This window comes from Streptomyces sp. NPDC006207, assembly GCF_040613835.1.
Taxonomy (GTDB): Bacteria; Actinomycetota; Actinomycetes; order Streptomycetales; family Streptomycetaceae; genus Actinacidiphila.
This window is the reverse complement of the sequence record NZ_JBEXSX010000003.1, coordinates 115344-170594: the sequence shown is the minus strand read 5'-3', so window position 1 is coordinate 170594 and position 55251 is coordinate 115344. Positions and strand designations below refer to the sequence as shown.

Genomic DNA, 55251 nt, shown 5'->3' with positions numbered 1-55251 from the left:
CCTCGATCGCCGCCGCCGTGGAGAACGCCATCGCCCAGGGCGCCCGGCTGGTCACCGGCGGCCGGGCCCGCGGACCGTACTTCCCGCCGACCGTCCTGGCCGACGTCACCCCGCTGATGGACATCTTCAGGACCGAGGTCTTCGGCCCGGTGGCCACGATCACCGCCTTCGCCGACGACGGCGAGGCGGTGGCCCTGGCCAACGCCTCCGACCACGGACTGACCGCCGCCGTCTACACCTCCGACGCCGAACGCGGCCGGGCGCTGGCCCGCAGGATCCGCTGCGGCGTCGTCCACGTCGGCGACCAGACCGTGGGCCACGACCCCCGGCTGCCCTTCGGGGGCGTCGGTGCGTCGGGCAACGCCTCCGGCTTCGGCGGCCGGGCCGCCCTGGAGGCCTTCACCCGCTGGCACACGCTCACCAGCAGCGTCCCGCCCCGCGGCTACCCGTTCTGAGCCTGTACCCACCGTTCCGAGCCGAGCAGATCCGAGAGGAGCGCCCCCGTGGCAGGCAAGGTCGAGACCGTACCCCAGGTGGCGGACCCGCCCGAGGGCACCGTCCTCTTCCTCATCGGGATGAGGATCAACAGCTTCTGGAAGGTGCACCGCTGGCTGCCGTCCTTCCTGGCCATGTTCCCGATGCTGATCGAGCTCAACAAGCAGAAGGACCACGGCTTCCTGGGCTCGCGCACCTGGCTCAACCGCACCGTGATCATGGTCCAGTACTGGCGCAGCATGGACGAGCTGATGGCGTACTCGCGCAACACCGAGGCCGCCCACCGTCCCGCCTGGGCCCGCTTCAACCGCACGGTCGGCAACGATGGCGCCGTCGGGATCTTCCACGAGGCCTACGTCGTCGACCCCGCCCGGACGCACACCGTCTACCGCAACATGCCGCCGTTCGGCATCGCCAGGGCCACCGCCGGCCGGCCGCAACGGCCGCTCGCGCAGGTCCCGGACCACGGATAGGGGAGGGGGACACCGCCGTGACACAGCAGCAGGGGCCGGTACGGGCCGGCCAGGACGTCCAGTGGCGCAGGTGCGGGGCGTGCGGCGCCTTCATCTACGGCAAGCGGCTGGACCGCAACCGCAAGGTCTGCCCCGAGTGCCGGTTCCACTTCCGCATACCGCCGGACACCCGGATCGAGCAGCTCGCCGACCCGGGCAGCTTCCGCGCCTTCCCCGACGACCACCGGCCGCGCGACCTGCTCGGCTTCACCGACAGCAAGCCGTACCGGGACCGGCTGCGCGACGCCCAGGCCAGGACCGGACGCAACGACGCCGTGCTCGCCGGGCGCCTGACGATCGAGGGCCGCCCGCTGGTCGCCGCCGTGCTCGACTTCAGCTTCATGGGCGGCAGCATGGGCTCGGTGGTCGGCGAGACCATCGCGGCCGCGGCCCGCCAGGCCCTCGCCGAACGGCTGCCGCTGCTGCTGGTCGCCGCCTCCGGAGGGGCCCGCATGCAGGAGGGCGCGCTCTCCCTGATGCAGATGGCCAAGACCTCGCAGTGGATCGCCGCCCTGCGCGAGGCGGCGCTGCCGGTGATCAACCTCAACACCGACCCGACCTTCGGCGGCGCCAGCGCCTCCTTCGCCATGCTCGGCGACGTCATCCTCGCCGAGCCGGGCAGCCTGATCGGCTTCGCCGGACCGCAGGTCATCCGCAACACCATCCGCGAGGAGCTGCCGCCGGGCTTCCAGAGCGCGGAGTTCCTGCTGGAGCACGGCATGATCGACGCGGTCGTGCCGCGCGAGAACCAGCGCGAGCACCTGGCCCGGCTGCTGACCCTGCTCGGTCCCTCGGTGCCCGAACTGCCGGACCCGGCGGGCGCCGAGCCGCTCACCACGCCCGTCCCGGCCGTGCGCAGCACCCGCGACACGGTGGCGCTGGCGCGCACGATCCAGCGGCCCACCGCGCGCGAGTACATCGGCTACGTCTTCGACGACTTCGTCGCCCTGCACGGCGACCGGGCCTTCGCCGACGACCGGGCGCTCGTCGGTGGCATCGCCCGGCTCGGCGGCCAGAGCGTGGTCGTCCTCGGCCACCAGAAGGGCCACGACACCGCGGAGCTGGTGAGCAGCAACTTCGGGATGCCCAACCCCGAGGGCTACCGCAAGGCGCTGCGGCTGATGCGGCTGGCGGACCGGTTCGGCCTGCCGATCGTCGCCCTCGTCGACACCCCCGGAGCCTTCCCCGGCATCGGCGCGGAGGAGCGGGGCCAGAGCCTGGCCATCGCCGAGTGCATCCTCGAACTCTCCCGGGTCCGCGTGCCCGTGGTCTCCGTCGTCACCGGCGAGGGCGGCAGCGGCGGGGCTCTGGCCCTGGGCGTCGCCAACACGGTGCTGATGCTGCAGAACGCGTACTACTCGGTGATCAGCCCGGAGGGCTGCTCGACCATCCTGTTCGGCACCGCCGAGCAGGCCGGCCGGGCCGCGGACGCGCTCCGGCTCACGGCCTCGGACCTGCTGCGCCTCGGCGTGGTGGACGCCATCGTGCCCGAGCCGCCGGACGGCGCGCACACCGCGCCGTACGCCACCGCGCTCAATGTCAAGACCGCCCTGGTACGGGCCCTGGCCCCGCTGCTCGACCTGCCGGGGGACCGGCTCGTCGAGGTGCGCCGGGACAGGTTCGACCGCTTCGGGCACCCCGACCGTCAGCCGGTAGTGGACTGGGAGAAGCGTGATGAGCACGAGCACTGAGGAGACCACCGAGGCGGCGGGCGGGAGCGCCGACGGCGCGATGACCGTGGAGGAGCTGCGGGCGCAGACCCGGCTGCTGGCCGGCGAACTGCCCGGCACCCTGCGGCGGATCACCCTGCGGGCCGGCGGGATCAGCGTGGACGTGGAGTGGGAGTCCGCCCCGGTCGCGGCCGCCCCCACGCCCGCCCCCGCCGTCGCCGCACCGGGCACCGCCGCCCCCGCGCAGCCGGCGGCGCCCGCCGCCCCGGCCGCCCCCGCCGTGCCCGACGGGGACGCCCCGCCCGCCGGGCTGGTCAGCGTCACGGCACCGCTGGTCGGCACGTACTACCGGGCGTCCTCGCCCGGCGCGGCGCCCTTCGTGCAGGTCGGCGACGTCGTCGAGCCCGGCCGGCAACTGGCGATCATCGAGGCGATGAAGCTGCTCAACTCGATCACCGCCGAGACCCGCGGCCGGGTGCACGCGATCCACGTCCAGGACGGCGAGGTCGTCGAGTACGCCCAGCCGCTGATCGACCTCGTCCCCGTCGACTGAGAGGGCACAGCCGTGTTCGACAAGGTGCTCGTCGCCAACCGCGGGGAGATCGCGCTGCGCATCATCCGCTCCTGCCGCGACCTGGGCGTGCGCACGGTGGCGGTGTACTCCACCCCGGACGCCGACGCCCGGTTCGTCAAGGCCGCGGACGAGGCCGTGCACATCGGCCCGGGCGCGCCCGCGCGCAGTTACCTCAACATCCCCAACATCATCGGCGCCGCCGTCAAGACCGGTGCCGAGGCCATCCACCCCGGTTACGGGTTCCTCTCCGAGGACCCGTACTTCGCGGAGATCTGCGCCGACGACGGCATCACCTTCGTCGGCCCGCCCCCGGACGTCATGGAGAACGTCGGCGACAAGGCCACCGCCCGCCGGCTGATGACCGAGGCCGGACTGCCGCTGCTGCCGGGCACCATCGAGCCGGTCGACTCGGTGGAGGCCGCCGAGGCCGTCGCCGCCGCGATCGGCTACCCGGTCATCATCAAGGCCGCGGCGGGCGGGGGCGGCCGCGGCATCACGGTGGTACGGCGCCCGCAGGACCTGAGGGACGCCTACACCGCCACCCGGGCCAGCGCGCAGGCCGTCTTCAAGAACAGCGCGGTCTACATGGAGCGCTACCTGGAGAAGACCCGGCACATCGAGATCCAGGTCGTCTGCGACGACTTCGACGGCGCCGTGCACCTGGGCGAGCGCGACTGCTCGGTGCAGCGCCGTCACCAGAAGCTCGTCGAGGAGTCCCCCTCGGCCGGCGTCTCCCCGCAGTTGCGGGAGCGGCTGGGCGCGGCGGCCCTGGCCGGTGCCCGCGCGGTGGGCTACCGGGGCGCGGGCACGGTGGAGTTCCTGCTGGAGGCCGGCGACGGGGAGGGCGGCGGGGACGGCGCCCGCGGCGAGGACGTCTTCTGGTTCATGGAGATGAACGCCCGGATCCAGGTCGAGCACCCGGTCACCGAGCTGGTCACCGGCGTCGACCTGGTCGGCGAGCAGTTGCGGGTCGCCTCCGGCAGCCCGCTGTCGGTCAAGCAGGAGGACGTGGAGATCCGCGGGCACGCCATCGAGTGCCGCATCAACGCCGAGGACCCGGCCCGGGCCTTCGCCCCCACGCCCGGACTCCTGGAGCGCTACCGCGTCCCCGGCGGGCCGTGGGTCCGGGTGGACACCGACTACGACCCGGGCTCACGCGTCAGCCCGTACTACGACTCCATGATCGGGAAGCTGATCGTCTGGGGCCCGGACCGCGGCAGCTGCATCGAGCGCACCCTGCGGGCGCTGGCGGAGTTCGAGGTCTCCGGGCCCGGCGTGCACACCACGATCCCGCTGCACCAGGAGATCCTCGGCCACCCCGAGTTCCGCCGGGGCGACGTGGCCACCGACTTCCTGGAGCGCCACTTCGCCATGTGAGCAGCACGACCAGCCGAGGGGAGCCGCCGTGTCGGACCAGGAGCTCACATCCCAGGACATCGGCGTCTACCGGCACCTGCTGCAGGTGTCGCCGGACGCCGACCGGTGCGCGTCGGAACTCGGACTGGTTCCGGACGACTTCGACGAGTCGGTCAAGCGGCTGATGGCGCACCGGCTGCTGCACCCGGACGGCCCCTGCCGCTACGAGGTCGTCTCGCCCGGCCTGGCCGCGGCCGAACTCACCGCCTCCCTCAGCCTCCAGGCGCACCAGCTGCTGCGCCAGATCGACACCACCCGGCGTGACCTCGGCCCGCTCGGCGCCCTGTACGACGCCCACCAGCGGCAGCGGCTGGCCGGCACCACCACCGAACTGCTCACCGACGGCGACGCGGTACGGCACCGGCTCGCCGACCTGTCGTCGCAGGTCCGCGACCGCGTGCTCACCGCCCACCCCACCCTCGGCGGCCCGCAGACCCTGCGGGCCGCCCTCGACCTGGACCGCGACCTGCTCGACCGGGGCGTGCGGTACCGGACGGTGGTCCCGCACACCGCGCGCCGGCAGCGGGAGGCGCTGCGGCACATGACCCGACTGGGCGACCTCGGTGCCCAGTTGCGCACCGCGGCGGTCATACCCGGCCGGATGATCCTGCTGGACGGGGTCGTGGCCCTGGTGTCCACGGGAAAGGGCGGCGGCGCCGCGCTCTTCCGCGACCCGACCGTGGTCTCCTTTCTCGAAGTGATATTCGACCACATCTGGGAGCACGCGAAACCGGTAGACGGCGATTTCGACGGCGACGTCTTCGAGGACGTCGAGGTGGCCATTTTGCGCCAGCTGGAACTCGGCAGGTCGGATGAATTCATTTCCCGGCGGCTGGGTATCTCCACCCGTACGCTCCGCCGCTACCTGTCGGGGATGTGCGAGAAGCTCGGTGTGGAGACCCGCTTCCAACTGGGCATGGCCGCAACCAGGCTGGACCTGTTCGGGAACGGGGACGATCCGGACAGTGCGGGATAGAAATTCCTGATCGCGACGTTCGGGTATTTCCACCCGGCCCCGCTGGACCCTCCGGCGGCGCGCCGCGGATGATTTCCCCGGCCCACTCCACATTCCTACCGAGGGAATCAATGACTGGCATGGCTGCTGCCTCCCGGAGGCGGATCATTGTTTCCGGTGTCTCCTCCGACGCGCACATGTGGAACCTGGTGTTCCTGCAGTTGCTGCTGGAGGAGCACGGCCACGAGGTGTCCAACCTCGGCAGCCTCACCCCCGACGCGGAGATCGCCGGCGCCTGCCGCGCGCTCCGCCCGGACCTGCTGGTCATCGGCACCGTCAACGGGCACGGTCACCTCGACGGCCTGCGTCTGATCCGCGCCCTGCGCGCCGATCCCGCACTCGCGGCCCTCCCCGTCGTGATCGGCGGCAAGCTCGGCGTCCACGGACGCGACGACGCCCGCCTCGCCGCCCGTCTGGCCGCCGCCGGCTACGATGCCGTCTTCGCCGACGGCGACGACACCGGCGGCGGCGCGCTGGCCCGCTTCGGCGCCTACCTGCGGGCGCTGCGCACCCCGCCCGCCCTGGCGGAGGTGGCCTGATGCCGTACAGCCCCGACCGCTTCTCCGCGTTCGTCCGCCGGGCCCGCGCGGCCGGGCGACTGGTCGTCCAGCCCCGCATGGGTTTCGGCGAACTCGACCGGATGCGGGCCGGGTTGCGCGGCGTGCGCGAGGCCCGCGCCACCTCGGTCGGCACCATCACCCTCGACAGCTACACCCGCTGCCACGACTACGCCGCCGCCCGCCGCGCCCTGCGCGACCGCGCCGCCGACCTCAACGGCTTCCCGCTGATCGCCCACGGGCCCGTGGCCGTGAAGGAGCTGCTGGCCGGAACGGCCGCGCGGGACTTCCCCGTGCAGGTACGGCACGGCACCGCCCTGCCGCTGCGCCTGTTCCGGGTCATGGCCGAGGCCGGGATCGACGCCACCGAGGGCGGCCCCGTCTCGTACTGCCTGCCCTACAGCCGCACCCCGCTCGCCGCGGCGGTCCGCGAGTGGCGGGAGGCCTGCGAACTCCTGGCCGGGCTGCCCGTGCCCCCGCACCTGGAGACCTTCGGCGGCTGCATGCTCGGCCAGCTGTGCCCGCCGTCGCTGCTGGTGGCGCTCAGCGTGCTGGAGGGGATGTTCTTCCGCGAGCACGGGCTGACCGGCATCTCGCTCAGCTACGCCCAGCAGGTCCACCCCGGCCAGGACCTGGAGGCCCTGGCCGCGCTGCGCCGGCTGGCCGCGGAACGGCTGGCGGACACCGACCGGCACCTCGTGCTCTACACCTTCATGGGCGTCTTCCCGCGCACCCCGATCGGCTCCTACCGGCTGCTGGAGCACAGCGTCCGGCTCGCGGTGCGCGGCGGCGCGGAGCGGCTGGTGGTCAAGACCCCCGCCGAGTCCCACCGCATCCCCACCGTCGAGGAGAACGTCGAGGCACTGGAGTTCGCGCACGCCGTGGCGGAATCGGCCGCCGCCGACGCCTGCGCCGGGCCGGGGCCCACCGCCACCGGCCTGTACGAGGAGGCCAGGACGCTCGTCGACGCCGCCCTCGGCCTCGGGGACACCGTCGGCGACGCCCTCGTGGCGGCCTTCGCCCGCGGCGTTCTCGACGTGCCGTACTGCCTGCACCCGGACAACGCCGACCGCGCCCGCGCCGCCGTCGACCCCTACGGCGTGCTCCGCTGGACCGAGGCCGGCGCGATGCCGGTGACCGCCGGCCGGACGGACGGCCCGGCGGCGCCCGTTCCCCCGGTCACCGCACGCGGCCTGGGCGAGATGCTCTCCTTCAACGAACGCCACTACGACCGTGAGGACCTCACCGGCGCCTCCCGCCCGCTCCCCGGGTACGCCTCGTGACCGCCCCCGCGCGCGCGAGGACCGGCACCCTGGACGCCGTCCGCGCCCGGGGCGCCCTGCGCGCCGCCGTCTCCCAGGGCATCCGCGGGCTGTCCCTGCGCACCGGCGACGGCCGCTGGACGGGGCTGGACACCGACATCGCCCGCGCCGTGGCGGCGGCCGTCCTCCACGACCCGGAGGCCGTCGACTGGCGCCCGGTGCGCGCCGCCGACCGGCTCCGCGTGCTCGCGGCGGACGAGGCCGACCTGGCGGTGTGCAACCTGACCTGGACGCTGGGGCGGGAGGCCGCCCACCCGGTGCTCTTCGCCGGGATCACCGCCTACGACGGCGAGGGCTTCCTGGTGCGGGCCGCCGACGGCATCGACGGCCCGGCCCGCCTCGCGGGGCGGCGGCTCGCCGTCCACACCGGCTGCACCACCCCGGTCAACCTGGCCGCGTGGTACGGCCCGCGGGGCCTGACCACCGTCCCCGTCGGCTTCCACGACCCGGCCGAGGCGCTGGCCGCGTACGCCTCCGGCGACTGCGCCGCGTACGTCCTGGACCGCATCGCCCTGGCCGGCGCCCGCGCCGGGCTGCCGGACCCCGCAGCACACCGCCTCCTGCCGGTCTCGATCTCCCGGGAGCCGATGGCCGCCGCCGTCCGCGACACCGACCCGCACTGGTTCCGGCTGGTCCGCTGGGTCCTGCAGCTGCTGCCCGCCGCCGAGCACGAGGGCGCGGCGCAGGCCGCCGCGCAGGCCGGCCCGCACGGCCCCGCGGTCGGGCTCGACGAGCGGTGGGCCGCCCGCGTGCTGGCCGCCGTCGGCAGCTACGCCGACGTGTACGAACGCAACCTGGGCGCCGCCTCCGGCCTCAACGTGCCGCGCGGCCCCAACGAACTGTGGACCCGGGGAGGGCTGCACTACGCCGTCCCCCTGCACTGACCCCCGTCCGCCGCGGAAGGAGCCGAGGGCGCATGACCAGTGACACCACACCCGCAGCACACGGGCGCGCAGGCGCCCTCGAACTCACCGCGGCCATGGGGCTCTCCGGCACCCTGGGCGTCTTCGTCCTGGAGTCCGGGGTCTCCTCCTCCACCGTGGTGCTCTTCCGCTGCGTCTTCGGGGCGGTGGCGCTGGCCGCCTACTGCCTGCTGCGGGGCCACCTGAGGAACACCGGGCTGACCCGCCGCAGCTTCGCGCTCGCCGCGCTCGGCGGGGTGTTCATCGTCCTCAACTGGGTGCTGCTCTTCGACGCGTACCACCGCACCTCGATCTCGGTGGCCACCGTCGTCTACCACACCCAGCCCTTCTACGTGGTGCTGCTGGGCGTCGCTCTGTTCCGCGAACGGCTCGACCGGCACCGCGCCGGCTGGATCCTGCTGGCCTTCGCCGGGGTGCTGCTCGTCGCCGGACTGCCCGGCGCCGGTCCCGGCGGGCACGGGTACCCGCTCGGCGTCGCCGAGGCGCTGCTCGCGGCCCTGCTGTACGCCTTCGCAACGGTGATCGCCAAGCGCCTCACCACCGTCCGCCCGCAACTGACCGCGCTGATCCAGGTGCTGGTGGGCATCCCGCTGCTGCTGCCCTTCGCCCGGCTCGGCGAGACCGCGGGCCTCGGGGCGCGCTGGGGCTGGCTGGTGGGACTCGGCGTGATCCACACCTGCCTGATGTACGTCCTGCTCTACTCCTCGTACCGGAAGCTGTCCACCGACCGCATCGCGGTGCTGTCGTTCGTCTACCCGGCCGTGGCGATCCTGGTGGACCTCGCCGTCTACGGCCACCGCGTCGGGCCGCTGCAGGCCCTCGGAGTGCCGCTGATCGCCGCCGCCGGACTCGGCGTCAACCTCGGCTGGCCGCTGCTGCCGTGGCGGGGCCGCCGCCCCGCCACGGCCGACGGCACCGAACCGGAAGCCACGGCACCCGCAGCCGGGCTCGTCCAGATCGGAGATCCCCGATGACCCTCGTTACCGATCCCGCCGCCCCGCGCATCGCCATCGTCGGCGCGACGGGGGCCGTGGGCAGCACCCTCATCGAGCTGATCGAGGAGCGCGGACTGCGCTACCGCGAGATCCACCTCGTCGCCTCGGCGCGCAGCGCGGGCCGCCACGTGGCGGTCGACGGGCGCGCGTGCGAGGTCTCCGCCCTGGAGGACTTCGACTTCGCCCGGGCCGACATCGCGTTCTTCTCGGCCGGCACGTCGGTCAGCGACAAGTGGGCCAAGACCGCCGTCGCCCAGGGCACGCTGGTGATCGACAACACCAACGCCTTCCGCATGGACCCCGACACCCCGCTCGTGGTGCCGCAGGTCAACGCCGACGAGCTGCACCGGCGGCCGGCCGGCGGGATCGTCGCCAACCCCAACTGCTCCACCATCCCGCTGGTCCGCACGCTGCTGCCGGTGCAGCGGCGCTGGGGGGTCCGGCAGGTGGTGGTCAGCACGTACCAGGCCGCCTCCGGCCAGGGCCACCAGGGCATCGAGGAGCTGCTGGAGGGCAGCGAGGTCGCGCTGCGCGACCCGGACGCGGACCTGCCCTCCGAGCGCTTCCGGCCCGCCCTCGCCTTCAACGTCGTCCCCTCCATCGACCGGCTGCTGGAGGGCGGCTTCACCCTGGAGGAGCAGAAGATGCTCCAGGAGTCCCGCAAGATCCTCGGGCTCCCGCACCTGGACCTGACCGCCACCTGCGTACGGGTGCCGGTGGTCAACTCCCACTCCGAGGCGGTGTGGGTCGAGGCGGGGGCACCGGTGGACCGCGAGGAACTCGTCGCGCTGCTGGCCGCGCTGCCCGAGGTCACCGTCCACGACCGGGAGCACCCGGGCGGCTTCCCCACCCCGCTCACCGCCGGGCACCCCGACCACGTCCACGTGGGGCGGATCCGGGTCGCCCCGCACAACCCGCGGGGCTTTTGGATGTGGCTGGTCTCGGACAACCTGCGGGTGGGCGCGGCCCTGAACGCCGTCCAGATCGCCGAGTACGCGCTGACCCGCGGCTTCCTGGGCGGAGGCGCACGATGAAGGCCCCGGCGGTGCTGAAGTTCGGCGGTTCCACCTTCCGCACGCACGCCGCCTACCACGACCTCGCCGCCGGGCTGGACGAGCGCATCCGCCGCGAGGGGCGGCCGCTGGCAGTCGTGGTCAGCGCGATGCAGGGCGAGACCGAGGGGCTGCGCGGCCGGCTGCACGAGGTCAACCTGCGCCCCGAGGACGCCACCGCCGCGGGCATGCTCGCCACCGGGGACCTGGTCAGCGCCCATCTGCTGGCCAGCGCCCTGCACAAGGCGGGCCGCAGCGCCACCGTGCTCGCCGGGCACCAGGTCGGCCTGGTCACCAACTCCTCCTTCCTGTGGGCCCGGGTGGTGAGCACCGACCCCGGCCCCCTGAGGAGGGCGCTCGACCGGCACGAGGTCGTGGTCGTCCCCGGCGGCCAGGCCGTGGACGCCCAGGGGCGGCCCACCTGGCTGGGCAAGAACAGCTCCGACCTGTCGGCGCTGGCGGTCGCCCGCGCCGTGGAGAGCCACGTCTGCGAGATCCACTCCGACGTCGACGGCATCTACACCTCCGACCCGCACCTGGTCACCGGGGCCCGGATGCTGCCGCAGGTCTCGTACAACATGGCCGCCCTGATGTCGCTGTACGGGGCGAAGGTGCTGCACCGCCGCGCCGTCCAGCTCGCGCTGCGGCACCGCATCGAGATCGTGCTGCGCTACAACCGGGCCCCGTACTCCTCGGGCACCCGGATCAGCGCGGTCGGCAACCAGCTGGCCGCCGTCGTCCTCAACCGGCGCTCGGTGGTGCTGGACTTCCCCGACGACGCCCGCGCCGACGCCGCGCACAACGCCTTCCACGTCGCCGGCATCGACACCGTACGGCTCACCCAGGAGTCCCGGGTGGCCGTCATCGGCGGCTACGTCGACCTGGAGGCCGTCCAGCTGCGGCAGGGCGTCACCCCGGGCCGGCACGTGGGGGTGCCGGTCGCGGAGGTGCGCGGCAGCAAGGTCACCACCCACATCGCCGACAGCGGCGAGGACGCCCTGCACCTCGCGCAGCGGCTGCACGACCGGCTGGACTTCCCGGCCGCCTCCGGTGCCCCCGACGCCCGCCTTGTAGGAGTGTGAGCCGTGAAGGCAACCTTCGCCGAGTTGGAACTGCCCGACGCGGTACGGGACGACATCGGGGCGCGGCTCGCGGCGCTCCCCGACCCGGCGCCGGACATCGACCGCGCCATGACCCGCTACCACCGGGTCTTCGCCGCGCTGCCCACGGAACTGCTGCAGCAGGTGCTGGACTTCGGCCGGCACATCGACACCCCGGGCGTCGCGCTGGTGCGCAACCTGCCCGTGGACCGGGACCTGCCGCCCACCCCGGTGGACGGCGGGCCCAGCACCGCCAAGCGCGGCTTCGTCGCCGAGGGCGTGCTGCTGGGCCTGTCCGGGCTGCTGGGCGAGCCCGTCGGCGTGCTCACCGAGAAGGAGGGGCGGCTGATCCACGACGTGGTCCCCGTCCCCGGCGGGGAGAGCACCCAGACCAACCAGGGCTCGGCCGTCTTCCTCAACTTCCACAGCGACATCACCCACGACCCGGCCGGGCGCTGGGACGTCGCCAACCCGGACTTCCTGGTCCTCAACTGCCTGCGCGGCGACCCCTCCGGGACGGCGGCCACCTATTACGCGGACGCCCGCGACATCTGCGGGCAGCTGGCGGACGGGGCGCTGGAGGCGCTGCGCAGTCCGCTGTTCCGGCTCAACGCGCCGGGCAGCTACACCCGCGATGTCGCGGGCGGTGCGGAGGTCCTGTCGGACCCGGTGCCGATCGTCAGCGGCTCCCGGGACTTCCCCGGGATCGCCGTCTCCGCCAACGGCGTGCGCCCCCTGACCCGGGGGGCCGCCGCGGCCCTGGAACTGCTGCACGAGGCCTGCCGCGCGACGGCGCACGCCGTACGGCTGGAGCCGGGCACGGCCCTGCTGGTCAACAACCGCAAGGGCGTGCACGCCCGCTCGGAGTTCACCGCCCGCTACGACGGCCGGGACCGCTGGCTCCAGCGCACGTACGTACGGCGCAACCTGTGGGACATCAGGTACCGGGTGACCCCGGGCGACCGCCGCGTGCACCACTGAGCCGCGGGCCCCGGGGCGGGCCGGACGCCGCGGGCGGCGGGCGGCTAGCGGTGCCGCCCCGGCCAGTGCAGAGTGCCGGATTCCTCTTCCGGGGCACCGGTAGGTGCGGTCATGGGGTCATTCGACGACATGATTTCTCCTTCAACCAATTCCGTGACGAATCAGGCGTGGTGGCCGTCGGTCGAATGCGTGTCGGCGCCACCGATCGGAGCCACGTCCCACTTGTCATCCGCCAGCGTGACGTTCCGCGGCCCGTTGCCGCCGGAAACGACCGGGGCCACCGGAGTGGTGGCGGAGTAAACAACTCCGGCCGCCAGGACGATCACCGAGAAGCCCCGGGCAAGTAAATGACGAGTGTTCACCATCGTGGATCCCCCCACATCGCTTGTCCGTCGCGCCCTTTGTGGGCACGAGAACAAGGTGTCAGTCCCGGAGATCGAGTTCGAGCCGCCGGAAGTGTCCTATGATGGAGCGGCAACAAGTGGATAGCGGCAAATCGGGCATGGGGTGGGTGATCGGTGGACGAGCATCGCCTGTTGGACGACCTTGCTGTTGATGCGTACGAATGCGCTTTGCGAGACGGTGCCTTCAGGGATGAGGAGATCGCCGCCGAGCTGGGCGTCGGCGTCGACCTGGTCGCCGAGGCCCGCAAGACCCTGGAGGAGCTGCGGCTGCTGGGCCGCATCGGCTCCGGCCGCTCCGTCGTGGCGCTCGACCCTGACGTCGCGGAAGCGGAACTGGTGACACCGCTGGAGCTGTCCATCGCCCACCGCCGGCAGGAGATCGCCGCGATCCACCGCCAGTTACGGGCGCTGTCCGCCGTCTACCGCACGAGCGACCGGGCCGCCCCCGACGACGTGCCGGTCAGGGTGCTGGACGACTTCGAGGAAGTGCGCAGGGAGATCGACCTGGCGCGGCGCCGCTGCACTGAGGAGCGGATGAGCCTGCAGCCCGGCGGCGGCCGCAGCGCGGAACTGCTCGAACAGGACCTGGTGCAGACCCTGGAGATGCGGCGCCGCGGAATCCGCATCCGCACGCTCTACCAGCACACCGCCCGCACCAGCCTCGCCACCCGCACCTATGTGCGGCAGATCTGCGAGGGCGGCGCCGAGGTCCGTACCGCCGAGGAGCTCTCCGAGCGGCTGATCATCTACGACCGCAGACTGGCGTTCATTCCGAAGGAACGGAAGGGAAAGGAACCGCCGGGTGCGGCGATTGTCTCCGATCCCACGCTCGTCGCCTATCTCTGCCGCTCGTTCGAGTCCATATGGCAGGGGAGCCAGCCCTTCGACGTCGGCCGGACCGCCGAATACCAGCAGGTCACGGAGGACCTGCGGTTGTCAATTCTGCGGCTGATGGCCATGGGATTGAAGGACGAGGTGATCGCCCGCCGCCTCGGGATGGCGACCCGTACATGCCGCCGCCACATATCCGTAATCATGGAGGAACTCGGCGCCACCAGCAGATTCCAGGCGGGATTGCTGATCGGCCGCCAGGGATTGATCCCCGACGGCGATGCCGTTCCCCCCGATCCCGCCGGAGGCGATGTGTCCGAATGCTGACGGGCGTTGTCCTCGATCAGACAACCCGGAGTTCTGGCGCCCGGCACCGGCGGCTTGATTTCCTGTGGAGGGAGTATTGATCCGGCGCGAGCCGAACCACGGGAGGGGTCAATGGACATTCGGCAGCTGGCGACGTTCCACAAGGTGGCGACGCTGCTCAGCTTCACCCGGGCGGCGACGGAACTGAAGTACGCGCAATCCAGCGTCACGGCCCAGATCAAGGGCCTGGAGATGTCGCTCGGCGTCGACCTCTTCGACCGTCTCGGGGGCCGTATCCAGCTCACCGATGCCGGCCAGCGGTTGCTGCCGTACGCCGAGCAGATGCTCTCCCTCGCCGGCGAGGCGCGCGGTGCGACGCTGGGCTCCGAGGAGCCCTCGGGAGTGCTGACGATCGGTTCGATGGAGAGCATCACCTCCTACCGGATGCCCCCGTTACTGGAGTTCTTCCACCACCGATACCCGGCCCTGCACATCGTGCTGCGGCCCAGCCTGTGCGCCGAGACCTGCCACGCGCTGCGCCAGGGCATGTTCGACATGGGCTTCCTGATGGAGGCCGAGACCCAGCACCCCGGCGTCCAGACCGAGGTCCTGGGCTCCGAGCCGCTCACCGTGGTCGCCGCACCCGACCATCCGCTCACCCGGGCGCACAAGATCACCACCGATGACCTGCGGCAGGTCCAGGTGATCTCCGCCGAGGCCGGCTGCGCCTACCGTGAGCTGTTCGAGGCCGAACTCAACGACGGTACGGGCGAGTCGCTGCCCTTCCTGGAGTTCGGGACCATCGAATCCATCAAGCGCGGGGTCGCGGCGGGGCTCGGCATCAGCCTGCTGCCGACCGCCACCGTCGCCGACGCCCTGGAGGCCGGCACGCTGGTGACCCTCCCGTGGCCGGTGCCCTTCGAGGTGCACACCCAGATCGCCTGGCGGCGGGGCAAGAACCTCTCCCGCGAGATGCGGGTCTTCGTCGACCAGACCATGCGCTTCCTCGCCGAGGAGTACGCGCGCTAGGGCCATTCGTCAAAGTCCTGCCTGCCCCGCGCTGCGTTGTGGAATCGTCCGAGTAGCCCACTACGAGGGCGACTCTCCGCCTTGCGATGCACCGCACTTGGGGGTACCTCCCAGCGGAGCTGGGGGAACCGCGGGGCCCGCCCTCCGGGCGGCCGGCACTACTTGGACGACCGGCCCTGGGCCAGCCGTACGGCGACGGCCGCGCGGTGGCCGTCCCCGACGGCGACGTCGGAGAGCGACCAGCCCTCGGGGCCCGTGGCGGGGGCGGGTCCAGAGCCCACGTAGTCCTCGGACGGGTCCCTGGCCAGGCCCGTCCCCAGGCCCTTCAGGTACGCCTCCTTGCGTGCCCACGCCCGCGCGAAGGCCTCGCGGCGCTCCACCGGCGGCAGCCCGCCCAGCTCGTCCACCTCCGCCGGGTGCAGCGAGCGCCACACGCCGTCGACGGCCTCCTGGCCGGGCAGCGCCTCCACGTCCACCCCCACCGGGGTCGCGGCGAAGGCCAGCAGCGTCAGCTCCCGGGAGTGCGAGAGCGAGAAGTGCGGCGCGCCGCCCTCGACCGCGGGCCGGCCGTGCGGGCCGCCGCAGGACGGGCAGGTCTCCCGGGTCAGCGGCACCTTGCCGGGCGGGGTCCCCAGATACGCCGCCAGCAGCAGGCGCAGCGCCACGTGCGCGGTGACGTAGCTGGTGCGGTCGCGGTCGAAGCGGAAGGCCGTGGCCCGCTCGCGCTCCTCGCGGTCCAGCAGCCCGGGCGCGAGGTGGACGGCGGCGGCCGCGTTCGCCGCCGTGTCCACCAGGCACAGCCGCGGCGGTTCGCCGGGCCCCGGCGGGGGCAGGCGCCGGGCCGCCGCCGCCACGCTGAACCGCTCCGGGACCAGTGTCACGGCCGGGCCGCCGGGGCCGTGGACGCGGCCGGGACGATCGCGAACGCCTCGACCTCCAGGAGCAGTTCGGGCCGGATGAGCGCGGCCACCTGCACCGCCGAGCTGGCCGGGGGACGCTCGGTGTCGACGTACACGTCGCGCGCCTCGCGGACCGCGGGCAGGAAGGCGACGTCGGTGACGAAGAAGGTCAGCTTGACCACGTCGCCCCAGTCCGCCCCGGCGGCCGTGAGGCAGCGGTCGAGGTTGCCGAAGACCTGGCGCGCCTGCGCCGCCGGGTCGCCCGGCCCGACGAGCTCACCCCGCTCGTCCACCGCGATCTGGCCCGAGACGGCGACGAACCGGCCCTCGCCCCACACGACGTGGCTGTAACCGGTGCCTGGCGGGACACCCTCCGGAGCGGCGAGGTGGGTGAGGTGCGCCATGCGTTCCCCCTTGATGATCGACACCGCTCCATGCTCTCCCAGGGGGTCGGCCCGGCGCCACAGCGGACGTCATGACCGGTGTCATTGGCCAGGGATTCTCTGGGCATAAATCGTCATATGGGCGGAGACAGGAGGTTCCCCTCATGAGTCATGCCGAAACCTACGATCTGACCTTCCCCGTCTCCGGCGACACCGTGGTCGTCAAGCGCACCGAGCGCAAGGGTGCCGGGGGGCACCCGGTGTACAGCGACGACACCGGCATCGTCCAGGCGGAGATCAGCGACCGGGGGGAGGTCCGCATGCTCGCGACGGGCGGGCACCAGCACCACGACGTCCCCTCGCGGGCGACGCCGCACTGAACGCCCTGTCGCCACCGGCGTCCCGGAACCGGCCACGTGCCCGCCGTCGGACGCCGCTGTGGGCCACCCATCCCCGGTCGCCTTCCGTGACCGTGCGGACCGCCCCCGTCACCCCGCCGGGATTCCTGTCGAGTTGATTTGAATATCCAACTCACTGGATTAATGCGCGACGACCTGGCCGCGCGGACGGGGGAGCGCCTCCCGGTCCGCACGCTCGGCGCCCACTTCCTGGCCCCCGTCGACGAGCGCCCGCTGCGCCTGGCGGCGACCACCCTGCGCGAGGGGCACCGCACGTCCGTGTCATCGGTCACCGCCCTGCAGGACGGTGCCGCCGCGCTCACCGGCACCGCCGTGTTCGGACGGAGCGAACCCGGCCCAGCCCGCACCGGCACGCCCGTGCCCGACGTCCCCGCGCCCGGCGCCTGCCCGCCGCTCACCCTGCCGCGCTCGCTGGCGGCGTTCGCCGCCCACCTGGAGATCCGCCCGGCCGGCGACGCGCGCCCCCTGGCCGGCGGGGAGCGCGCCGAACTCCTCGCCTGGATGTGGTTCGCCGACGGGCGGCCGGTGGACGCCGAGGCGCTGGTCGTCCTCGCCGACGCCCTGCCGCCCGCGCTGTTCGCGGTGTGGACCGAGCCCCGCCCCGTGCCGACGGCCGAGCTGACCGTGCACTTCACCGACGTCCTCGACGCCGCGCCCGCGCAGGGCTGGGCCCTGGTCCGCAGCCGCACCGAGCACGCAGGCGGCGGCTGGGCCGTGGAGGACAGCGCCGTGTGGACCGAGGACGGCCTGCTGCTCGCCCTCGCCCGTCAGGCGCGCGCCGTACGCGAGTTCCGCCCCGGCCGGCAGGGCTGACCGGCCCGTTCCCGCCCGTTCTCGCCCCGTCCCCACGGCGACGGCGGCGGCGCCGGACCCCCTCCCGGTCCCGGGGAGGGGTGTCCGGCGCCGCCGCTGCGTGGCGCCGCGAGGGGTCAGCCGATCTCGGCCCCGTACACCTCGAGCGCGTCCGTCACCGGCTGGAAGAACGTCTCCCCGCCGCCGGTGCAGTCGCCGCTGCCGCCGGAGGTCAGGCCGAGCGCGGTGCTGCCGGAGAAGAGGGCGCCGCCGCTGTCGCCGGGCTCGGCGCAGACGTCGGTCTGGATCAGTCCGGAGACCGAGCCCTCCTGGTAGTTGACGGTCGCGTCGAGCCCGGTGACCGTGCCGTCGTGCACCTGGGTGGTGCTGCCGCTGCGCTGCACGGCCTGGCCGACGGTCGGCGTGGCCGCCGACGTGATCTCCTGCGTCGAGCCGTTGTAGAGGTCGACCGCGCTGGGGTGGTCGACACCGGTGCCGGTGTACTTCACCAGCGCGTAGTCGTGGCCGGGGAACGTCGCGGCCTCGACCGAGCCGATCTCCTGTCCGCCGGAGCTGTCCGACCAGCTCTTGATGCCCACGCCGCAGTGACCCGCGGTGAGGAAGTACGGCTGCCTGTCCTTGACGACGTTGAAGCCGAGCGAACAGCGCGCGCCGGAGCCGAAGATGGCGTCGCCGCCGGCGATGAAGGGCTGGAACTCACCCTTCGACTTGTGAATCCGGGCGGTCCCGGCGCCGAGCCCGTCGACCGCCTTGCCGAGCCGTGCCATCCCGGCCGCCGACACGGTCCGGTCGGCCGTCACGACCACCTGGTTGGTCCGCGGGTCGACGGACCAGGCCGTGCCGGGGATGCGGGCCTCCAGGCCCAGGGTGCGCGTGGCGGAGCGCAGTTCGGCCATGGTGTTGGCGACCGTCTTCGGCACGGCGCCCGCCGCGCGGACGGTGTCGGCGGCCGCTTCGTCGAGCACGTTGACGACGAGCCGGTCGCTCGCGGCGTCGTAGTACGACCCCGCGGTGTCCTCGGTGCCGAGCTGCGAGGTGAGGTGCGCGGCCAGGGTCACCGCGGCGGCGGGCGTGAGGCTCTTGGGGGCGGGCGCCGGGCTCGGCGCCGCGTTGGCCTGCGGCAGCACGATCAGTGCCGCCAGCACGGCCGCCGCCCCGCTGCCCGCGAGCACGGCCTTCCGCCCGGATATTCGACGATGCTTCAAGTCCTGTACCTCCACGTGGGGGGATGGGCCGGCTCAACTACCGCCAACCCGGAGGAATTTGCGGTGCAAGGCGTCACACCCCGAAAAGAATGCGTGTCCACGCCAAGCAACGCCGTCGAGTATTCCGAGGCCGTTCCGTGACCGGCAAGGCAGGATTCCGGTCTCCACAGCCGTCTCACAAGACATCCCGATTCCCGGTGTGGAACCTTTCATTCCGCTGTGCGGGAGGGCTCCCGCCGCGCTGCGCGACGGGCCGCACACGTCAGGTGAGGACTACACCTGTCCGGTAACCGCCCACGCGAACGCCGACAGGCGCCCCCGCGGGGGCGCCTGTCGTGCCGTCGGTTCCGGTCCGCTACGTGCCCGGCGGGACGGCGGGGATCGCCTCCTGCGGCGTACGCGTCGTCGGCTGCGTCCCCGCGGCGGTGGCCGCCGGGTCGAGGTCCCGGTGGACGACGCGGGCGACCGCCTCGATCGTGGCGACCCCGGTGTTCATGGTGCGGTTGTCCTGCGTCAGCACCGTGAGGGAGTAGTCGTGCCCCGAGCCGGTGAACGCCCCGAGGCTGTGCACCCGCCAGCCGTGGGTGGCGCGCGGCAGCCAGCCGTTCTTCACGTGGACCGTCACCCCGCGCGGGGCGCCGGCGGGGGTGCCCCAGCGCTGTGTGCCGACCACCTTGTTCATCAGCTTCAGGATGTACGCCCGGGAGTTGTCGCTCAGCACCGCGTTCTTCGCCGTCACCAGGTCGAGCAGCCGCTGCTCGTCCTTCGCCGTGATCTGCGTGAGCCCCCAGTAGCCGTTGCTCCCCGGCACGGTGCGGGTCATGCCCGCGGCCTTCAGGAAGCCCTTCACCTTGGTCACCCCCAGCTGCCGCCACAGCTGCGTGGTCGCGGCGTTGTCCGACTTGGTGATCATCGCCGTGGCCAGCTTCACCTCACGCGCCGTCAGGTAGCGGTTGCGCTTCTTGTTGTCCCACAGCAGGGTGGCCAGCACCGTCACCTTCACCGTGCTCGCCGAGTCGAACCGCTGGTCCGCGCGGAGCGTGCACACCGTCTTCGTCCTGCGGTCCCGCAGCGACAGGGCCACCGTCGCCGTCCTGCCGCGCAGCGCACCGGTGATGTCGGCGCTCAGCTTCGCCGCGAGCCCCGCCTTGCCCGAGGTGCACACCACCGCCGGTGCCGCCGCCGCGGCGCTCCCCGCACCCGTCCCCACGACGGCCGTCGGCACGACCGCGCCCACCACGACCGCGGCCGCCACCGCTCTCCCGGCGCGCCGCGCCTTCCGTCCCCGCCCCATGGCCCCTCCCCGTCATCCCCTGGACCCCGCTCCCGGGCCTCGCAGACGTTGACCCACGGCCGCGGGCGAAAGGTTGTACGGATGCGGCACCGGGGTGCGGGGCGGGGGTCAGCGGACGCCGCGCGTGCGGAACTGGACGCTGATCCGCGGCCCCACGGCGCGCGGGCTCTTGGGGATCGCGTGCTCCCACGTCCGCTGGCAGGAGCCGCCCATCACCACGAGGTCGCCGTGCCCGAGCGGCAGCCGCATCGAGGCCGCGCCCCGCCGCGGGGCCGCAGCGCCAGGTCGCGCGGGTCGCCGACGGACAGGATCGCCACCATCGTGTCCTGGGTCGCCGACCGTCCGGTCCGGTCCCCGTGCCAGGCGACGCTGTCCCGGCCGTCCCGGTAGAAGCAGAGCCCCGCCGTGACGAAGGGCTCGCCGAGCTCGTCCGCGTAATGGGCGTCGAGCGCGGCCCGGGCCTCGTCGAGGACGGGGTGCGGCAGCCCGTCGCCCTCCCCGTAGAAGGCCAGCAGCCGGGGCACGTCGACCTCTCGCTCGTACATCTGCCGCCGTTCGGCCCGCCACGGGACCGAGCCGGCCAGTTCCTCGAACAGGGCGTCGGCCCCCTGCAGCCATCCGGGCAGCAGGTCGAGCCATGCGCCGCTGCCGAGCCCGGTCCGCCGGAGGCCGTCCAGCGGACCGAGCAGCAACTCGTCGCTCTGGTCGAAGAGCGATCCCTGGAGCGGTGCGGTCATGCGTCCAGGGTAACCCCTCAATCGAACAAGTGAGCTATTCGCCGAACGCGGCCAGGTCGAGCCCTGCCAGCCGCTCGGGATCGGCCAGGATGTCCAGCTCGACGACGAGCCCGTCCACGATCGTGAAGCCCATGACCGACACCACCCGGCCCTCCGCCACGGCGACCACCCCCGGCGCCCCGTTGACCAGTGCCGGCCGTGCGTGCAGGGCCGCCCGCCGGAAGGAGAGCGCCTGGCTCGCGACCGTCCGCGCGCCGCGCAGCTCCCGGGCCGCCCCCGGGAAGGCGGCGCCGGTGTCCGCGCGCAGCACGACGTCCGGGTGCAGCACCGCCACCAGGGCCTCGAAGTCGCCCGCGCGCGACGCCGCCAGGAACGCGCCGACCACCTCCCGCTGCCGGCCCAGGTCCGCGTCCGGCACCGGCGCTGCCCCCTGCACCCGGCGCCGCGCCCGGCTGGCCAGCTGCCGCGCCGCCGCCGGCGTGCGCCCGACCATCGGGGCGATCTCCTCGAAGGGCACCGCGAACATGTCGTGCAGCACGAAGGCGAGCCGCTCGGCGGGCGACAGCGTCTCCAGCACGACCAGCAGCGCCAGCCCCACCGAGTCCGCCAGCAGCGCCGCCTGTTCCGGGTCGCCGGCCGCGTCCTCCCGGCTCACCACCGGATCGGGCACCCGTACGTCGTCCAGCGACGACTCGCCCCGGGAGGTCCGCGAGCGCAGCATGTCCAGGCACACCCGGCCCACCACGGTCGTCAGCCAGCCGCCCAGGTTCCCGATCCCGTCCGCCCCGGCCCGGTTCAGCCGCAGCCACGCCTCCTGCACGGCGTCGTCCGCCTCGGCCAGCGACCCCAGCATGCGGTACGCCACCGCCCGCAGGTGCGCCCGGTTCTCCTCGAACCGCTCCGCCAGGAACTCCTTGTCGTCCATCGGTCCCATTCCCTCGTCGCGTTCCGCCGGCTTCCCTCGGCGCACTGACGAACCGGTCGCCTCCAATGTGACAGAGGGGTGTGACGGGGGCCGGGGTCGCGGAGGGGCGGCGTCCGCGGCCCCTGGTCACCAGCCGGCGAACAGCCGTCCCCGGTGCGACGCGCGGCGGGCGCTGCTGAGCAGCGCCTGGAACTGGCTCCCCGCCTGGTCCGCGTTCTGCAGGCGGGACGGGAAGGGCAGGCGGGCGTCGGTGTGGCCGTTCGCGTACTCCACGCGCAGCGTGATCCCGTAACGGTCCACGGCCACGGGCAGGACCTGCCGCGCGCCGGGGGCGGGGGCCGGCTGCACCAGCCGCAGCAGCAGCGGCACCAGCTCCGCGTGGTCGTCCACCAGGTGCGTCAGCATCCCTGCCTCGGCCGTCGCCAGCGGGTCCGCCTCCGCCGTCGTCAGCTCGGCCAGGCCTACGGAGTCGGTGCCCTCCGCCGTCTCCAGCCTCGCGTGCACGAACTGCATGCACTGGCTGTCCGGGGCGTCCGCCCGGTACGGCGCGGCCGTCCAGCCGGTGACGGTCACCCGGGCCCGCACCCGGTCGCGTACGGGGGTGGGGGCGACGTCGGTGAACTCCAGCGTGATCGGGGTGCTCTCGGGGCCGAAGGCCGTCTCGAGGGGGTGCAGATGGACGTGACCGGCGAGCGCCCGCGCCGTCAGCCGGGTCACCTCCGTGCGCTCCCGGTCGTTGACCACGGTCATGGAGTGGGCCGAGGCGAGGACGGACCGGATGCGTTCGGCGTGCGTCGGCCGGGCGGGAGCGAGGGGGGCGGTGGTCTTGCTGCGCATCCGGATCTCCGCGAGACGTAGGTTAGGTTTGCCTAACCTAACCATATGCGCCCGGGTGTCGCCATCCCCCACGGGCCCGCACGTCCGCGCGCGGCACGCGGGCGCGTTCCCTCCTCTCGTCGCGGACCACGGCGCGGCCGACCGGGCCGGCGTGAGACCGCGGCCCAGGCCGCTCACGGAATGGGCACCGAGCACGCTGTGGATCGCCGCCGCGCGGTCCCCGAAGCCCGCTGTGAACAACCGCTGAGCCCGTGGTCGACGCGGCCGGAGCCGAGCCCCGACAGCGGTGCCGCACCCGGCGCGAAGGCGCCGACGCCAACCGCCACCAGCGCCTACGACAACCCCGGCGGCCTCCGGCTGCTCAGCCCAGCCCTCGTACCGCGCCCCGCACCTTCGCGGCGAGCGCCGCCGGCAGCCGGGCGTGGCCCTGGCGCTCGGCGGCGGTCTGCCCCGGACCGCTGACCGCGTACAGCAGGAACGCCTTCAGCGTCTCCAGGGGGCGGGGCTCGTTGCCCTTGTCGCAGACCACGGCGTAGCCGACCCGGGTGATCGGGTAGGCGCCGGGGGCCGGGCCCGTGCCGGCCAGGTCGAGCGCCAGGCCGCCGCCGCTCCCCGCCGTCCGCGCGGTGGCCAGGGCGCGCGTGGCGGTGGTGACGGCGGCCGCCACCGGCTCGGCCGCCCCGGTGTCCAGCCGTACCGCGTCGAGCCCTCCGGCCGAGGCGAAGTCCAGGTAGGCGATCGCCCCCGGTTCCTGCGCGACCCGCGCGGCCACACCGTCCGCGCGGGCCACGCCCTCTCCGCCGCTCCCCGGCCAGTCGGACGTCGCCTCGTAGGCCCACGCGTCCGGCGCCGCTTCCCGCAGGTACCCGGTGAACGTCCTCGTGCTGGTGGTGGCGTCGGCCCGGTGGACGGCCGTGATCGCCCGGGACGGCAGGGCGACGTCCGGGTTGAGCGCGGCGATCGCCGGGTCGTTCCAGCGGGTGATCCGCCCGTCGAAGACCTTCGCCAGCGTCGGCGGGTCCAGCACGAGCCCGTCCACCCCCGGCAGGTGGTAGACGACCGCCACCGGTGTGGCCAGCAACGGCAGGTCGACGGCCTTGCCGCCGCCCGTGCAGCGCTTCCCGGACTGCAGGACCTCCCCGGTCGCCAGCGGCACGTCGGAGAGCGCGAAGTCCGCCGTCCCCTGCAGGAACGCCGTCGTTCCCGCGCCCGAGCCCGTCGGCTGGTACGAGACCGTGGAACGGGGGCAGGCCGCCTGGAAGCCGGCGGTCCACGCCTCCACGGCCTCCCTCACGGCGCTCGCCCCGCCGCCCACCAGGGCGCCCCGGGCCCCCGGGCAGGAGAAGGACGCTTCCGCGGAGGACGCTCCCCGCTTCCCCGAAGGGCCCTGCGCCGCCGCGCCGTCCCCGTCCTTGCCGCCCGAGCCGTCGAGGTCGACGAGGAGGGGGACGCCCACCGCGAGCGACGCGGCGACCAGCACGGCGCCGGCCGCCAGGGCCACCCGTCTGCCGCGGGCCCGCCCGCGCGGTGCCGGAACCGGACCGGTGGGCCCCGCCCGGTCCACCGGCGGCGGCCCGAACGCCCCGGGGCGCGGCACCGGGCGGATGACCCGTGTGGCGGTGTCCCGGGGGCGGTCGGCCAGGGTGGGGGAGCGCTCCGGGCCGGGTCCGGACCCGGGCTCGTCGGCCTCCGGCTCTTCAGGCTCCGGCGGGGCGGGTTCCGGGTCCGGCACGGATCCCCCGGCGCGCGCCAGCGTCAGGAAGGCCAGCAGCTCCTCCACCGAGGGGCGCTCCTGCGCAACCTTGGCCAGGCACGGCGCCACGAACGCGTGCAGTTCCTCCGGCAGCCCGGTCAGGTCCGGCTCCTCGTACACCACACGGAACCCGATCGCGTGCGAGCTGTCGCCGTCGAACGGGCCGTGGCCGGTCGCCGCGTACACCAGGACGGCACCCAGCGCGAAGACATCGCACGCCGGGCCGACGGCGCCCGCGCGGAACTGCTCGGGGGCCATGAAGGCGGGCGTGCCGACCACCGTCCCGGTCCTGGTCAGCCGCTCGGTGCCGGCGGCCCGGGCGATCCCGAAGTCGATGACGCGCGGCCCGTCCTCCGCCAGCAGCACATTGCCCGGCTTCAGGTCGCGGTGGACCAGCCCGGCCCGGTGGATGTCGCGCAGCGCCTCCACCAGACCCGCGCTCAGCCCCAGGACCTCCTCCGCCGGCAGCGGCCCCCGCTCCGCGACCCGCCGCGACAGCGCCGGCCCCGGTACGAACAGGGTGGCCAGCCACGGCTGTTCCGCGTCGGCGTCGGCGTCGACCACCGGCGCCGTGAACGCCCCGCTGACCCGCCGCGCGGCCGCCACCTCGCGCCGGAACCGGTCCCGGAAGCCGGCGTCCTCGGCGAACTCGGGACGGGTCACCTTGACCGCCAGCGCCCTCCCCGACACCGACCTGGCCAGGTAGACGACCCCCATCCCGCCCGTGCCCAGCCTGCCCTCCAGCAGGTACCCGCCGACGGACCGCGGATCCCCCTCCACCAGCGTCACCCGGTCGCTCCCTCCCCGCGCCCAGCCGCAGCACACAGCATGGGGAGCGACCCCTCACCAGGGGCCCGTACCGGGCAGCCCGGACCTCACCGCCCGACCGCGAACTCCTTGCGCTCCGGCGCGATCACCCGCGTGTGCAGCACCCCGGGGAGCAGGTCACCCCCAGCCGCGGGCAGGGCGCCGAGGCAGCCGTTCGCGAGGCGGTCCGGCGCCGTCGGCGACAGCTCCATGATCCTTCGAGCCTATCCACGGGTCGCGGGCTACGGCAGGATGTGCGCGGTTCCCAGAAGGAAGGCGTAGACCCAAGTGGACGCTACGGAGGGCACATTGACGGTACAGAGCGACATCGTGGCACGGACGGTCCTGGACAGCGTCATACCGGTGTTCCCGGCCCTCTCCCCGGACGGCCGCACGGTCGTCCACACGGCGCGGCCCCTCGCCATCGCGGACCGCCTGGCCAGTGCCCTGTGGGCGGTGCCCGCCGACGGCGGCGCCCCGGCCCGCCGGCTGACCGACGGCACGAGCTGGATCGGCGCCCCGCGCTGGACCCCGGACTCGGCGGCGGTCCTCTTCGTCACCGCCGGGCAACTGCACCGCGTACGCCTCGCCGCCGACGGCGGACCCGACGGCCCCGCCGAGGCCCTCACCGCCTGGCCCGGCGGCATCGCGAACCACCTGCCGCTCGCCGACGGCCGCACCGTCGCCCTGATCGCCGCCGACGAACCCGACGAGGCCGAGGACGACGACGTGATGGTGTGGACCGAGCGGACGGGCCCCGAGCCCTCCGCCCGTCTGCGCCTCCTCGACCTCGACAGCGGCGCCGTCCGCACCGTCGGCACCCTCGGCGACCGGCACGTCGTAGAGGTGGCCGAGCGCCCCGACGGCGGCATGCTGGCCGTGCTCACCTGGGAGTGCGCGGAGGAGGACCCCGGCTCGCTCACCGCGGAGCTCCACCTCGTCGACACCGCCACCTTCACCGTCCACGACCTCGGCCCCGCCGGGCACGCGGCGCAGCGCCCCGTCTGGTGGCGGGCCGAGGACGGCTGGCACCTCGCCCACCTGGCCACCACCCCGCCCGGCCTGGTCGGCTCCCCGGCCGTCCTGGACCGCGCGATCCCGGCCGACCCGGAGCAGCGGCCCCGGCCGGAGGCACGCGACCTGACCGCCGGCATGACCGTCTGCCCCACCGAACTCCTCCAGGTCGCCGACGGCCCGCCCCTGGCCGTCTTCGCCGACGGCCTGGACACCGCGCTGTTCCGGCTGGACCCCGGCGAGCGGCGCTTCCGCCGCCTGCACACCCGCCCGGGCATCGTCCACGCGCTCACCGCGAGCCGTACGGGCGGGACGGTCGCCGTGCTCGCGGGCACCGCGTACGAGCCCAAGGACGTCCACGCAGGACCGCCCGACGGCCCGCTCACCCGGATCAGCGACACCCGCCCCGAGATCCGCGACATCCCCTGGGGCAGCCAGGAACGCCTCTCCTACAAGGCCTCCGACGGGCTCGCCCTCGACGGCCTGCTCCTCCTGCCGCCCGGCCGCACCCGCGAGGACGGCCCCTTCCCGCTGATCACCCTCGCGCACGGCGGCCCGTACGGGCGCTACAGCGACTCATGGCAGTTCCACATCGACCTGCCACCCGGCCAGCTCCTCGCCACCGCCGGCTACGCCGTCTTCCTCCCCAACCCCCGCGGCGGCGAGGGCCACGGCCACGCCTTCGCGGCCACCGCGACGGACGGCGCCGTCGGTGGCGCCGAGTGGACCGACATCACCGAGGGCATCGACCTCCTCGTCGCCCAGGGCGTCGCCGACCCCGACCGCCTCGGCATCGGCGGCTGGAGCCACGGCGGCTACCTGGCCGCGTGGGCCGTCACGCAGACCGACCGCTTCAAGGCCGCGATCGTGGGCGCCGGCATCAGCGACTGGGGCATGCTGGCCGCGACCGGCGAGCAGGGGGCCGTCCGCGAGTCGGCGGGCAGCGGCAGCATCGGCTGGGAGGGCCCAGGGCCCCACGCCCACGACCGCGTCAGCCCCGTCTCGTACGCCTCCCGCGTCCGCACCCCGGTCCTGATCCTCCACGGCGAGGACGACACCAATGTGCCGGTCAGCCAGGGCCACTTCCTCCACCGCGCCCTGCGCCACCACGGCGTCCCCCACGAGTTCGTCGTCTACCCCGGCGAGGGCCACATGATCGGTGGACGCGGCCACCTGCTGGACCTGCTGCGCCGCAGCGTGGCCTGGTACGACCGCTGGCTCACCGCCCCGCGGCAGCCCTGACCCGCACCCGTCGCTACCGCCCTGCCCCGTACTCCTCGGGGCAGGGCGGCAGCACGTCGAGGAACTCCTCCGTGGTGAGGATGGCGTGCGCGTAGACCGGCGCGTTCACCTCGAAGGTCGCCTCCATCTCCGCCGGGCTGAAGGCGGCGATCGCGTCCCGCACCAGGGTGACGTGGTAGCCCAGTTCCTGGCCGAAGCGCGCCGTGGTGTCGACACAGGTGTTGGCCCGCATCCCGATCAGCACGATGCGCGACAGCCGGTGCTGCTTCAGCTGGAAGTCCAGGTCCGTGTTGGCGAAGCCACTCGACGACCAGTGCTCGTGCACCTGGATCTCGCCGTCGACGGGCTGGAAGTCGTGGTGGAACTCGCCGCCCCAGGAGCCCTGGGCGAAGACCTGCCCCTTGACGGTCGCCTCCTGGGCGGGGGAGAGGTGCTCCCACTCCTGGTAGTCCCCGGGGGCGGTGCGGCGGTGCGCGACGAAGAACGTCCGGATACCGCGGGCCCGGGTGGCCGCGAGCACCTCACGCATGTGGTCGAGCAGCCCCACCTGCTCGGCCACCGCCTTCGCGCGGGGCCACAGTTTCCCGCCGTCGGACAGGAAGTCGTTGTACGGGTCGATCAGCAAGAGACCGGTGTTCGCGCTGGTGTATCCCACTGCTTCCATGTACCGATTCTCGTCCCCGACCCGCACGGCCACCTGCGCAGCAGGTCACGCCACGGAAGCCGGCGCGGCGGCAACAGCTTCACGGATGCCCCGCTGCCGCCTTTCCGGAAGGGTGCACATAATGGAATCGGAGGGCGCACGGGAATCGACCTCAATTCCCGCTGCCCCACGTCTGGGGAGAGTGCCGTGAGTTCCATACCTCCTCCGCCCGAACGCCCCACCGGCCCTCCGTCCGGACCCCTGTCCGGCCGGCCGTCGGGTGAGCACCCACCGGTGACACCGGGCCCCCCGCCCCCACCGGCGGCGCCACCCCCCGGCCCGCCGCCACCACCAAGGCCACCGGGCCCACCGGGTCCACCGGGCGGAGAACCCGGCCGCCACCGCGGACCCCCCGCCCCGTGGTGGCGGGCCCGCCGGACCCTCGTCACCGCGGGCACCGCGATGGTCGTGGCGGTCGCGGTGATCTTCGCCTTCTCCTTCCTGGGCGGCACCAAGGGCGGCGGCGAGATCTTCCTCCAGAACGCCTCCGCGGCGGGCCCGGACCCCTTCACCCCCTCCACGGCGGGCGAATCGGGCACCGCGGTCACCCCCACCATCACCCCCAACGAGTCCTCGGCCCCGGGCGGCACCCTCAAGGTCAGCGGTGCCCACCCGGGGCTTTACAGCGGCAAGCAGAACGAGTCCGCCTGCGACGTCGAGAAGCAGATCACGTACCTCACCAAGGACCCGGCCCGCACCGCGGCCTTCGCCGACACCCTGAAGGTCGAGCCGCAGGACCTCCCCTCCCACCTGCGCGCGCTGACGCCCGTTCAGCTCAACTGGGACACCCGTGTCACCAGCCACGGCTTCAAGGACGGCAAGGCCACCGACTACCAGGCGATCCTCCAGGCCGGCACCCCCGTCATGGTCGACGACCACGGCGTCCCGGTGGTCCGCTGCACCTGCGGCAACCCGCTGAGTTCGCCCGACGCCGTCAACGGCACGCCGACGTACAGCGGCCGCCAGTGGGACACCTTCCGTGCGGCCGGCCTGGTGGCGGTCGTCCCGTCCGACAAGCCGATGAAGACGCTCACGCTCTACGACCAGGACAGCAAGCGCTGGTTCGAGCGCCCCAGCGGCAAGGTCGAGGGCAAGAAGGACCACAAGGTCGAACCCCCCAAGGGCCAGCCGTCCGGCTCCCCGGTGCCGGTCCTGCCGTCGCCGTCCACGGGCTCGCAGTTGGAACCGCCGGGGAAGACGGCGCCGCCGCCGAGCGAGGAGAAGAAGCAGGAGGAGCCCAAGTCGCCGGGCACGGAGGAGCAGTCGCCGGAGAAGGGCAAGGAGGAGTCGCCGAAGAGCGAGGAGCAGAAGAAGGAGGAAGGGGAATCCCCGAAGAAGGAAGAATCCCCGAAGAGCGAGGAGCAGTCGCCGAAGGAGGAACCGAAGTCCCCGAAGTCCCCGGGCACGCAGGAGCAACCCAAGCCCCCGGACACTCCCGGCACCCCGGAACAGCCTCAGAAGCCCCCCTCCCAGCCCCAGCAGTCCGAACAGCCCGAACAGCCCCCGGCCCCGCCCAAGTCCTCCGGCGGAGGCGGCGGCACGGGCGATCAACCGTAGCAACAGCAACCCCCCACCCAGCCCAAGTCCCCCGTCAAACCCAGCTGAGGCACCGCACGGGTCACTGGCTCGCGGAAGCAGTGACGTGAACGCCGTGATGCCCCTCGTATGGCGATGTCCGACGGTCAAGCCCCCACAAGCGGACGTCCCCAGCCCGGGGCGTTCTCGGTCGCGGTGGGCCAGAAGGGGTAATACGCTCACAAAGTGAGGCCGCACCGGAGCCGGGAACCGTCGCACGGAGGCGTTCGCACCTCGCACACGCTGCGTACCGCGTACGCCTTGATCAGCGCACTGGCAATGCTGTGCTGGCTGGTTCTGCCCGCCGCAGTTGCCCGCGCCGACGATCCGATCGTGCTGTCGCGGACCGGCCAGATCACGGACAGGGTGGACGCGCTCGGCGACCGCAAGGGCGCCGTCGGGACGGCACTGAGGAATCTCGACGACGTGCACCGCGTCCAGCTCTACGTCGCCTACGTACGTGACTTCTCCGGCCGCTCAGCCCAGAACTGGGCCGACGCGACCGCCGAGCGCAACGGCCTCGGCCTGAACGACGTACTGCTGGCCGTCGCCACGCACGACCGGCAGTACGCGTACTCCGTGGACCAGGACTCGCAGCTGACCGACGCCCAGTTGCAAGACGTCGCGCAGACCGCGGTCGAACCGGCGCTGCGGCAGAACGACTGGGCGGGGGCGGCCATCGGCGCGGCGGACGGCATGGGCGCGGTCCTCGCAGGCATGCCCGTGCCCACCCCGGCGATCACCCCGGGCGAGGCCGACCCCGGTGGCGCCGGCAGCGACAGGGGCGCGGGTGATCTCGTTCTGCCGGTCGCGGTGATCGCAGCCGCGCTCGCCTTCGCCTGGTACGTGTACGCCCGGCGCAGGAAGCGTTCCGGGCCCCATACCACCCAGGGCTGGGGGTCCCCCGGCCCGAGCGGAAAGCAGGCCGTCCCCCTGCCCGAACTCGACCAGCGGGCCAGGGAGCTGCTCGTCGAGACGGACGACGCGGTGCGCACCAGCACCGAGGAACTCGGCTTCGCCACCGCCCAGTTCGGCGAAGAGGCGGCCGCGCCCTACAGCGAGGCGCTCGGATATGCGCAGTCGCAGCTCACGGCGGCCTTTCGGCTGCGGCAGCAGCTCGACGACGCGATGCCTGAGGACGACGCGGCCAAGCGCCGCATGCTGGACGAGATCATCGCGCGGTGCACCGAGGCCAATCGCCGGCTCGACGCGGAGGCGGAGGGCTTCGACCGGCTGCGCGCGCTGGAGCAGAACGCGCACCAGGCGCTGGAGCACGCCGAGGCGGAGCTGCGGGACATCACCGGCCGCACCGACACCGCGCAGGCCACGCTCACCGCGCTCGGCACGCGGTACGCACCCACCGCGGTCCAGCCCGTCACGGGCCACGTCGAGCAGGCCAGGGACCGGCTCGTGTTCGCCGGGACCCAGCTCGGCCAGGCCCGCGAGGCCATCGTGGCGGACGCGGGCGGCACGGCCGCGGTGCATCTGCGGGCGGCCGAGGGCGCCATCGACCAGGCGGGCACGTTCGTGGACGCCGTCGGCCGCCTGGCCAAGGAGCTCGCGGAGGCGGCGGGCAAGCTGCCCGGCGCGCTGACGGAGACCGGGACCGACCTCGCGGAGGCGCGGGGCATGCTCGCCGGCACGCCCGAGGGCATCCCCACAGCCGACCTGCACGGCCGGATCGCCCGCGCCGAATCGGTCGTCGGCGAGGTGCGGACGCGGATCGCCGCGGGACCGTACGACCCGATCGACGTGCTGCGCCGCGTGGAGGAGGCCGACGCGGCCCTCGAGGAGGCCCTCACGGGAGCGCGCGAACACGAGGCCGGCAACCAGAGGGCCCGCTCCCTGCTCGACCAGGCCCTGCTCACCGCCCGCAGCGCCGTGGGCGCCGCTTCGGACTTCATCACGACCCACCGTGCGGCGGTGGGCAGCGAGGCCAGGACGCGTCTCGCCGAGGCGCAGCGGCACCTCGAACTGGCGCTGGACTCCGCAGCCGGGGCGCCCGCCGATCCCGCTGCCGCGCTCGCCGAGGCCCAGCGGGCGGATGCGCTGGCCCGCGCGGCGCAGCAGCAGGCCGAGCAGGAGGTGCGCATGTACGGCAGTCCGTACGGCGGCGCCATGGGCGGCCGCCGCGGGGGCAGCGGCATGGGCGGCGCGGTGCTCGGCGGCATCCTGCTCGGGGAGATCTTCGGCGGTATGGGCCGCGGGGCCGGCGGGGGCATGTTCGGCGGCCGCGGTGGTGGCTTCGGCGGCGGCCCCGGCAGCTTCGGCGGCGGAGGGACGCGCGGGCGGAGGGGCGGTGGCGGCAGGTTCTGAGCCACGGCGTACGCAGACGGCAACCCAAGGAAGGGGTCGGTCCCATGACCAAGCAGACGATCTTCGGCCGCGTCGCACAGCTGGCGAAGGCGAACATCAATGCCCTGCTGGACCAGGCGGAAGACCCGCAGAAGATGCTCGACCAACTGATCCGCGACTACAGCAACAACATCGACGAGGCCAAGCAGGCGGTCGCCACCACCATCGGCAATCTGCGCCTCCTGGAGCAGGACCACCAGGAGGACGTGGAGGCGGGCACCGAGTGGGGCACCAAGGCGCTTGCTGCCAGCCGAAAGGCGGACGAGCTGCGGGCCGCCGGTTCCGGAGCCGAGGCCGACGCGTACGACCGCCTCGCCAAGGTGGCCCTGCAGCGCCAGCTCCAGGCCGGGCGCGAGGCGAAGGACGCCGAGCCGACGATCGCCATGCAGCGGGAGGTCGTCGACAAACTGAAGTCCGGCCTCGCCCAGATGGAGGTCAAGCTGACGGAGCTCCACTCCAAGCGTGACCAGTTGGTGGCCCGCGCCAAGACCGCCCAGGCCCAGAGCCAGATGCTGGACGCCGCCGAGAACATCAACGTGCTCGATCCCACGTCCGAGTTGAGCCGCTTCGAGGAGATAGTCCGCCGCGAAGAGGCAAGGGCACTCGGCCAGCAGGAACTCGCCGACTCCTCACTCGACGCCCAGTTCGAGCGCCTCGACACCATGGGCGACGCGGCAGAGATCGAAGCCCGCCTGGCCGCCCTCAAAGCCCACGCCTGACCGCCTCGCTGACCACCAGCTCCGCCGTGGGCATGCAGCGACCGAGGTTGCCGAGCGGGCGGGCAACAGCGTGGAGGTGCTGCTGAGCCGGCACGCGAAGTGCATCGACGGGCGGCAGGAGGTCGCCAATCGCCGTATCGAGGACCTGCTGCGCGAGTACGAGTGACCGACGGCGGGCTCCTGCCGTACCCAGGTACGCACGATCGCGAACCGCCCGCCGTGCTGCTATGCGCTTCTCCACAGGTGAACGGTGTGGCGTAATTGTTATGTCGGACCTATGGGGCGGTTGTGGCGTAGTCCGACTAATGAGGTCAACCAGTCCTTGACGTGCTGGTCGGCGAGGTGGAGCCTGGTCGCCTCCCCCCGCATTCCGTTTCACACCCCACAGGTGGTACGCCCATGCGCGCCCTTTCTACGGCAGGCGCGGCGACGGCGGCCCTGGCAGCATCCCTGCTGTTTGCGCCCGCCGCCCTCGCCCACAACGCCCCCGGCGACAACGGCAATGTGAAGATCCACGACGCGAAGACCGGCGAGGAGCTGCACAACAACGAGCCGCACGTCTGCACCTTCTACCTCGACGGCTTCCGGTTCGACGGTGCCCAGAAGGCCGACTGGTCCATCGAGCGGTGGTCGCCGACCGACGGCCAGAAGGGCGAGACGGTGAAGTCCGGCTCGCTCACCCTCGACGGCTCCGGCCACGAGCGCACCGAAAACCTCGCGCTCGCGGACGGCCACTACAAGCTCTTCTGGAACTTCGACGGAGAGCACGGCCGCGCCAAGCACAAGGTCTTCTGGGTCGACTGCAAGGACGAGGGCAACGGCGGCGGGACCGAGCCCTCCGGCTCCGCGTCGCCGTCCGCCTCCGCTCCGGAAGACGGTGAGCAGCCGAGCGGCTCACCCTCGGGCTCCGCGTCGCCGTCGGCCTCCGGCTCGGCGGGCGGTGAGCAGCCGAACGGCTCGCCCTCCGCGACCGTCGCCCCGTCCACTTCCGACTCCTCCGGCACGGAGAGCGGCGGGCTCGCCGAGACCGGCGCCCAGGTCGGTGGCATCGCCTTCGCCGCGCTGCTGCTGCTGGGTGCGGGTGCCGTGCTGGTGCTGCGCCGCCGCAAGGGCGCCGCACGGCACTGATCGACCGCACATTGCCGTCACGCGGCGCCGGCCCCGGGTAGGGTCCGGCGCCGCCGTCGTCTCAGGATGCCGTGGGTTTTCGGAACTTGAGGCGGTTGCCGAAGGGGCTCTTGGGTGGAACCGACGGTCCTGGCTGCGGCAAACACTCAAGGTCTCTAGCCGAATTCGCCGTCACGCACGCCCAGTCGAAACGCGGCCCACTCCTCTGCGGTGAATCGCAGCGGCGGCAACTCCCTGTTTTGCGAATCGCGGACCGCAACCGCGCCGCCGCCGAGGTCTGCGACCTCCACACACGTCTTGTCCCACCTGTTGCTGTAGCTGCTCGTAACCCACTCCGCATCCGTCAGGTCTATTGCGTACAGCTCAGTCTTGGCTGCGTCCATCATGGGATCTCCTGTTGCAATCGGATGGACGTTCTCCTTTCAGCATCACCCTGATGGTCCTGATGTGCATCTCGCCTGAAGGCGCGGGCCGCACGACCTGCGGCACTAGGTGCCTTCTGCGACCGTCGAGGCCGGCGCGGGCAGTACTTCGACTACCTCGGTGATAGCGGTAGGCGTTGGTCGTGCCGACCCTGAACGCGGCCGCGAGCTGGTTAGAGTCGCCTGCGTGGGACTTTGGCTACTCAACAACCTGGACACGGCCAGCCTCGCGATCCTCATCGTTGGCGGCGTTGTTGTTTTGTCGCTCGCCGCTTGCCTGGTGGCGCGCCGCGTTTTTCCTGAGTTGAGCAATGGCGTGACCAATGATGTGTCGCGCACGGTACTTGAACTGTTCGGGGCCATCTACGGAATCGTCCTTGCTTTCGTCATCGTGACCTTGTGGACCGACCTTGAGCAAGTTCAAGCAGTGGTGACTTCGGAGGCCACAGATCTCGCTGTGATTTCCCGCAACGCCCACGGTTTTCCAGACGATGTGCAGCAGAAATTGGACCGTGCGATCGGGAACTACGTCCACGCTATCGTGGAGGATGCGTGGCCGTTGATGCGCGAGGGAAAGAACAGCCTCAGCGCGACATCAGGCAAGCTTGAGGCATTGTATGAAGTCCTCCAGGATTATGATCCTAAAAACGCATCCGAAGAGGCCTTCTACAGCGCATCGGTGGAGCGGCTGAACGATGTGACCGCACAGCGTAGAACCCGCATCCTGGCCGCAACGCAACATCTGCCCCCGCTCCTGGAGGTCCTCACCTACGGGGGAGCGCTGATCGTCATGCTGATCACCTTGCTCTACGGGGTGGAGAGCCTCAAGGTGCAGCTGCTTTTCGTAGGGTCGATCGCGTTGCTGGTAGGCCTGAGCCTCACCCTCGTCCTCGTACTTGAACACCCCTTCGCCGGCGAAGTGAGCGCGAGCCCGCATCCCTTCATGGAAGGTCAGCTGAGCAAGTACTGGGGCAAGTGACGTGGTGAAGTCCGGCGAGATACGTCGAGCGCATCGACGGTGGCAGGAGGTTGCGAACCGCCGGATCGTGGAGCTGTTGCGCGAGTACGCGTGATGCGGCCGCTCTCTGCCGAGGGCCCCTGGTGTCATGCCTGGGGTCCTCGCTGCTTCCGGCTTGCCCCGTCGGGCGCAGTCCTCACCCCCAATGCGCAACGATGGCTTCGTCGACGCTGAAGACCGCATCACAGTCGGCGCACTGCGCGGTGCCGAAGACGTAGGTCAGCTTGTGAGCGATATCGGGATGACCGTCCGCCATGGCGCGGGCGTACAGCCTTTGCGCCAGCCCCTCCAGGGTTGAGGGGGCCTGCGGCCGTAGCGGCAGCCTTCGTGCCGTGGTCTGATTCATGTACATGCTGTCCGTGGTCGAAAAATACCCGTACTCCCCGAACACGATGAAGTTCTCGGATTCGCAGGTGGGACAGGGAACTTCGTACTCCCCATCATTCAACCCATCGAGTTGTTCGCTCCAGACTTCGACACCTTCGAAGCTGAGGAGGGCCGCCAGCAGGTAGGCGTATTCCGAGGGAGCCTCGGCGAGTCCGGGGTCTTGAAGGGTTTCTTGCGTTAGTTCCACGAGGTCGGAAATCTCCGAGGCGTGGGTCGCTCGCGGATCTTCGTCGCCGTATGGCTGATCCGTGCTGGCCGTGATGGCGCCGGCCAGGATGAGCGGCATCCGCCGGTCCGCGGCCGACCACTCGCGCGCAAGCCGGGTCAGAGTCGGCAGTGCTGCATAGCTGGCCGAGTAGACAGTGCCCTGATGGCACAGCCGGGACCAGAGATCGTTCCAGCCGGCGTGTTGTGGGTCCGGGGTGACCGTGGCGAGTAGGCCCGGGATGTCTTCTGCGGTGCCGTAGGCGTGGTGGAGCCGAGACCAGTCCGTCATGCGGATGATCCAAGCATCAGCAAGGCCGCAACTCCGCAGCGACCGGGGGAGATCAGGACTCGTCTCCATGTCGAGCGGGACAGCCTGTGCTCGAAAGTCCCCGATGACCTGGGCCGATGGCCCGAGATCCTATCCACGTACTGTCCACAGACCCCGTCCTACGGCCACTTGCGGCGGCACACGGCTGCGCATACGCGAAGACCCCGAATCCAGCGTTCTGGCTGGTGGCGGGGTCTTTTGGCACCTCGTGCGAGGTGCCCCCGGCAGGATTCGAACCTGCGCACACGGCTCCGGAGGCCCTTTGAGGCTTGGACATATATGCAGGTCACGTGCTCTAGCCGTGCAAGGGGCGGTTCCTTGTCCATGGATGGTCCACGTCAAGAGGGCGCCTCCCCTGCCCAGTTGTCTCCACCTCGAAGTGTGAAGAGACCACTCGTTCACATGTGAAGCTGCTGTAATATCCCCGCATCACCAGCCGGAGACATCTTCGCTGACGGTCGGGTGCTTCTTGACGGGGGACAGGGGCGGTGGCGAGAGGCTGTTGGCTGGGTGGTCAACCGACGCCTATGGATGCTGCTCTCTCCATGAGCCTACTTCTGGTCGAAGTCCGGGGCGCCGTCGAGACCCCCGGCGGATCGGGTCTGCACCTGCAGGAGTTGCTGAACCTGTGTGCTGTTTACCCGTTCGAATCCAACCTCCGCAGCGTTGTGCTGTTGAGCTGGGGTGATCGGACGAGTATTGCGCCAACGAGCTACGGCTTACGTGAACCGCCAGTGCCTGCCACAGAGTTGGCAACGTTCCCGATACCGACACTGAGGAAGCGATGAACAGCCAGGATCACGATTCCCGCCTCCCAGCGGAGGCCCGCGCACGTGCCCTCATCGACCAGCAGCTGACTGCTGCTGGTTGGGCGGTACAGGACCGCAAGGCGATGAACCTGTTCGCGGGTGAGCTCGGTGTGCACGGCGTCGCGGTACGCGAGGTCGTCATGGCACAGGGCCACGGCCGGGTCGACTACCTGCTCTACGTGCAAAAGAAGGTTGTCGGGGTCATCGAGGCCAAACCCCAGGGCACGACCCTGTCAGGTGTGGAGTGGCAGTCGGCGATGTACGCCACCGGCCTGCCGCCGGAGCATCGCAAGCGCGCGCACACGGTGGGTGACCGCATTCCGTTCGTGTTCGAGGCCTCCGGGTCGGAGACTCATTTCACCAACGGCTACGACCCGGAGCCGCGTGCCCGGAAGATCTTCAACTTTCCCAAGCCGGCCACCCTCGCGCGTATAGTTCGGGAGGCACAGGAGGATCCCGCCTTCCCGACCTGGCGGGCAAAGGTGCGGCGCATGCCGCCGCTGAATGTGGAACGGCTGCGGCCCGCGCAGACCGAAGCGATCTCCGGGACCGAGGCTTCGCTGGCGGCCCAGCGTGCAGACCGCTCGCTGATCCAGATGGCCACCGGTGCGGGCAAGACGCACACCGCCGTGACCTTGTCATACCGATTGCTCAAGCACGCAGGGTTCAAGCGGGTGCTGTTCCTGGTGGACCGCAACAACCTGGGCAAGCAGACCGCTGCTGAGTTCAGCAACTACGAGACCCCGGACGACGGCCGGAAGTTTACCGAGCTGTATTCGGTCCAGCGGCTGACCGGTCTGGGCATGCTGGAGTCGTCGAATGTGGTGATCTCCACGATCCAGCGCGTCTACTCCGTGCTGCGCGGCAAGGACGTCCCCGAGGGCGACGACCCGACGCTGGACAGCTTCGTGCCGGACGCCCCGGTGGAGATCGCCTACAACAAGGACATGCCGCCGGAGTCGTTCGACCTGGTGATCGTGGACGAGGCCCACCGCTCCATTTACGGGGTGTGGAAGGGCGTCCTGGAGTACTTTGACGCCCATATCCTGGGGCTGACGGCCACACCGGGCAAGCAGACGTTCGCGTTCTTCCGCCAGAACCTTGTCTCGCAATACACGTACACCGAATCGGTGGCCGACTGCGTGAACGTGGACTTCGACATCTACCGCATCAAGACGGAGATCTCGGAGAACGGCGCGAAGATCGAGGCCGGCACATTCGTGCCCAAGGTCGACCGCCGCACCCGCATCCAGCGCATCGAGGCCATCGACGAGGACGTCGAGTACAAGAAGAGCCAGCTGGACCGGGCCGTGCAGAACCCCAACCAGATCCGCACCGTCCTGGAGACCTTCCGCGACCGGCTGTTCACCGAGATCTTCCCCGGCCGGACCGCGGTCCCCAAGACACTAATCTTCTGCAAGGACGACGCCCACGCCGAGGAAGTCGTCACGCAGGTACGGCAGGTCTTCGGCAAGGGCAACGACTTCGCCACAAAAATCACCTACCAGGCCAAGGACCCCGAAGGCCACCTGCAGGCCTTCCGCACTTCCGCGAGGCTGCGGATCGCGGTCACGGTGGACATGATCGCTACAGGCACCGACGTCAAGCCGTTGGAGTGCGTGTTCTTCATGCGCGATGTCCGCTCGGCGCAGTACTTCGAGCAGATGAAGGGCCGCGGGGCGCGCACGATGCCCAAACCCGACTTCCAGGCCGTCACCCCCGACTCTCAGACGAGCCCGGCCGCGCAGGAGAAGACGAGATTCGTCATCGTCGACGCCATCGGCGTCACTGAACACGACTTCGTGGACCCACCACTGATGCGCAAGAAGGGCATCAGCCTGGAAAAGCTCCTGAGCAAGGCCGCAAGCCTCACGATCACCGAGGACGAGACCGCAACCCTTGCCTCCCGCCTGGCAGCCCTGGAGCTCCAGGTTACCTCTGCCGAGCGGGCCGAGCTCGACAAGGTCGCCGGCCAACCCCTCGAGAAGATCGTCAAGAAGCTGGTCGAGGCCTGCGACCCCGGGCAGCAGGCCGAAGCCGTCGCTGCTGCCGGCGAAGGCGCGGAGCCTCAACAGGTGGTCGACGACCTGCTCGAGAAGGCCATCGCCCCGCTGGCGGCCAACCCCGAGCTGCGTACGCGCATCATGGAGCTACGCCGCCAGCACGACCAGATCATCGACGACACCAACCCCGACACCCTGCTCGAGGCCTACGGCGTCGGCGCCGAGGACAAGGCCCGCGAGATCGTCACGGACTGGCGCGCCTACCTGGACGAGCACCGCAGCGAGATCTCCGCGATCCAGGTTCTGCAGCAGGCTGAGGAATCCGGTACCAAGCCTGCCGGGAGCACGTTCGCCCAGATCAAGGAACTGGCCGACCGGATCGCCCGGCCGCCGCACCAGTGGACCCCTCAGCGGCTGTGGGAGGCCTACGAGCAGGTGGAGAAAGGCCGGGTCCGGCCGAACACAAATGCCCAGGTCACGGATCTGGTGTCCCTGTTGCGCTTTACTCTTACGGGTGACGACGAGCTGGTGCCGTACGCGGACAAGGTCCACGAGCGGTACCAGGGCTGGCTACGGCAGCAGGAACAGGCCGGCATCGTCTTCACCGAGACACAGAAGTGGTGGCTGGACAACATGGCGGACGTGATCGCCTCTTCGGCCGGGATCGACGTCGACCAACTCGACGGTGCCCCGTTCGACGAGCGCGGTGGCATCGACGGGGCCCTGCGAGACCTGGGCGACCAGGCCGGCACCTTCGTGGAGACCCTGAACAAGGAGCTGACCGCGTGACCGACCTGCCCGCCGGGTGGCGTACCGAGAGCGTGAATGACCTCGCACGCGGAGGTCTCTTCACTGACGGAGACTGGGTCGAGTCCAAGGACCAAGACCCGGACGGGACCGTTCGGCTCACGCAGTTGGCAGACGTTGGGGTTGGCGAATTCCGTGACCGGAGCAATCGGTGGATGAGGGAGGACCAGGCAAAGCGCCTGGGATGCACCTTCCTGCAGCCCGGCGATGTGCTCATCGCGCGTATGCCGGACCCGATTGGACGGGCTTGCCTTGTCCCGGAAAACATCGGGCGAGCGGTCACCGCTGTCGACGTCGCGATCCTACGCCCAGCGCGCGATGACCTTGATCCTCGGTACTTGATGTGGGCGATCAACTCACCTCACGTGCACGAATGCATTGCATCGCTCCAGTCGGGAACGACGCGTAAACGTGTGTCCAGGAAGAACCTTGCCACGGTTGGTATTCCTGTTCCTTCGCTGACTGAGCAAGAGCGGATCGTCGAGGTGCTGGAGGACTACCTCTCCCGCCTCGACGCGGGCACCGACTACCTCAACGTCGCAGCCCAGCGTCTCTCGATCATTGGCGACGCTATGTTCGCGTCTGCAGGCGAGCTCGTTGGGCTCGAACCGGTCCGCCTGGACAGCTTGATCGCTGAAAAGCTGAGCAACGGGCGCTCCGTCCCCACGGCGGATTCAGGCTTTCCGGTGCTGCGCCTGACCGCATTGAAGAACGGGCGGATCGACTTGGGGGAATGCAAGATCGGTCGTTGGACGGCTGAGGAGGCCTCACCGTTCCTTGTCGCGCAAGACGACGTTCTTGTCGCCAGAGGGAACGGCAGCATCCGCCTTGTTGGCCGTGCCGCGATGGTCGTCGACGAGCCAGATGCTGTCGCCTTCCCCGACACGATGATCCGAATCCGACCTGACCATACAAAGGTGCTTCCGGAGTACCTCTCCTTGGCATGGAACTCGCGTGTTGTGCGCCGCCAGATCGAGTCCACCGCGCGCACCACCGCTGGCATCTACAAGGTCAGCCAGAAGGACCTGCAGAAGATCCTTGTCCCGACCCCAGACCTTCCCGCACAACAGACAATCTTGGAGAGGATGGGCGAGCACAACGCAGCAGTCCAACGCTTGTCCAGGCAAGTCGAGTGGGAGCAGGCCCGGGCTGGCTCGCTGCGCCGTGCGATTCTCGCCGCTGCGTTCTCGGGGCGTCTGACTGGTGCCCCCGATGCCGAGCAGGTCGAGGGGGCCGCCGTTACCTCGGCCGAGGCTGCGGTGCCCGAGGGAGCGCTGTTCTGATGACTGGCAAGCAAGTACGCCTGTTCCTGGTCGACGGCACCCGGGCGGGCTGATGACGGCCGAGATTCTGAACTGGATCGGCCACATCCTGCGCGGTCCCCGCACTGCCCTCGGCCGGATTCATAAGTGTCTTGAAGCGCAGAAGACCGGCGTATACGAGGACGGCACGATCGTCGTGGACACGGACGGCAAGGCTCGTACGACGCGTGACGTCGTGTTCACCTTGCCTCCGCGGCGGGAGCTGTGGTGCAGGGCTTGTCCGCGAGCCGTGGCCCCGATGTTTGGAAGGCCGACGAGGGCGTGACCTACCGGCAGTGGGAGAACAGCCGCTCGGTCTGACCTGCTGGCAGAACATTTTGATCTTGCAGGGCGAAATCCCTGGTTATGGAAGGACAACCACGTGGCGGACACTCGCTGGCTGGTCGACAAGCTGTGGACGTACGCGGGCGTGCTGCGGGACGCTGGGGTGGGCGTGCTGGAGTACACCGAGCAGCTGACCTACCTGCTGTTCCTGAAGATGGCGCACGAGCGTGCCAACCGGCCGCTCAAGCCCGAGCAGATTGTCCCTGAGGAGTACTCCTGGCAGCGCCTGCTGGATACCGAGGGTGCAGCCCTGGAGACCCAGTACACGCTGATCCTGCAGGGGTTGGGCCGCCAGCCGGGCATGCTGGGTACGATCTTCCGCAAGGCGCAGAACCGGGTGCAGGACCCGGCGATCCTCAAGCGGCTGATCCACGATCTGATCGACAAGGAGACTTGGTCGGGCGGCGGCGACATCAACGGCGACGCCTACGAGGCCCTCCTGTCGAAGGGTGCCAGCGACAAGGGGTCGGGGGCGGGCCAGTACTTCACCCCGCGATCGGTCATCTCCGCGATGGTCGATGTCGTACGGCCCACCGTGGAGGACACGGTGGTCGACCCGGCCTGCGGCACGGGTGGGTTCCTGCTGGGCGCCCACGAGTACGCCTCCAAGGACGCCGCGCACATGAACCCCGAGCAGCGTCAGCACTTGAAGGCGTCGTTCGTGCACGGCGTGGAAATCGTGGACGGCACCGCCCGCCTGGCTGCCATGAACCTGCTGCTGCACGGCATGGGCGACGCCAAGGGCGAGTCGCTGATCGAGGTCAAGGATGCCCTGGTCGCCGACCCTGGTAAGCGCTGGTCGGTGGTGCTGGCCAACCCGCCCTTCGGCACGAAGTCCTCGATCACGATGGTGGGCGCCGACGGCAGGGAGGCCCGCGAGGACCGGGAGATCGAGCGCAACGACTTCGTGGTCACCACGAGCAACAAACAGCTCAACTTCCTGCAGCACATCATGACGATCCTGGACATCAACGGCAGAGCCGCGGTGGTGCTGCCGGACAACGTGCTGTTCGAAGGCGGGGCCGGGGAGGCGCTGCGCCGACGTCTGCTGAACGACTTCGACCTGCACACGATTCTGCGCCTGCCCACCGGGGTGTTCTACGCCCAGGGCGTGAAGGCGAACGTGCTGTTCTTCGACAAGAAGCCGGCCAGCGAGACCCCCTGGACGACGAAGACGTGGGTGTACGACCTGCGAACCAACAAGCACTTCACGCTCAAGAAGAACCCACTGACCCGCGGGCACCTGGACGACTTCGTCCAGTCTGCCAAGCCAGGCCAGCCCCTAGAGGAACGTGTTGAGTCCGAACGATTTAAGTCGTTCACCTACGACCAGCTAATTGTCCGCGACAAGGTCAATCTGGACATTACCTGGCTGCGGGACGAGTCTCTTGAAGACCTCGACAACCTGCCTGCCCCCGACGTTATTGCCCGCGAGATCGTCGAAGATCTCACCGCTGCCCTGGAAGAGTTCGCAGCCGTCGCCGATGCTCTGGAGGCCAAGGAAACGAGTCAGGCCTGACCCTGTAGTGGGCATGGGCCTGGTTTCGACTCGCGTAGGTCGGTGGAGCGGCTTTGGGCTGGAGCTGCTTTGGGGCGAGTGATCTTGGCCCCGTAAGCTGCTGGCGAGTCGGGCAATCTGTGGATCTGCCCGGTAAAGCACGACGTTGGGGCCAAGATCTTAGAGGCTCGCCCCAAAGTGGCTGCCTAAAGCCGTGGAGCCGACCGCCCCAGCCACAGAGGGTGTCTCCCCACTTCATGCTCGCAGCTGCGAGCGCGCCGCCGGGCGCGGTCAGCCGGGGCGAAGACAGGAGGCAGGCCGCGCCGCAGAGGCGGCGCGCGCCCGCGCCGTGCGCGGGCCTTGATCTAGTAGGGAAAGTCCCACCGCGCTCGAATCGGCTGATCGGCTTCTTGTGCGCGTTGCCCCTGGCTGGTCCCATCACCTTGGCGGTTCGAGGTCTCCTGGGGGTGGGGCATGAGCGATCTGTCGGTCCAGCCGTGGAAGCGGTATGGGCAAGATCGGCTGTACGTGAACTTAGCCAGTGGTGAGAGCGTCGCGTGGTTCGATCAGAAGACCGGAGAGATCAAGATCCTGGTCGACCAATACCGCGACGCCGCGTTGGACGCACTTGTGCCTCATGTGGCTGGCGTTCAGCCGCCTGTGGCAAGTCCGCCTGCGGCAGCGCATCCACACCCTGTGGACGTTCCGCCGGAGCACGACCTTGCCTTGAATCGGCCGGGGGAGGCCCTGCGCGCGAAGCTTGCCGAGCTGTCTCCGAGCCGGTTCGCTCGGCTGCTCTCACTGCTCGGACGCAAGTCGGATAGTGACTCCTGGCGGGCCGGGCTCGCTGGTGAACGCACCGTTGGTGCGGAGCTGGAGCGACTGGCGTCGGCAAGTTGGCGTGTGCTCCACTCCGTCCCGCTGCCGCGAGACGTGGACATCGATCACCTGCTGATCGGCCCCGGGGGCATCTTCACGATCAACACCAAGCATCACCGTAGGAAACGAGTCTGGGTCGGAGATACCGCTGTGACGGTCAACCGCGGTGCCCCGGTGCCGTATGTCAGGAAAAGCCGTGCCGAAGCGAAGCGGGTTGCTGGCGTCCTCGAACGCGCCGGCGTCCGCGTTGATGTTGATCCGGTGTTGGTGTTCGTCGGTGCGGCGAGAGTGGAGGTGGTTCCCTCGCTCCTTGACGTGCGGGTGATCCGCAGAGAGCGCGAGGTCTCGGCCCTGGGGGCACTCGGGGGAAGCTGAGCCCGGCGCAGATCGAAGCGGTCTACGCCGTGGCTCGTGATCGTCGGAACTGGTTGTTGGCCTGATCAGCTACTTGGCCAGTGCGCCGTCGAGGTAGTCCTGTACCGGCTCGAACAGCCCGTACGGCACGTACTCGGGGATCTCGGCGTGCGCGACCCATGCGAGCTCGGCGAGCTCTTCCTCGTCGGCTACGTGCGCGGTGCCGGAAACGACGTCGCAGGCGGTGTAGGACATCAGCCGCTTCGTCTTGGGGTGGACGCGCTCGCCCAGGAGCTTGATGGCGCTCACGGTGAGCCCGGTCTCTTCGAGAGTCTCCCGCACGGCGGCTTCCTCGGGGCTCTCGCCGGCTTCGATGCCTCCGGCGGGGAACTGCCAGGACAGCTCGCCTTCGCGCATCCGCCGCCGGACCATCAGGACGCGCCCCTCCTGGACCACGATCGCGGCGGAGATGCCGGGCTGTTCGTCGGTCTGCGTCATGTCTGCTCCTCCAGAGCGGCCAAGATCGGCGGAAAGAGTCTATCGATGGGGATGAATCGCGTAACTGAGTTTCTGGGCGTCCACATGACGTCGACGTTCTCCAACACGTCGCTGTTGTGGGCCTCTCCGGCCAGGTACTCGCACAGGAAGTACTCGCACATGACGCCGGTGATCGGGTGTAGGCGCCTGCCGAGGTGCTGCCGTACGGCGATGTGAACGCCGGTCTCTGCAAGGGTTTCGCGGACGGTCGCGACTTCGGGCTTGGCGCCCGGCTTCACGACTCCGGCGGGGAACTGCCAGGTGATGCCGCCCGCGTCGTCGGATCGGCGGCAGACCATCAGGACGTCTTCGGCGCGGATCACGACGGCTATGGCGACTCGTAGGGCCTGTGCGGTAGGGACGCTGGCCGCGGTCGGCGTGGAGTCGTGGGCGGTGCTGCTGGCGGTGAGGAGTTGGAACCGCTGGCGTACCGCTGCGGACGTCTTCTCGTAGACGGAATCGAGTAGCTGCTGAATCTCAGCTCGGGGCACGATGGTCGGGTCGGCGTGCCAGGTGGCGACCGTGCGAATGCCGATGCCGAGGTGGGTTGCGAACGCCTCGTTGGTCATTCGCAGGGCGGCTTGCAAGGTGCAGGCGTACTGGCCGTTCCAGACCTCGATCACGTCCACTGATGGACTCCCACCGTAAGCCGGTCGCTGATGTGCATGGCAAGTGCCTTACAAGCGCACTGGTGCTGCACCGCTCGTTCATGGTGGTGCGCCCGCGTTGGCGGTTGACTCGAAGGCATGGAGAGCACACCCCCGAAGCCGGGAACCAGGGAACTCAGCCCGGAAGAGCTGCAGGACCTGGCGGCGCGGCTCAACCGCTTGGCCGGCGACGTCCGCGACCTGGTCGAGCGAATCGACGCCGTTCGCGCGCTCGCTACTTCCCGTCACGCCCAACTGTTCCCTCAAGGTCGGCCACCCGATCTGTGAGGAGGCGGACAGCCTCGCTGACCTCGTCCAGCCGCTTCACGATCGCCTGGTACTCGGACGATCCCTGAGGCTCGTCGGTCGGTGACTGGACGAAGTACCCCCGGTTTGGCACCGACCGGATGACGCCTTCCTCGATCAGGATCTTCAGAGCGCTCGTCACGGTCTGGGAGGCGATGCCGAATCGGAGGGCAAGTGCCCGCACCGAGTCCAGACGTTGACCCGGTGCGATCCGGCCCGAGGTGATCTCATCCCGCAGGATCGCGGCAACTTGCACCTTGGGCGGTCTGGGGTCATCGGAACGGACGCTCATGTACCGAGGCTACCGATTAGTGCGAGTCAGATCGAGGTGATACACCCAACCCTCTTGTGATCTAGAACGTATTGCATCACAGTGAGACGTGACGCTTCGCTGCACGCTCACCCTCAACACAAACCAGGGAGCGGCGCCCTACCGCCAAGCAGTCCGCCGCTCCCCGTCCCCTGAAAGGGAGTTCCATCATGCGTCAGATCCCCGTCGACACCTCCGCCGCGGCCGTGATGGTCGCCCAGCCCCCGCAGATCAAGATGCGCGACAAGAAGAACGGTGTGATCGCCATGGACCCGGAGACCGGGCACACGCTGATGACCGTGGACGTCATGTACGCGGCCTACGGCTCCGCCGAGGTCATCACCGTGACCGTCGCCGAGCCCGACATCTCCGGCGACCTGGTCATGGGCACCCCGGTCGCGCTGACCGGCCTGGTCGCCCGGCCGTGGGAGAACGAGTTCAACGGCACCAAGCGGCACGGCATCAGCTTCCGCGCTGCCGCGGTCACCGCGCTCGTCCCGGCCGCCGCGAACGGGCAGGGCTGAGCGCCATGTCGGGAACCTGGCTCACCGTGCTGGCCGGCTTAACCGGAGCCGGGGTGCTGGTCCTGCGCTGGCGGCGTCCAGCCTGGTACTGGCTGACCATCGGCGCCCTGATCGCCGTCGTACGGATCCGGTTCACCTACGCCTCGGTGATGGAGGCCTGCGGGCTGACCGTTCCGCCGTCCCGGATCCGGCTGATGTGGGCCCGCGCCACCAACACCGACGTCCCACCGGACCAGCCGGCTCGGCTGTCCCGGATCCGGGTGACCCGTACAGGCCTGGTGCTGCGCCTTCGGCTCCGGCCCGGTCAGGACGCCTTCGACGTGGCCGCCGCCACCGACCGCCTGAGGCACTCCTTTCGGATGCACGGGGTCAACTCCCGCGAGATCAAGGCTGGGGTGGTCGAGGTCGCCATGACTGGCTACGACGTCCTCAAGCGGGTTCAGATGCCCGTCCGCGACGATCGCGGGGTCCTGCGGATTCCGGTCGCGCTTCGCGATGACGGCACGGTTCACTACCGCGACTACCGCGAGACACCGCACGCCCTGAACCTCGGGGCCACCCAGTCCGGCAAGTCCGTCTATCAGCGCAACCTCGTGCGCGAACTGGCCTCGCAGCGGGTCGCCCTGGTCGGGATCGACTGCAAGCAGGGTGTCGAACTCGCCCCGTTGGCACGCCGCTTCTCGGCATTGGCGGACAACCCTGATGATGCCGCCGACCTGCTCGAAGTGCTCGTGGCCATGATGGCGGACACCTACCAGGTCATCCGCCGCGAACAACGGATCAGCGCCGACACTCCGGACGCGGAGATCACCTCCGACATCTGGGGCCTGTCGGAAGAGGAGCGACCGACGCCGATCGTCGTCCTCATAGATGAGGTCGCCGAACTCGCCCTGTGGTCCACCACGGCGGAGAAGAAGCGCCGCGAGCGGATCGTCACTGCGCTGGTCCGCCTGGCCCAGCTCGGCCGCGCCGCCGGCATCTACCTGGAGATCTGCGGACAACGCTTCGGCTCCGAACTCGGCGACGGAATCACCATGCTGCGTGCCCAGCTCACCGGCCGCGTCGCGCACCGCGTCAACGACGAAGCCTCCGCCAAGATGGCCTTCGGCGACATCAACCCCGACGCCGTGCTCGCCGTCCAGACCATCCCCACCAACCGCCCCGGCCTGGCGATCTGCGGCGACTCCTCCGGCGGCTGGGTCCGCACCCGAACCCCCCACACCACGCTCCGCCAGGCTGTCACCGCCTGCAACGAGCACGCACACCTCACGCCCGAGCCGGCCGCTCTCGCCGCCTTCCGCCCGCTACGCGACGTCGAGACCCCGGTTCTGGCCAAGCCGGTGCCCGTGATCGCCTGAAGCACCCCCGAACAACGGTTGGCGCGACCGCCCCGCGCCAGGTCCCTAGCCCCGCCATGCCAGAAACGAGAGGACGTGCCCGATGACAGGCCCCTCCATCTCTGAGATCTCCGCCTTCCTCGCCGACCTGAACGCCCACCGCCGCACCGGCGAAGGCGACCTGGCCGCGCTGATGGACCGCAAGGCCGACTTGTTGGAGCGCATCGCCGCGACCCGGCCCGACGACACCGAGGCCGCCGCGATCGCCGTCAACGCCCGCACTAACGCCGACCGCGTCAAGGGCCGGTGACCACCATGCCCACACGCAAGAAGACTCCCGCCCCCGAAGCGCCGGCGCCGGACGCGTGCCCGGTGTGCAAGGGCACCGGAGAAGTCGCCGTCCCGGCACGCGTCGGCCGTACCCGCGCTGAGACCGATCACCGGCAGTCCGGCATCTGCCTCACCTGCCTCGGCTCCGGCGAAGCCACCGACCCCGACTGACCCCCGGTGCCGGGCGGCCGGCCACCACACCCCGCCCGGCACCGACCCAAGACCCCTGGAAGGAGGAACCGCGATGCGCTCGAAACTCCGGCCGGATGCCGTGCTGGTACAGGCCGTGATCGCCGGTGCCCTGTCCTTCGCCCACCTCCACGACATCGCTGAAGCAGCCGGACAGCACGGCTGGAAAGCCTGGGCCTACCCCGTCTCCGTAGACCTACTGCTGGTCGCCGCCTGGCGACGTCTGCGCCTCCTCCGCGCCGCCCACGGTCCGGTCCGCGCCGCCTGGTTCTGGTTCGCCGTAGCCCTGACTGCGTCGCTAGGGGCGAACGTCGCCACCGCTGGACTGCTGGACCTGGCTGCCGTGCCCGCCTGGCTGCGCATCCTCGTGGCTGGCTGGCCCGCCCTGGCCTTCCTCGGCGGCACCCTCCTCGTCCACACCCCGGCTCCCGCCGCTGCCGCCGAACCCATTGAGCCGGACCCCGACCCCGTCACCGCGGTCGAGTCGCATCGGGAAGTCGTCGGCGGTCCCGAGCCTGCCCCGCCCGCACTGCCAGCGCCGCCCGCACCACCGGTACCAGCCGCGCTGCTCGCGTACGCCCGCAAGGTCGCCGACGCCCACCGCGCCGCGACCGGCACCGAGATCGACACCGACACCCTGCGCGCCCGGCTCGGCGTCCCCGCACCGCTCGCCGCCGCCATCGCCGCCCAACTCACCTGAGAGGAAATCCACCATGGCCCGCCGCGACCAGTTCCACTCGATTGCTCACGTCGGCCCCGTCCAGATCGGCACCTTCCGCGACCCCTACGGCCGCAGCCGGCACGCCGCGGTGTGCACGGCTGAACGCTGCGGCTGGTCCTCGGACTACGCCAGCCGGGCCGCCGCCACGCTCGCCGCCCGCACCCACCGCTGCCGCATCGCCTGAGAGGAGCCCAACGCCATAACCGTCCACCTGCCGCTGATCGCCGTCCTGGCCGCCCTCGGCTACTTCGGCCTCAAGCTCACCCGAGTCCCGACCTGGCTCGTCCTGGTCCTGGTCCTCGGCGGCTTCTACCTCGCCGACACCTTCCTCGCCCCCGCCGTCGACTCCGGCACCCGCACCGGCGTCGAGATCGTCAACGGCACCACCAAGTAGACCCGAGAGGAGAACACCCATGCTCCGTCCCAAGATCCCGACCAATCCGACCGTCACCAGCGTCATCACACCGCCGACGACCACCGGCGTTGTGCAGCCCACGTACACGTCGACGCAGGTCCCGGTCAACTCGGCCCGGCCCACCGTGCAACTGACCCCCGGAGCCCTGATCGCCGTCGTCGCCGGCGGAACTGCCGCGGTCCTGGTCATCGGCACTGTCCTGGTCTCGCTCCTGCTCGCCGTCGCCATCACCGCCGCATCGGTCGCGGTGTGCGCCGTCGTCCTGCGCTCCCTGCTCAACGGCCAGCACAAGCGCTGACGGGCCCCCGGGGCGGCACACGCCGCCAAGCATCGACCGCCCCGGGCGCCTTGCTCCCTCCCAGATCCAACGGACCCGAAAGCTTCCTCATCATGCCCGCGAATCCTCGCCTTGGCGCCCGTGTCTGCGGTCACTGCGACGGCTTCCCCGTCGTCGTCATCACTACCGGCACCCGCCTCCCGGACGGCTCCCGCGCCACCCTCCGTGCCGTCTGCCCTGCCTGCCAGGGCACCGGCGATCGGGCCGCCCACGTCGGTCGTCTCGTCAAGGGCTGCGCATGACTGTGACGGCACCGACCGGGCTGGACCCGGTCACCCTGCGGGATCTCCTGCGGGTGGCCGGGGCCCCGGACTTCCACCGCTGGGAAGACCAGATCCACCGCGCCGGAGGCTGCGGCAACCCCGTCCACCTGCGCGGCTGGACCGCGGTCAAGGACAAGACCACGGGCGAAACCCTGCACGCCTACACCACCGCCGACGAACCCGGCGGGCGGTTACGGATCGCCTGCGGCAACCGCCGCGCATCCCGTTGCAAGCCCTGTGCCACGGTCTACGCCGCTGACACCTACCACCTCGTCCGCGCCGGCCTCGCTGGAGACGAGGCCAAAGGCATCCCTGTCACCGTTCGCGACCACCCGAGGGTCTTCGCCACCCTCACCGCTCCCTCCTTCGGCCCGGTCCACAACCAGCCCGACACTGGCCGCTGCCGCTGTGGTATCACCCACGGCGACGACGACCTCACACTCGGCACCCCGCTGAATCCAGAGTCGTACGACTACGCCGCCGCAGTGCTCTTCAACAACCACGCTGGAGAGCTGTGGGTTCGCTTTATCAACCGGCTCCGCCGCGAGATCGCCGCCCGCGCCGGACTCTCCCAGAGGGCCCTTGCTGACGTCGCCCGCCTGTCGTACGGAAAGGTCGCCGAGTTCCAGAAGCGCGGAGCCGTCCACTTCCACGCCGTCATCCGCGTCGACGGACCCGAAGGCCCCGACACAACGCCGCCGGCCTGGGCCACCACAGCCCTGCTGGAGGACGCGATCCGCGCAGCCGCCACCCACGCCTACACCGCCATCACCGCCCCCGCGGCAGGCGACCAGCCCGCCTGCACCCTGCGCTGGGGCACCCAGCTCGACATCCGCCCGATCCGTGCCTTTGATGCCGGAGCCGAGATCACCGAACAAGCCGTGGCCGCATACGTGGCCAAGTACGCGACCAAAGCGGCCGAGACCACTGGCACCCTGGACCGACGGATCGGTGAACTGGCCGAACTCGACCGCCACGGCGTTCCCGACCACGCGCGCCGCCTGATTCAGGCCTGCTGGGACCTGGACGGCCTGTATCCCGACCGGCGGCTGTGGGCCTGGGCGCACATGCTCGGCTTCCGCGGCCACTTCTCGACCAAGTCCCGGCGCTACTCCACCACCCTCGGCGCCCTCCGGCAGATCCGCGCCGACTACCGCGCCGCCCAGCAACGTGACGCCCTCGGCCTCCTCGACTTCGACCAGGACCCCACCGTGCTCGTCCTGGCCGACTGGCAATACGCCGGTCACGGCCACACCCCCGGTGAATCGGTCCTGGCCGCGTCGATCGCCCGGGACATCCGCATCAACCGCGAAACCGCCCGCGAAGCCCTGCGCGACCAACTGACCCTGGAGCGAGGTGTCCTGTGAAAGACGAGCTGATGACCGTTCCGCAGATCCTCGCGGAGCTGGGAGGTGTTTCGCGCCGTACCTTCTACCGCTGGCGCGAGTTGGGTAACGGCCCGGACGCTTTCAAACTGCCGAATGGGGAGCTGAGAGTTTGGCGGAGCGACTTCGTGGCTTGGCTGCGCCAGCTGAAGGGGACCGCCGCGTGAAGTCTCTCGACGTGAAGGTGTGGGCCGTTCGTAAACGGAACACCAAGACACCGTCCTACAACGTGCGCTGGTCCGTGGGCGGCCAGGCATTCTCCGATACGTTCCGGACCAAGGGTCTCGCCGAAAATTTCCGCTCTAAGATTCTGCGGGCCGCCCACGACGGCGAAGAGTTTGATGCTGGCAGCGGTCTCCCTGGGTCCATGGCTGAGAAGGGGCCCACGCTGACCTGGTACGACTTCGCGCTCAGGTACCTGGCTATGAAGTGGCCGCATGCCGCGCCGAACACGCGTGTCGGGATCAACGAATCCTTGGCTTCGGTCACCGTGGCGCTCTTGGACGATCGTCTCGGCCGGCCGCCGGAGGAACTGCTCCGCAAGGCTCTACGGAACTGGGCTTTCGTCCTGCCGGGCCCGAGTGATCGGGAGCTGCCTGCGGAGATCGCCAATACGCTGCACTGGGTATCCAAGGCTTCACGCCCGCTGGCTGATCTCGGCGACCCGGTGATCGGCCGTGCCGTGCTCGATTCCCTCAAGCTCAAATTGGACGGCACTGCCGCGGCTGCCGAGACCGTGCGCCGGAAGCGACGGACGCTCGTCAACGCCATGCATTACGCGGTCGACCTGGGCGAGTTTCCGGAGAATCCCCTAGCCAGCGTCCGGTGGCAAAAACCCAAGGTTTCCAGCGAGGTAGACCCCCGGGTCGTCGCCAACCCTCATCAGGCCCGTGCCCTGCTGTACGCCATGTCGTACATCGGCGGCTACCGACGTGCCCGTGGCCGGCGCCTGGTGGGCCTGTTCGCCGCGATGTACTTCGGGGGCCTGCGTCCGGCCGAAGCGGTCGGCCTCGCCGATACCGACCTCACCTTGCCCCCGTCCGGCTGGGGCTCTGCCCTGCTCCACCGCACCCGCCCCAGCGTCGGGAAGCAGTGGACCGACTCGGGGGAGAGCCACGACGACCGCGGGCTGAAGAACCGGCCGGCCGAGGATGTGCGGCGGGTGCCGATTCCCCCGCAGCTGGTGGCGATCTTCCGGGAACACCTCGACACCTTCGGTACGGCCGGCGACGGGCGGCTGTTCTTCAGTGAGGGCGGGGGAGTGGTCTCCTCGTCCTCCTACTACCGGGCCTGGCAGGAGGCTCGGCTACTGGCGCTGCCGCCGGCTGTGGCCGCCTCACCGCTCGCCCGGCGTCCCTACGACCTGCGGCACTCAGCGCTGTCGACCTGGCTGAACGCCGGCGTGGACGCCACCGAGGTTGCCGAACGGGCGGGCAACAGTGTGGAGGTGCTGCTGAGTCGGTACGCGAAGTGCATCGATGGCCGGCAGGAGGTCGCCAACCGCCGCATCGAGGACCTGCTGCGCGAGTACGAGTGATGCCCCGGACTTCTGCGATCCTGGCCCCTGGAGCTGTCCGGGGGTCTTCGCCGTTTTCGGGGGCTGACCTGGGCCGATGTCCCAAGATCCTGTCCACGTACTGTCCACAGACCCCGTCCTATGGCCACTTTCGGCGGCATACGCCTGCGCATACGCAAAGACCCCGCACTCAGCGTCTTGGCTGGTGGCGGGGTCTTTTGGCACCTCGTGCGAGGTGCCCCCGGCAGGATTCGAACCTGCGCACACGGCTCCGGAGGCCGTTGCTCTATCCCCTGAGCTACGGGGGCGTGTCGGCCGCTGTGGCGGCGACGGGTGAAACCTTACCAGCCTGGAAGGGGTGTCCGTGTACAGGGTTTCCGGGGAGGCGGGTTGCGGGTGGGGAGGGGGTGGCGGGCGTGCCCCGCGCCGCGTGCCGGTGGCATAGCCCATGGCGGCGGCGCGTGTCCGGCGCACCGGTGCGGGGTCCCCCGGTCGGGGAAGGAATGGGGAAAACGCGGACGCATCCGATCCGGCGCGCCTAGGCTCTGAATGTGCCGGGCGAGTCCGGCCGGGTGCTTGTCGTCGACGACAACAAGGTCATCCGGCAGCTGATCAGGGTCAACCTCGAGCTGGAGGGCTTCGAGGTCGTGACCGCGGCCGATGGTGCCGAATGCCTGGACGTGGTGCAGCAGGTGCGCCCCGATGTGGTGACCCTGGACGTCGTCATGCCGCGGCTGGACGGGATACGGACGGCGGCCCGCCTCCGCTCGGACCCCCGCACCCGTGACGTGCGGATCGTCGTGGTCAGCGCCTGCACCCAGGCCGAGGTGGAGCGCGGCGTCGCCGCCGGGGTGGACGCCTTCCTCAGCAAGCCCTTCGAGCCCGGCGAGCTGCTCAGCGTGGTGCGCGGGCTCGTCGACAAGGACGTCGACGCACCCCAGCAAGGCGCGTCGGCGGGCACCCCGGGCACTGCCTGACGGCGGGTGACCAGGGATGACCAAAGGGTGAAACCCGTTCGCGTCGGTACCCCCCTCCTCGCCTACGCTTGCGTCTGTGACCCCCGCTGAGCTCTCCCACACCGTGCTCGCCACGGTCCGTCGTGCCGTGGAGGCCGACGAGCTCAGCCTCGCGGGCCCGGTGCCCGAGCGGGTCGTCGTGCGCAGGCCGCCGCGGCCCGGGTGCGGGGACTACGCCACGAACGTGGCCCTGCAGCTGGCCCCCCTGACCGGCGTCGCGCCGCTCGCCGTCGCGGACGTCATCGGCCGCCGGCTCGCCGCCGCCCCCGGCATCGCCCGGGTGGACGTCGCCGCACCGGGGTTCCTCAACATCACCCTCCAGGGGGAGTCCCACGAGGCCCTCGTCGATCTCGTACGCGAGCAGGGCCACCGCTACGGGGTGGGGGAGCACGAGGCCGCGGCCCTCCCCGCACCCAGCGGCGAGGGCCGTGCCGACGCCTACGCCGCCGCCCTCCGCCGGCTCCACGCGGCCACCGGCATCGAGCCGCCCGCGCGGCGGCCGTACCCCGTACGGGAGACGCCGGACGAGCTGGCCGGCAGCCTCGGCGCCGACGCCACCGCCTGGGCGCTGCTGCGCCCGCCCGCCGAGGACGCCCCCCGCACCGACCCCGCGGCGCACCTGGCGCAGCGCGAGGACAACCCCCTGTTCCGGGTCCGGTACGCTCACGCCCGAAGCCGGGCCCTGTTGCGCAATGCCCACGACCTGGGCCTGGAACCCGGCGCCGAATCCGGCCGCCGGGATCCCGCGGAGACCGAACTGCTCGGCCTGATCGCCGACTTCCCCCGCACCGTGGAGGCCGCTGCCCGGCACGGCGCACCCGACCGGGTGGCGCGGTTGCTGGAGCGCACGGCTGATGCCTTCCTCCGTTTCCACGACGAGTGCCCGGCGCTGCCGAAGGGCGAGGAGAAACCCTCGGCCGTTCACGGGGCCCGCCTGGCGCTCGCCGACGCCGCCGGGACCGTGCTCGCCAACGGCCTGACCCTGCTCGGCATCAGCGCCCCCCGACACCTGTGAGAGCAGAGAGCACGAGACGATGAGCCGTTCCGCACACCCCGCCGGGCCCCGTTAC

At 71.0% G+C, this 55251-nt stretch carries 56 protein-coding genes, 1 tRNA gene and 1 pseudogene (2 of these 58 running past the window's edge); 41 read left to right on the top strand and 17 right to left on the bottom strand.

Translation table 11 applies throughout. The features are described 5' to 3' along the window. The 13 genes from ABZ312_RS03475 to ABZ312_RS03415 form a co-directional block, all read left to right on the top strand. Positions 1 to 455, top strand: partial view of an aldehyde dehydrogenase family protein gene (locus tag ABZ312_RS03475; protein WP_500358395.1) — the final stretch only. It extends 958 nt beyond the left edge of the window; only the last 455 of its 1413 coding nucleotides appear in the window; the start codon falls outside the window, past its left edge; it ends in the stop codon at positions 453 to 455. A 48-nt stretch (positions 456 to 503) separates the two neighbouring features. Further along, a complete protein-coding gene (locus ABZ312_RS03470) occupies positions 504 to 968 on the top strand; it encodes a DUF4188 domain-containing protein (RefSeq protein ID WP_500325446.1) in 465 nt (154 codons plus the stop codon). 17 nt (positions 969 to 985) lie between these two features. Beyond that, a complete protein-coding gene (locus ABZ312_RS03465; RefSeq protein WP_500325444.1) occupies positions 986 to 2698 on the top strand; it encodes an acetyl-CoA carboxylase carboxyltransferase subunit alpha in 1713 nt (570 codons plus the stop codon). Beyond that, entirely contained in the window at positions 2682 to 3230 is a 549-nt protein-coding gene (locus ABZ312_RS03460) for an acetyl-CoA carboxylase biotin carboxyl carrier protein (protein WP_500436342.1), read from the top strand. Before ABZ312_RS03465 ends, ABZ312_RS03460 begins: the two co-directional genes overlap by 17 nt. 12 nt (positions 3231 to 3242) lie before the next feature. After that, complete coding sequence (locus ABZ312_RS03455) at positions 3243 to 4628, top strand: acetyl-CoA carboxylase biotin carboxylase subunit (protein WP_500325440.1); 1386 nt, start codon at positions 3243 to 3245, stop codon at positions 4626 to 4628. Between the two features lie 28 nt (positions 4629 to 4656). Continuing rightward, a complete protein-coding gene (locus ABZ312_RS03450) occupies positions 4657 to 5643 on the top strand; it encodes a helix-turn-helix transcriptional regulator (protein ID WP_500325438.1) in 987 nt (328 codons plus the stop codon). A 119-nt stretch (positions 5644 to 5762) separates the two neighbouring features. Continuing rightward, on the top strand, positions 5763 to 6221 hold the full coding sequence (locus ABZ312_RS03445; protein WP_500325436.1) for a cobalamin B12-binding domain-containing protein: 459 nt from the start codon (positions 5763 to 5765) through the stop codon (positions 6219 to 6221). Continuing rightward, the gene (locus tag ABZ312_RS03440) at positions 6221 to 7522 is read left to right on the top strand and encodes a methylaspartate mutase (protein WP_500436341.1); all 1302 of its coding nucleotides are present in this window, start codon (positions 6221 to 6223) and stop codon (positions 7520 to 7522) included. Before ABZ312_RS03445 ends, ABZ312_RS03440 begins: the two co-directional genes overlap by 1 nt. Next, the gene (locus tag ABZ312_RS03435; protein ID WP_500436340.1) at positions 7519 to 8445 is read left to right on the top strand and encodes an amino acid ABC transporter substrate-binding protein; all 927 of its coding nucleotides are present in this window, start codon (positions 7519 to 7521) and stop codon (positions 8443 to 8445) included. The genes ABZ312_RS03440 and ABZ312_RS03435 overlap by 4 nt, the downstream gene beginning before the upstream one ends. Positions 8446 to 8477: 32 nt before the next feature. Next, positions 8478 to 9458, top strand: coding sequence for a DMT family transporter (locus ABZ312_RS03430; RefSeq protein ID WP_500325431.1), 981 nt, complete (start codon positions 8478 to 8480; stop codon positions 9456 to 9458). Beyond that, positions 9455 to 10513 carry an aspartate-semialdehyde dehydrogenase gene (locus ABZ312_RS03425; RefSeq protein ID WP_500325430.1) on the top strand — a complete coding sequence of 353 codons (1059 nt, stop codon included), beginning with the start codon at positions 9455 to 9457 and terminating at the stop codon, positions 10511 to 10513. Before ABZ312_RS03430 ends, ABZ312_RS03425 begins: the two co-directional genes overlap by 4 nt. Beyond that, on the top strand, positions 10510 to 11613 hold the full coding sequence (locus tag ABZ312_RS03420; protein ID WP_500325428.1) for an amino acid kinase family protein: 1104 nt from the start codon (positions 10510 to 10512) through the stop codon (positions 11611 to 11613). The genes ABZ312_RS03425 and ABZ312_RS03420 overlap by 4 nt, the downstream gene beginning before the upstream one ends. Positions 11614 to 11616: 3 nt before the next feature. Further along, a complete protein-coding gene (locus tag ABZ312_RS03415) occupies positions 11617 to 12612 on the top strand; it encodes a TauD/TfdA family dioxygenase (protein WP_500325426.1) in 996 nt (331 codons plus the stop codon). Between the two features lie 161 nt (positions 12613 to 12773). On the opposite strand, the gene ABZ312_RS03410 is transcribed toward ABZ312_RS03415, so the two are convergent. Continuing rightward, the gene (locus ABZ312_RS03410) at positions 12774 to 12977 is read right to left on the bottom strand and encodes a hypothetical protein (RefSeq protein ID WP_500325425.1); all 204 of its coding nucleotides are present in this window, start codon (positions 12975 to 12977) and stop codon (positions 12774 to 12776) included. 153 nt (positions 12978 to 13130) lie between these two features. Here ABZ312_RS03410 and ABZ312_RS03405 point away from each other — a divergent pair, with 153 nt between their 5' ends. Both ABZ312_RS03405 and ABZ312_RS03400 read left to right on the top strand, forming a co-directional pair. Further along, the gene (locus ABZ312_RS03405) at positions 13131 to 14174 is read left to right on the top strand and encodes a helix-turn-helix transcriptional regulator (RefSeq protein WP_500325423.1); all 1044 of its coding nucleotides are present in this window, start codon (positions 13131 to 13133) and stop codon (positions 14172 to 14174) included. Between the two features lie 111 nt (positions 14175 to 14285). Beyond that, positions 14286 to 15182 carry a LysR family transcriptional regulator gene (locus tag ABZ312_RS03400; protein ID WP_500325421.1) on the top strand — a complete coding sequence of 299 codons (897 nt, stop codon included), beginning with the start codon at positions 14286 to 14288 and terminating at the stop codon, positions 15180 to 15182. 158 nt (positions 15183 to 15340) lie between these two features. On the opposite strand, the gene ABZ312_RS03395 is transcribed toward ABZ312_RS03400, so the two are convergent. Further along, entirely contained in the window at positions 15341 to 16063 is a 723-nt protein-coding gene (locus ABZ312_RS03395) for a 4'-phosphopantetheinyl transferase family protein (RefSeq protein ID WP_500325419.1), read from the bottom strand. Beyond that, positions 16060 to 16485, bottom strand: coding sequence for a RidA family protein (locus ABZ312_RS03390; protein ID WP_500325572.1), 426 nt, complete (start codon positions 16483 to 16485; stop codon positions 16060 to 16062). Before ABZ312_RS03390 ends, ABZ312_RS03395 begins: the two co-directional genes overlap by 4 nt. Before the next feature lie 143 nt (positions 16486 to 16628). Here ABZ312_RS03390 and ABZ312_RS03385 point away from each other — a divergent pair, with 143 nt between their 5' ends. Continuing rightward, positions 16629 to 16844 (top strand): DUF6296 family protein, encoded by a 216-nt coding sequence (locus ABZ312_RS03385; RefSeq protein ID WP_499514004.1) that lies wholly within the window; start codon positions 16629 to 16631, stop codon positions 16842 to 16844. Positions 16845 to 17006: 162 nt separating this feature from the next. Beyond that, positions 17007 to 17696 (top strand): acyl-CoA thioesterase, encoded by a 690-nt coding sequence (locus ABZ312_RS03380; protein WP_500360077.1) that lies wholly within the window; start codon positions 17007 to 17009, stop codon positions 17694 to 17696. A gap of 116 nt (positions 17697 to 17812) precedes the next feature. Here the strand turns inward: ABZ312_RS03380 and ABZ312_RS03375 are convergent, their stop codons facing one another. The 7 genes and pseudogenes from ABZ312_RS03375 to ABZ312_RS03345 all read right to left on the bottom strand — a co-directional run bounded on the left by ABZ312_RS03375 (position 17813) and on the right by ABZ312_RS03345 (position 25466). Continuing rightward, entirely contained in the window at positions 17813 to 18901 is a 1089-nt protein-coding gene (locus tag ABZ312_RS03375; RefSeq protein WP_500436339.1) for a S1 family peptidase, read from the bottom strand. A 355-nt stretch (positions 18902 to 19256) separates the two neighbouring features. After that, positions 19257 to 20195 (bottom strand): serine hydrolase, encoded by a 939-nt coding sequence (locus ABZ312_RS03370; RefSeq protein WP_500436338.1) that lies wholly within the window; start codon positions 20193 to 20195, stop codon positions 19257 to 19259. A gap of 108 nt (positions 20196 to 20303) precedes the next feature. Further along, positions 20304 to 20932: pseudogene (locus tag ABZ312_RS03365) on the bottom strand (alpha-ketoglutarate-dependent dioxygenase AlkB). A gap of 34 nt (positions 20933 to 20966) precedes the next feature. Next, positions 20967 to 21857 (bottom strand): sigma-70 family RNA polymerase sigma factor, encoded by an 891-nt coding sequence (locus tag ABZ312_RS03360; protein ID WP_500325409.1) that lies wholly within the window; start codon positions 21855 to 21857, stop codon positions 20967 to 20969. Positions 21858 to 21983: 126 nt separating this feature from the next. Further along, on the bottom strand, positions 21984 to 22694 hold the full coding sequence (locus ABZ312_RS03355) for a DUF2470 domain-containing protein (RefSeq protein WP_500325407.1): 711 nt from the start codon (positions 22692 to 22694) through the stop codon (positions 21984 to 21986). Positions 22695 to 23055: 361 nt separating this feature from the next. After that, a complete protein-coding gene (gene pstS / locus ABZ312_RS03350) occupies positions 23056 to 25236 on the bottom strand; it encodes a phosphate ABC transporter substrate-binding protein PstS (protein WP_500436337.1) in 2181 nt (726 codons plus the stop codon). Between the two features lie 86 nt (positions 25237 to 25322). Next, positions 25323 to 25466, bottom strand: a complete 144-nt coding sequence (locus ABZ312_RS03345; protein WP_500436336.1) for a hypothetical protein — start codon at positions 25464 to 25466, stop codon at positions 25323 to 25325. A gap of 97 nt (positions 25467 to 25563) precedes the next feature. Between ABZ312_RS03345 and ABZ312_RS03340 the strand changes: the two genes are divergently transcribed. Further along, positions 25564 to 27510 carry a S9 family peptidase gene (locus ABZ312_RS03340; RefSeq protein ID WP_500436334.1) on the top strand — a complete coding sequence of 649 codons (1947 nt, stop codon included), beginning with the start codon at positions 25564 to 25566 and terminating at the stop codon, positions 27508 to 27510. Positions 27511 to 27523: 13 nt separating this feature from the next. Here the strand turns inward: ABZ312_RS03340 and ABZ312_RS03335 are convergent, their stop codons facing one another. Further along, complete coding sequence (locus ABZ312_RS03335; protein WP_500325399.1) at positions 27524 to 28174, bottom strand: cysteine hydrolase family protein; 651 nt, start codon at positions 28172 to 28174, stop codon at positions 27524 to 27526. Positions 28175 to 28621: 447 nt separating this feature from the next. Between ABZ312_RS03335 and ABZ312_RS03330 the strand changes: the two genes are divergently transcribed. The 4 genes from ABZ312_RS03330 to ABZ312_RS03315 all read left to right on the top strand — a co-directional run bounded on the left by ABZ312_RS03330 (position 28622) and on the right by ABZ312_RS03315 (position 33990). Beyond that, positions 28622 to 29770, top strand: coding sequence for a DUF6777 domain-containing protein (locus ABZ312_RS03330; protein ID WP_500436332.1), 1149 nt, complete (start codon positions 28622 to 28624; stop codon positions 29768 to 29770). Between the two features lie 297 nt (positions 29771 to 30067). After that, positions 30068 to 32104, top strand: a complete 2037-nt coding sequence (locus tag ABZ312_RS03325; protein ID WP_500436391.1) for a TPM domain-containing protein — start codon at positions 30068 to 30070, stop codon at positions 32102 to 32104. 44 nt (positions 32105 to 32148) lie between these two features. Further along, positions 32149 to 32862 (top strand): PspA/IM30 family protein, encoded by a 714-nt coding sequence (locus ABZ312_RS03320; protein WP_500325395.1) that lies wholly within the window; start codon positions 32149 to 32151, stop codon positions 32860 to 32862. A gap of 399 nt (positions 32863 to 33261) precedes the next feature. Next, the gene (locus ABZ312_RS03315) at positions 33262 to 33990 is read left to right on the top strand and encodes an LAVTG motif-containing sortase-dependent surface protein (RefSeq protein WP_500436331.1); all 729 of its coding nucleotides are present in this window, start codon (positions 33262 to 33264) and stop codon (positions 33988 to 33990) included. Positions 33991 to 34145: 155 nt separating this feature from the next. On the opposite strand, the gene ABZ312_RS03310 is transcribed toward ABZ312_RS03315, so the two are convergent. Beyond that, the gene (locus ABZ312_RS03310; RefSeq protein WP_500325393.1) at positions 34146 to 34376 is read right to left on the bottom strand and encodes a DUF397 domain-containing protein; all 231 of its coding nucleotides are present in this window, start codon (positions 34374 to 34376) and stop codon (positions 34146 to 34148) included. A gap of 223 nt (positions 34377 to 34599) precedes the next feature. On the opposite strand from ABZ312_RS03310, the gene ABZ312_RS03305 reads away from it, so the two are divergent. Continuing rightward, complete coding sequence (locus tag ABZ312_RS03305) at positions 34600 to 35391, top strand: bestrophin-like domain (RefSeq protein ID WP_500436329.1); 792 nt, start codon at positions 34600 to 34602, stop codon at positions 35389 to 35391. A 175-nt stretch (positions 35392 to 35566) separates the two neighbouring features. Here the strand turns inward: ABZ312_RS03305 and ABZ312_RS03300 are convergent, their stop codons facing one another. After that, positions 35567 to 36313, bottom strand: coding sequence for a hypothetical protein (locus ABZ312_RS03300; protein ID WP_500436327.1), 747 nt, complete (start codon positions 36311 to 36313; stop codon positions 35567 to 35569). Positions 36314 to 37136: 823 nt separating this feature from the next. On the opposite strand from ABZ312_RS03300, the gene ABZ312_RS03295 reads away from it, so the two are divergent. From ABZ312_RS03295 to ABZ312_RS03280, 4 genes are all read left to right on the top strand, one after another. Beyond that, complete coding sequence (locus tag ABZ312_RS03295; protein WP_500436325.1) at positions 37137 to 39953, top strand: type I restriction endonuclease subunit R; 2817 nt, start codon at positions 37137 to 37139, stop codon at positions 39951 to 39953. Further along, positions 39950 to 41254 carry a restriction endonuclease subunit S gene (locus ABZ312_RS03290; RefSeq protein WP_500436323.1) on the top strand — a complete coding sequence of 435 codons (1305 nt, stop codon included), beginning with the start codon at positions 39950 to 39952 and terminating at the stop codon, positions 41252 to 41254. Before ABZ312_RS03295 ends, ABZ312_RS03290 begins: the two co-directional genes overlap by 4 nt. A gap of 400 nt (positions 41255 to 41654) precedes the next feature. After that, the gene (locus ABZ312_RS03285; RefSeq protein WP_500436321.1) at positions 41655 to 43136 is read left to right on the top strand and encodes a class I SAM-dependent DNA methyltransferase; all 1482 of its coding nucleotides are present in this window, start codon (positions 41655 to 41657) and stop codon (positions 43134 to 43136) included. 453 nt (positions 43137 to 43589) lie between these two features. Further along, positions 43590 to 44369, top strand: coding sequence for a nuclease-related domain-containing protein (locus tag ABZ312_RS03280; RefSeq protein ID WP_500436320.1), 780 nt, complete (start codon positions 43590 to 43592; stop codon positions 44367 to 44369). A gap of 69 nt (positions 44370 to 44438) precedes the next feature. Here ABZ312_RS03280 and ABZ312_RS03275 read toward each other — a convergent pair whose 3' ends face one another. The 3 genes from ABZ312_RS03275 to ABZ312_RS03265 all read right to left on the bottom strand — a co-directional run bounded on the left by ABZ312_RS03275 (position 44439) and on the right by ABZ312_RS03265 (position 46130). Continuing rightward, positions 44439 to 44846: an NUDIX hydrolase gene (locus tag ABZ312_RS03275; protein WP_500436318.1), complete on the bottom strand. Its 408-nt coding sequence runs from the start codon at positions 44844 to 44846 to the stop codon at positions 44439 to 44441. Further along, positions 44843 to 45514: an NUDIX hydrolase gene (locus ABZ312_RS03270; RefSeq protein ID WP_500436317.1), complete on the bottom strand. Its 672-nt coding sequence runs from the start codon at positions 45512 to 45514 to the stop codon at positions 44843 to 44845. Before ABZ312_RS03270 ends, ABZ312_RS03275 begins: the two co-directional genes overlap by 4 nt. Positions 45515 to 45767: 253 nt before the next feature. Then, positions 45768 to 46130, bottom strand: a complete 363-nt coding sequence (locus ABZ312_RS03265; protein WP_500436315.1) for a GntR family transcriptional regulator — start codon at positions 46128 to 46130, stop codon at positions 45768 to 45770. A 188-nt stretch (positions 46131 to 46318) separates the two neighbouring features. Between ABZ312_RS03265 and ABZ312_RS03260 the strand changes: the two genes are divergently transcribed. The 11 genes from ABZ312_RS03260 (at position 46319) to ABZ312_RS03210 (ending at position 53186) form a co-directional block, all read left to right on the top strand. Beyond that, the gene (locus ABZ312_RS03260; protein WP_500436313.1) at positions 46319 to 46672 is read left to right on the top strand and encodes an SCO3933 family regulatory protein; all 354 of its coding nucleotides are present in this window, start codon (positions 46319 to 46321) and stop codon (positions 46670 to 46672) included. A gap of 5 nt (positions 46673 to 46677) precedes the next feature. Further along, a complete protein-coding gene (locus ABZ312_RS03255) occupies positions 46678 to 48030 on the top strand; it encodes an FtsK/SpoIIIE domain-containing protein (RefSeq protein ID WP_500436311.1) in 1353 nt (450 codons plus the stop codon). An 82-nt stretch (positions 48031 to 48112) separates the two neighbouring features. Then, positions 48113 to 48319, top strand: coding sequence for a hypothetical protein (locus ABZ312_RS03250; protein WP_500436309.1), 207 nt, complete (start codon positions 48113 to 48115; stop codon positions 48317 to 48319). 5 nt (positions 48320 to 48324) lie between these two features. Continuing rightward, positions 48325 to 48510 (top strand): hypothetical protein, encoded by a 186-nt coding sequence (locus ABZ312_RS03245; RefSeq protein ID WP_500436307.1) that lies wholly within the window; start codon positions 48325 to 48327, stop codon positions 48508 to 48510. A 73-nt stretch (positions 48511 to 48583) separates the two neighbouring features. Next, entirely contained in the window at positions 48584 to 49228 is a 645-nt protein-coding gene (locus ABZ312_RS03240) for a DUF2637 domain-containing protein (protein WP_500436305.1), read from the top strand. A 13-nt stretch (positions 49229 to 49241) separates the two neighbouring features. Beyond that, positions 49242 to 49433 carry a mobile element transfer protein gene (locus tag ABZ312_RS03235; RefSeq protein ID WP_354797553.1) on the top strand — a complete coding sequence of 64 codons (192 nt, stop codon included), beginning with the start codon at positions 49242 to 49244 and terminating at the stop codon, positions 49431 to 49433. Between the two features lie 229 nt (positions 49434 to 49662). Further along, the gene (locus ABZ312_RS03230) at positions 49663 to 49962 is read left to right on the top strand and encodes a SpdD-like protein (protein ID WP_500436303.1); all 300 of its coding nucleotides are present in this window, start codon (positions 49663 to 49665) and stop codon (positions 49960 to 49962) included. A gap of 92 nt (positions 49963 to 50054) precedes the next feature. After that, the gene (locus tag ABZ312_RS03225) at positions 50055 to 50243 is read left to right on the top strand and encodes a hypothetical protein (RefSeq protein ID WP_500436301.1); all 189 of its coding nucleotides are present in this window, start codon (positions 50055 to 50057) and stop codon (positions 50241 to 50243) included. Continuing rightward, the gene (gene repSA / locus ABZ312_RS03220; protein ID WP_500436300.1) at positions 50240 to 51631 is read left to right on the top strand and encodes a replication initiator protein RepSA; all 1392 of its coding nucleotides are present in this window, start codon (positions 50240 to 50242) and stop codon (positions 51629 to 51631) included. Before ABZ312_RS03225 ends, repSA begins: the two co-directional genes overlap by 4 nt. A gap of 11 nt (positions 51632 to 51642) precedes the next feature. After that, complete coding sequence (locus ABZ312_RS03215; RefSeq protein ID WP_391578792.1) at positions 51643 to 51816, top strand: helix-turn-helix transcriptional regulator; 174 nt, start codon at positions 51643 to 51645, stop codon at positions 51814 to 51816. Further along, positions 51813 to 53186, top strand: a complete 1374-nt coding sequence (locus tag ABZ312_RS03210) for a tyrosine-type recombinase/integrase (RefSeq protein ID WP_500436298.1) — start codon at positions 51813 to 51815, stop codon at positions 53184 to 53186. Before ABZ312_RS03215 ends, ABZ312_RS03210 begins: the two co-directional genes overlap by 4 nt. Positions 53187 to 53401: 215 nt before the next feature. On the opposite strand, the gene ABZ312_RS03205 is transcribed toward ABZ312_RS03210, so the two are convergent. Continuing rightward, positions 53402 to 53473, bottom strand: a tRNA-Arg gene (locus tag ABZ312_RS03205). Positions 53474 to 53710: 237 nt separating this feature from the next. Between ABZ312_RS03205 and ABZ312_RS03200 the strand changes: the two genes are divergently transcribed. The 3 genes from ABZ312_RS03200 to lysA all read left to right on the top strand — a co-directional run. Further along, the gene (locus ABZ312_RS03200; protein ID WP_500325568.1) at positions 53711 to 54142 is read left to right on the top strand and encodes a response regulator; all 432 of its coding nucleotides are present in this window, start codon (positions 53711 to 53713) and stop codon (positions 54140 to 54142) included. A gap of 76 nt (positions 54143 to 54218) precedes the next feature. After that, positions 54219 to 55196, top strand: a complete 978-nt coding sequence (gene nrtL, locus ABZ312_RS03195; protein WP_500436296.1) for an ArgS-related anticodon-binding protein NrtL — start codon at positions 54219 to 54221, stop codon at positions 55194 to 55196. Between the two features lie 19 nt (positions 55197 to 55215). Beyond that, positions 55216 to 55251: the 5' portion of a diaminopimelate decarboxylase gene (lysA, locus tag ABZ312_RS03190; RefSeq protein WP_500358242.1), read on the top strand. It continues 1356 nt past the right edge of the window; 36 of the gene's 1392 nt are visible here — the first part of the coding sequence; the start codon lies at positions 55216 to 55218; its stop codon lies off the right edge, out of view.

What these genes read in the sequence shown, in the direction of transcription:
- ABZ312_RS03245 (WP_500436307.1), top strand. Translation starts at nt 48,325, where the DNA reads ATGCCCACACGCAAGAAGACTCCCGCCCCCGAAGCGCCGGCGCCGGAC.
- ABZ312_RS03370 (WP_500436338.1), bottom strand. Translation starts at nt 20,195, where the DNA reads ATGGGGCGGGGACGGAAGGCGCGGCGCGCCGGGAGAGCGGTGGCGGCC.
- ABZ312_RS03265 (WP_500436315.1), bottom strand. Translation starts at nt 46,130, where the DNA reads ATGAGCGTCCGTTCCGATGACCCCAGACCGCCCAAGGTGCAAGTTGCC.
- ABZ312_RS03345 (WP_500436336.1), bottom strand. Translation starts at nt 25,466, where the DNA reads ATGGAGCTGTCGCCGACGGCGCCGGACCGCCTCGCGAACGGCTGCCTC.
- ABZ312_RS03275 (WP_500436318.1), bottom strand. Translation starts at nt 44,846, where the DNA reads ATGACGCAGACCGACGAACAGCCCGGCATCTCCGCCGCGATCGTGGTC.
- ABZ312_RS03410 (WP_500325425.1), bottom strand. Translation starts at nt 12,977, where the DNA reads ATGGTGAACACTCGTCATTTACTTGCCCGGGGCTTCTCGGTGATCGTC.
- ABZ312_RS03325 (WP_500436391.1), top strand. Translation starts at nt 30,068, where the DNA reads ATGCTGTGCTGGCTGGTTCTGCCCGCCGCAGTTGCCCGCGCCGACGAT.
- ABZ312_RS03420 (WP_500325428.1), top strand. Translation starts at nt 10,510, where the DNA reads ATGAAGGCCCCGGCGGTGCTGAAGTTCGGCGGTTCCACCTTCCGCACG.
- ABZ312_RS03385 (WP_499514004.1), top strand. Translation starts at nt 16,629, where the DNA reads ATGAGTCATGCCGAAACCTACGATCTGACCTTCCCCGTCTCCGGCGAC.
- ABZ312_RS03335 (WP_500325399.1), bottom strand. Translation starts at nt 28,174, where the DNA reads ATGGAAGCAGTGGGATACACCAGCGCGAACACCGGTCTCTTGCTGATC.
- ABZ312_RS03255 (WP_500436311.1), top strand. Translation starts at nt 46,678, where the DNA reads ATGTCGGGAACCTGGCTCACCGTGCTGGCCGGCTTAACCGGAGCCGGG.
- ABZ312_RS03425 (WP_500325430.1), top strand. Translation starts at nt 9,455, where the DNA reads ATGACCCTCGTTACCGATCCCGCCGCCCCGCGCATCGCCATCGTCGGC.
- ABZ312_RS03360 (WP_500325409.1), bottom strand. Translation starts at nt 21,857, where the DNA reads ATGGACGACAAGGAGTTCCTGGCGGAGCGGTTCGAGGAGAACCGGGCG.
- ABZ312_RS03355 (WP_500325407.1), bottom strand. Translation starts at nt 22,694, where the DNA reads ATGCGCAGCAAGACCACCGCCCCCCTCGCTCCCGCCCGGCCGACGCAC.
- ABZ312_RS03250 (WP_500436309.1), top strand. Translation starts at nt 48,113, where the DNA reads ATGACAGGCCCCTCCATCTCTGAGATCTCCGCCTTCCTCGCCGACCTG.
- ABZ312_RS03400 (WP_500325421.1), top strand. Translation starts at nt 14,286, where the DNA reads ATGGACATTCGGCAGCTGGCGACGTTCCACAAGGTGGCGACGCTGCTC.
- ABZ312_RS03315 (WP_500436331.1), top strand. Translation starts at nt 33,262, where the DNA reads ATGCGCGCCCTTTCTACGGCAGGCGCGGCGACGGCGGCCCTGGCAGCA.
- ABZ312_RS03260 (WP_500436313.1), top strand. Translation starts at nt 46,319, where the DNA reads ATGCGTCAGATCCCCGTCGACACCTCCGCCGCGGCCGTGATGGTCGCC.
- ABZ312_RS03310 (WP_500325393.1), bottom strand. Translation starts at nt 34,376, where the DNA reads ATGATGGACGCAGCCAAGACTGAGCTGTACGCAATAGACCTGACGGAT.
- ABZ312_RS03300 (WP_500436327.1), bottom strand. Translation starts at nt 36,313, where the DNA reads ATGACGGACTGGTCTCGGCTCCACCACGCCTACGGCACCGCAGAAGAC.
- ABZ312_RS03295 (WP_500436325.1), top strand. Translation starts at nt 37,137, where the DNA reads ATGAACAGCCAGGATCACGATTCCCGCCTCCCAGCGGAGGCCCGCGCA.
- ABZ312_RS03280 (WP_500436320.1), top strand. Translation starts at nt 43,590, where the DNA reads ATGAGCGATCTGTCGGTCCAGCCGTGGAAGCGGTATGGGCAAGATCGG.
- ABZ312_RS03240 (WP_500436305.1), top strand. Translation starts at nt 48,584, where the DNA reads ATGCGCTCGAAACTCCGGCCGGATGCCGTGCTGGTACAGGCCGTGATC.
- ABZ312_RS03445 (WP_500325436.1), top strand. Translation starts at nt 5,763, where the DNA reads ATGGCTGCTGCCTCCCGGAGGCGGATCATTGTTTCCGGTGTCTCCTCC.
- ABZ312_RS03460 (WP_500436342.1), top strand. Translation starts at nt 2,682, where the DNA reads ATGAGCACGAGCACTGAGGAGACCACCGAGGCGGCGGGCGGGAGCGCC.
- ABZ312_RS03230 (WP_500436303.1), top strand. Translation starts at nt 49,663, where the DNA reads ATGCTCCGTCCCAAGATCCCGACCAATCCGACCGTCACCAGCGTCATC.
- ABZ312_RS03430 (WP_500325431.1), top strand. Translation starts at nt 8,478, where the DNA reads ATGACCAGTGACACCACACCCGCAGCACACGGGCGCGCAGGCGCCCTC.
- ABZ312_RS03380 (WP_500360077.1), top strand. Translation starts at nt 17,007, where the DNA reads ATGCGCGACGACCTGGCCGCGCGGACGGGGGAGCGCCTCCCGGTCCGC.
- repSA (WP_500436300.1), top strand. Translation starts at nt 50,240, where the DNA reads ATGACTGTGACGGCACCGACCGGGCTGGACCCGGTCACCCTGCGGGAT.
- ABZ312_RS03320 (WP_500325395.1), top strand. Translation starts at nt 32,149, where the DNA reads ATGACCAAGCAGACGATCTTCGGCCGCGTCGCACAGCTGGCGAAGGCG.
- ABZ312_RS03440 (WP_500436341.1), top strand. Translation starts at nt 6,221, where the DNA reads ATGCCGTACAGCCCCGACCGCTTCTCCGCGTTCGTCCGCCGGGCCCGC.
- ABZ312_RS03390 (WP_500325572.1), bottom strand. Translation starts at nt 16,485, where the DNA reads ATGGCGCACCTCACCCACCTCGCCGCTCCGGAGGGTGTCCCGCCAGGC.
- ABZ312_RS03235 (WP_354797553.1), top strand. Translation starts at nt 49,242, where the DNA reads ATGGCCCGCCGCGACCAGTTCCACTCGATTGCTCACGTCGGCCCCGTC.
- ABZ312_RS03215 (WP_391578792.1), top strand. Translation starts at nt 51,643, where the DNA reads ATGACCGTTCCGCAGATCCTCGCGGAGCTGGGAGGTGTTTCGCGCCGT.
- ABZ312_RS03225 (WP_500436301.1), top strand. Translation starts at nt 50,055, where the DNA reads ATGCCCGCGAATCCTCGCCTTGGCGCCCGTGTCTGCGGTCACTGCGAC.